Here is a 54,210-nt window from a genome sequence, read left to right as displayed (position 1 = left end):
TCGGATATATCCCGCCCGCGGAGGCTGAGGCAAACTTCCACCAGCAACAAGCAGGTCAGGCCATGGCGGCCTGACTTAAACGAAACGGCCTCCACAGAACCCGGGGCGATTCAGTAGAGCTCTGGTACGACCTGCATGGGTGCTCACTCAAAGACCACAAATACCGACTTGCTCGCACCATGGCGGTAGTCGAGCGACTGCATAACCCATGCGTGTCTGACTTCGATACGCTCGCCTGGGCCCGTTACCGCCAATCACGTCTTAGGGATGTGTCGCCGCACACGGTCAACCATGAGCAGCGTTACCTCTCTGCTGTTTTCTCAGAGCTGACCCGCCTGGGGGCATGGGTGGGAAACAACCCTCTCGCCAAGGTCCGCCAGATCAAGACCGATCAGGTAGAGCTCACATTCCTGACCTTGGCGCAGATCGAACAACTCCTCGAGGAGTGCCGCAAGTCCACGAACAACCACACCTACCCGGTGGCGCTGATCTGCTTGGCAACCGGGGCTCGTTGGGATGAAGCGGAGTCGCTGCAGCGCACGGCCATCTTCGGCGGCAAGGCACACTTCCACCGGACCAAGAACCGACAGTCAAGGTCAGTGCCGATCCCGGCAGAAGTGGAGGCGATAGCGCTCAAGATCGGGATGCCCGGTAATGGCAGGCTGTTCATGTCCTGCAGGGCTGCGTTTCGGAGTGCGTACCAACGCTGTGGCTTCCACACACCGGGGCAGATGACCCATATCCTGCGGCACACCTTTGCCAGCCACTACATGATGGGCGGCGGGGACATCCTCAGCCTGCAGCGGATCCTGGGGCACTCGTCGATCACGATGACTATGCGCTACGCGCACCTGTCTCCCGATCATCTTGAGTCGGCCTTGAGGTTGTCGCCTCTCGCGCAGAGTGATCATTCGGTGGTGGCACCATGCGGAAGCGTGGGTTAACATGGTTTAACGCTTAACGTTAAGGATTAAGGCGTGATTCTGAGCTTTCAATGTCAGGAAACTCGAGCTCTGTTCGAAACGGGTGATTCGCGGCGCTGGCGAAACATCCTGAACGTCGCTACTCGAAAGCTGGTGATGCTCAACGCGGCCACTGAGCTTCGAGACTTGCAGTCCCCGCCCGGCAATCGGTTGGAGCAGTTGGCTGGCAACAGGGCTGGGCAATACAGCATCAGGATCAACGATCAATGGCGGATTTGCTTCGAATGGACCGAGGCAGGCCCTGCCAACGTTGAGATAGTCGATTACCACTGAGGAGGAGGCACCATGGCAATCAATGGCATGCGGCCCATTCATCCTGGAGAAATTCTGCGAGAGGAGTACCTGGAGCCACTTGGCATCGCTCCGGCAGCGCTTGCTCGTGCGCTACATGTATCCGCGCCGACCGTGAACGACATTGTCCGTGAACGTCGCGGGATCACTGCTGACATGGCTCTGCGACTGGGCCGCTACTTCGATACCTCCGCCCAGTTCTGGATGAACCTGCAGACTGAGTACGCGCTGGCGACTACGTACGCAGAGGCTGGCGAAGAGATCGAGCATGAGATAGAGCCGCTGCGAGCGGTCGGATAGGCCAGTCAGTTCACATACCACACGGAAGTTCAAAGCCCTGTATGAAGAAGCTCATCCTCATCCTTGCTGTCGGTTTCGCTGCGTGGCAGTTCCATTTCAAACACCAGGATCGCCAGACGATCACAAGCTACGACAGTAATAGCTTCACCGCTCAGCCTGCTTCGCCCAGCCTTGCTCGTTCGTATTCGTGTGATGGGCGGACTTACTGCTCGCAGATGAGCTCGTGCGAAGAGGCGACTTACTTCCTGCAGCACTGCCCTGGAGTGAAGATGGACGGGAACAATGATGGCGTCCCCTGTGAGCAGCAATGGTGCAACTGAAAGGGGGCGTAGACAGGGTGTAGTCACTTTGTAGTCACTACCCCAGAAAGCACAAAGGGCTAGCTTGCGCTAACCCTTTGATTTGTATGGTGGCTACACCGGGACTTGAACCTGGGACATCAGCATTATGAATCACCCGAGCAGCAACCTGCTGGCCCACAAAGGCCCATAAACCGGGCATGTCAGACACTCACCAGCCACGTAAAACCACAGTTTTCCAACAAAATTGCTTCATGTAGTCACGTCGGAAATTTGTGATATCTGGTGGTGATCTCCTAAGCGATTTATTAGTTTTTCTCCGGAATCTAAGCTCTTTATGAGGTTCTGGACTTCTTCGATGTAGGATAATTTGAGAACAAGCTTGTCTCGTCTATCGTTTAACTCTGAGATCATCTTCCCCATTAAAATTGCAAGTGTGTGTCGGCTTTCGTTTTTAGGGCTAAGAACCATGAAATAATACGGCGATGGAAAGTGGTTTGGCACTATATGTTGTTCTATAACTTCTTGAATGCCTTCAAGCGAGGTGTCATAGTTTCCAATGACCGGCCCCTTTCCTAATTCCAATAGGCGGAATTGCTCATTGGAGCTTCCTGTAATTTTTGCAAATACTAGATAAGTTTTATCTTTATAGGCTGGATGGTAGCTAAGGTTATTATCGGTGTTCGCGACTGCAAGATAGCCAAATTTTGGATAATTATTTAGGTGTTCTGTTTCTGTGTATGCCTCGGCTATCTTTGGCTTTATGTGGTCCTCTAAGTAAGCTCGCCATTGTTCAAATTTTTCAATGACTCGTGGAGTTTTTTCCTCAAATAGGCTTAGCTCAAGTATTCTGTATCCGAGTGCTAAAATAATTAGGCCTGATTGTATGGATGCATATAGAGGAAGGGCGAACGGCGTCTCTGATCTTATGCCTTTGTATTCTATGAGGGTGTCAACCGACGTTGCTAAAGAAAATACAGATTTGTGCAGTTGCTCCCTTAGGTCGTCGCTGAATTTCTTATGTTTTTTTATGTTCTCTAGAATGTCTGTCACGCCATTTATGTGTGTTGTAATTTGGGCGTGGAGCATTTGCCGAGTAGACGCTCGTTCGTTCTCGGCGATAAATTCTTGCAAGGCTCTGATTTCATTTAAGATTTGATCTAGTTTTTGATTTACCATTTCTAGTTGTTTGGAGACGGATTCTCTCCAATCTTTTTCTGAGCTTCTTACAGCTTCTACTATTATTGCTCCTATACCGCCCCCGAGTGATGCGGCAATACTATCGGCTACGCTGTATAGAATTTCGTCCCACGGAAAATCAGAGCTTGAATTGCTTTGTGTTGATATGGCGTAAAGAGATGTTTCGGTTAGGGAGTATTTTTTGAAGAGGGATTCTGCTTCTATTTCAAGCATAACAACCTCCGGATAGTTATATTTGAAAAGAGAGGTTTCTGAGTCGAGATTTTTAGCTTAGCTAAGAATCTGAATTTTTGTAGTTCTTCTGGGCTGGACAGTGACGCGCATTTGCTCTGGATATTTTCAACTCGGACCTTGAGGGTAATTGTCGTTTTTGCCAGAGATTCCTGGATTGGCCGAACTCGTCTCGCTCACACAATGAGTGCTTTTGGAAAGCTTTGAAGTAATCAGTTTTTTGGGTGCTGTTTTGTTGAAAAAACCTAGACTTGACAGCCACTTATGCCTAGTATTTGCACAAGATTCTTCCCCCTGTCGGCGCTGATTGAAAATTGACCCACCCTGCCGATTGAAAAATGACCCAGGGCGGCTTGCCGATTTTCACCTCGGCAATTGTGGATAAGCCTAGCAGTCGACAAACCTGCAAACGAAGCTGACCCCACCTTCCAATCCTGTGGCGGGGTCAGCCCGGCGAGATCAGAACGGGTCGTCCTCCGCTTCTTCCCCATGCTGCCGTTTGCGCTCCCGTGCCTGGATCTTGGTCTGGGCAGCCAGACTGCTGTTTTGCAGGCGGTAGGATTCGTTGCCGGTTTCGACGATGTGGCAGTGGTGCGTCAGCCGATCCAACAGCGCCGTGGTCATCTTGGCATCACCAAACACACTCGACCATTCGGCGAAGCTGAGGTTGGTGGTGATGATCACGCTGGTGTGCTCGTACAGCTTGGAGAGCAGGTGAAACAGCAGCGCGCCACCGCTTTGGCTGAAGGGCAAATACCCCAGCTCATCGAGGATCACCAAATCCGCTCGCAGCAGCCCGCGGGTGATGCGTCCCGTCTTGCCCTCGTGCTTTTCGCGCTCCAGCAGGTTGACCAGGTCGACCGTGGAGTAGAAGCGCACCCGCTTGTTGTGCTGCGTGATGCCGGACACGGCCAGGGCCGTCGCCAGGTGCGTTTTCCCCGTCCCCGGGCCACCGATGAACACCACGTTCTGCGCGGTATCCGTAAACGTCAAACTGGACAGTTCCTTGACCAGCCTGGCGTCGGCACTGGAGACACTGAAGTCGAAGCCCGCCAGGTCGCGGTGCATGGGGAGCTTGGCCATGTTCATCTGGTGGCTCACCGAGCGCACGGCGCGATCGGCATGCTCCTGTTCAAGCAGATGTTCGAGCAACCATTTGGATGACGCCGTGGTGGATTCGCCCTGAGCGGCCAGCTCGGCCCAGGCGTTGGCCATGCCGTGCAAACGCAGCCCTTTGAGTTCGTCGGTCAGATCACGCATTGCGCACCTCCTCATCGGCGCTGCGCAGCCGGTCATAGCGCGCCGTATTGGCGACCGGTGCGACCTTGAGGTGCAGCTTGGTCTCGACCGAGGGTGGAGCTTCGGTCGAGGTCAAACGGGCCACGACGTTCAGGATGTGATCGGCACTCAGGCTGCCGGATTCCAGTACCAGTTCCACCGCGACCAGCACGGCATCCAGGCCGGCAATGGGCACGGCGGCCAGCACCTGGGTCATGATCCGATCACCCTGGGCGTGTCGCCTCAGCCCCTGCCTGAGCAGGCGCAACGGCTTGGGTAAGTCAGCAAACGGGGCGCCGTTGCGCAAGGCACCCGGCTTGCGCTCGATCAGCGGGAGGTAGTGTTGCCAGTCATAGCTGACCTGGTCTCGATCAAACAGGCGCGCGTGGCTGGCAATCATGCCGTCATCGGCCATCACCACGATCCGCGAGGGATAGAGCCGGCTACTGACCCACTGGCCGACGCGCTCACAGGGCACTGAATAGCGGTTGCGGGCCACGCTGATCAGGCCGGTGCTGGAGACGCGCACCGTCCGTTCGACGTAGCCATCGAACGCGGTGGGCATCGGCATCATTTCCGCCCGCTCCAACTCCAGGACTTCCGCCACCGTCAGCCCGTTGTACTGCGGGTGTGCCAGCTCGCCCCACAAGGCTCGACAGCGCTGAGCGAGCCAGGCATTCAGCTCTTCGAGGCTGTGAAAGGTGCAGGCGCGGGCGTCCAACCAGATGCGCCGCCGGCTATCCTGCACGTTCTTTTCGACGATGCCTTTTTCCCAGCCGGACGCGACGTTGCAGAAGTCGGGGTCGAACAGGTAGTGCGAACACATCACCGTGAAACGGGCATTGACCGTCCGGCCCTTGCCCTTGCTGACCTTGTCGACCGCCGTCTTCATGTTGTCGTAGATGCCGCGCCGGGGTACCCCGCCCAGTGCCGCGAAGGAACGGGTATGGGCATCGAACAGCATTTCATGGCCCTGACTGGGATAGGCCACCAACCAGAAGGCACGGCTGGCACACAGCTTCAGGTGCGAGACCTGGAGGCGTCGGAAGATGCCGCCAATCAGCATCCCTTCCTCGCTCCAATCAAACTGAAAGGCCTCACCCAGCGCGAACGCCAACGGCACAAAGGCGCGTACCGCCTTGCCTTGTTCACCCCGCCAGTGACGGATGAAGGCGGTGAGCTGGCTATAGCCGCCGTCATACCCTTCAGCCCGGATCATCGACAGCAACGCCTTGGCACTCCGGCGATTCTGCTTCGCCCTGAAGGCATCGGCCCGGAGTGCCCGCTCCAACGTCTCGTGAAAGGGACTGAGCTTGTTGAACACGGCCCGCCGCTGGTAGACCGGCTGCGTTGACTCGGGTGCTCTGACCCATTTGCGGATGGTGTTACGCGACAGCCCGGTACGCTTGGCTATCTCATGCAAAGACAGCTTGTCGCGAAAGTACATCCGCCGAATTTTGCCCATCATTTCCATGCTGATCACCCCTGTGTTCTCCTGCTCAAAAATTGAGCAGGGGCAGTGGAACACCTGGGTCAGTTTTCAGTCAGCACAACGGGCTTTACTGGGTCAGTTTTCGGTCAGCGGCAACAGCCGTCCCCCACACTGAGCTGGTTGGTCGCGCATGACGACACCACCGCGGCGCTGACGAACCTACGGACACTGGCGTGGGTCATTAGGGCGGGCGCGGCGTTGGGGTCGAACGCCGGTGGACTGGTGTCTCACAGCGCTGTCGCCGACCGCCTCTGGAAGTACTGGACGAAGGACCGCGCTGACGTGCAGGCGCTGATGATGCGCCTCGCCGAGCGAGAAGCATCGTTTGAGCGCAGCTTCGCGCTGACCAGCTTGGAGCCGGCGGACACGGCGACGTTCACGCGACGGCCCGAGGAGCTTCCGTTGCGCCTAAACGAGCGGACCAACCGCATCGAGTTCGAGCACGACCTCGCGGCGGATTGGGCGCGTTTCCAGTTTCTGAAACAGATTTGGACAGACACGCCGAAGTGGGCTGCCCTGGCGGGCAATCCGCTCTGGGCGAACTCGCTCCGGATGCTGGGCCAGTTCCTGCTACGACAGGCGGTCGAGACTGGCACGGCCTGGGACGTCGCCTTCGGAGCCGCGGAGGCCGCGAAGAACGAGTTGGCGGGCGATTTCCTCCTTGATGCGCTCTACTTGGACCCCGACGCCGAACGCTTCCTGACCGAACGCGTCGACCTCCTGCTCGATAACCACGCGAAACACTTCACGCGGTTGCTTCTGCGCTTCCACCACATCGCCACGGTGCCGACCGGCGGCGGAATGGGACTGAGCGCGGCGGTCGGTTTGTACATGGAAGCGCAGTACCGCTCGATTGTCGTCGGCCGTTGGCCGCCCGTTCTCCGCTTCCTTATCGCCCAGCGGGAGCGATTGGCTGGGTTGGTTTCATCCGCTCTCGCAAAGGTCATCGAGACCTGGCTGACGAAAACCCCGCACATGCTGAGCAGTGGCAATCCGGTGCCTTTCCGCCTGGAAATGGCGGAGATGGCGCTTGCGATGGCTCGTACCGTGCAGGTCGAAAAGGGGCACGGCGTGATGTACCTGACGCATAAGCCGCTGCTGTACACCGCACCGCTGGCTGGCGCGGCCGACCTACCTACGGAAGTCGGGAACTGGGCGCTCGAACTCGCGGGACGCCGAGAGGTCGACGCTGACGTCAGAAGCCGCATCGCCGCGGTTCGGTTACAGAGTGCGAAGGCGCACGCCGAACGCCTGAAGACCGATGCCTTGTACAAGGCACGGAACGAAGAGCGGAAGCGAATACCGCCCTCCCTCGGGTCGTTCCGCGAACAGTTGCCGCCTTGGCCACTAGGGGCCAGCGACAGGGTCGACATGGATTTCCGGAGCGCTTGCATCAAGGAGAACGGGATCCAATCTCTGATGCGTGCGCAGCCTGAGCTGGCGGCCGAAGTCCTGCTCGCGCTCATCATTGATGACCAGCCGGAAAAGGAATACGGAAGCACGCGGGTAGAAATGGACCTTGGTCTCGAATACGCCCAGGACGCGTACCCGACTGCCTTCTGGAAGAGCCCGTTCTTTCCCTTCTTCCAGCTGGCCCCGGAAACGGCGCTCACCTCGCTCATCGCGCTGGTGAATTTCTGCACGGAGCGCTGGGTCGCCGAAGTCATAAACGGTCGAAGCGGCGAGGCTCCCGGGGTGACACTGCAATTTGCGGACGGGTCGAAGAAAACCTTCCCTGGCTGGTGGCAGGTATTCGACTGGCCGCAGTCCAATGACTTACGCAACGGAAACCTGTTCTGTGCTCTCGATGCATTGGAGCGTTGGTTGACGCTGCGGCTCGACGCGGGTGAGGACATCACCGCTGATATCGAGAGGATACTCCAGGAGGGGAACTCCGCGTCGCTCGTCAGCCTGCTCGTCAACGTCGCCAAGTATCGGCCATCGCTGCTGACTGGGCCCCTCGCGGCCCTGCTTACGTTCCCGAACCTTTTCTATTGGGACAGCGCTCGTGTGGAGCAGATCGCCTACAACTTCATTGGATGGAGCTGGCTCCGGGGCGGCGAGGCGATGTTCAACTTCGCGCGCGATTGGACCCTGGCACCCCATCGCCAGCAGAAGTTCCTCGAAGTCGTTGTGAAGCTCCTGTTGGTGGACGACGTTGTTGCGCGGCGACTTCAAGCACTGCTCCCGAGCTGGACGTTGCCGGAAGACCCGAAGGAGAGGTTGGAATTCAAGCTGTTCTTCGCCGCGCTTGACCAGGCCAACTATCAGACCTTCACCGATCCGGGGACGGGCGCGGAAACCAAGGGCTTTGTCTGTCCTGACGAACTGAGCCGCGAGGTGCAGTCGTGGCAGGACGATAATGCGCACCCCCTCGCATATCTTCTTGTGCCGGGCCAATGCGAGCAGAGACTTCAGCGTGGTCAACCACTCGCCGACGATGAGGCCACGTACCTCTCCAATTTGCTCCAAGAGTGTGAGGCCGGAGCGGAAGGGGAAGATGAGGGCACGACATCGAAATGCCGTTTCGCCGCGGCTGGTACGCTCGTCACATTGGGAGGCGCTTGGCTCGTCCAGAACCCCCAAGCGCAGAAGCGCGCGCTTGAAGCGGTCCGTGCCGGTGTGGCAGCGGTCGCGTCGACAGCAGAAGAGATTCGCAAGATGGGCATTGGGAGCCTGCGTGACGAATTGAAGTTCGTCGCCTACGCGGTCATGCACTTGTTGCTCGCCGATGGGGATGGTGTTCAGGAATGGGAGACCGCCGTCCTGCGTCTTCTGACGAGTGGCGATACACGAGCGGCCGCCGTTGTGGTTGGCGTCGCCTACGCCAATCGAGAGCAGCTTGGCAGCGCGTGGTGGCGGCTGCTCTACGCTGGACTGCTCTGGTCTGGCCTTAGCCTGCTCGCTCCGCACCACGGAGATAGCGACCACTCGGAGCGCGCCTGGAAGGTGTGGCTTGCGCGGCTGAGGCGCTTTCCGCTCCGTGGTCCGAACGCGACGCCAGATGACCTCGACTTCAAGCGTGTCGTCGCGAGCCGAAATCGTTTGGACTTCCAGCGCCGGATGCGGCTCTACATTGCCGGCGAGCAGACTTGGCGCGGAAAGCCGAAGCGCGAACGGGACGGCTCGCTGGACGGTCACTTCCTCGCAGTTTTGTTCAACTGGCTCATCGAAGGCGACGGTACTGGCGACCGCGACCTCGACACGCGCTTGGCGCTGCGTATCTGGGACTACGACGCCACGCGCGCCAAGGCGCGCGAAAAGAAAGAGCACGGCGAGTACGGTTTGCCGAGCCAGAACCTCGGCTACGACATTCTCCTGAAGCTCGGTGCTCTGTCGATCGCGGCGCCCGAAGGGGCGGCGCGTGCGGTTTGGGAACCTGTTCTCTCCCATGGCCCGGCTGCTCACCACGCGCTGCAGCACTTCATTCGCGGCTTGTTTCTGCGCGCGGGAAAAGGTGACGACCCGATGGCAATCGAGCGCGTCTGGCGGGCCACCGCGGAGTACGGCCTCGCCGCCGATTGGTCTCAATCTGGCCACTGGCTCCGCGGTGAGCGTTTGATTTGCGACCTGCTCGGCTTCGGCAACGAGGACGCGCTGTCTCGGCTGAACCCGGATTCGGCTCTGCGGATGAAGGATGTCTACGAGCGCTGGGCCGCCACGCACCTTGCTCACGACGAAGAATGCGTCACCCGTTTCTGCTACTTTCTGACGACGAACTTCGGAGCCCCACTTCGCCTTGACGGACTTCGCTGGCTCGCTGCCATGCAACGCGAGCCTTCCAGTCGTTGGTACCGCGAGGGCACTGGCGACGCGTTGGTGGAGCTGGTGGCGGCGGCGTTGAGTTCCGACGCGCAAGCCCTGACCCAGGATGCTCAGGCGCGGCAGGCGCTCGTCGAGATAGCCGCCGCCCTTGCAGCCAAGAGCATCCCAACCGCCTTAGCTCTCCAAGAGCGCATTAGGCAACTGCGATAGCGGTCGAGAACAGGCGTCACGTGGTCGGCGTGACGAAAGTTCGTTCACCCCCCAAAACTCAGTGCCTGCAATTGGCCGTTAGTTGCCTGTCATGAAAGGCAGCATCGGCCAAAAGCGGACGGTTACGCAGGGCTTAGTAGCCCCTCATTTGAAGCTTGCAGGCGTCTACAAAACTAGGGGCGATTCACGGGATAGTCATTGGCCGTCTCACCAACCTCCGTCGAGATGAGGTAGTGCAGGACCGCTAGCAAATCGCAGGCCCCTGAATCGCCCAGCAGCAGGCGTTTCTGATCCGCTCCGTTAACCCTGTAAATTTCTGACAACTCATTACAAAAAGCTAAATGCCAGAGTTCGACCGGAAGGTGCTGGAAGTTCTGCGTGAGCCGCTGGAAAGTGGCGAAATCGTCATCGCCCGCGCCCATGACAAGGTGCGCTTCCCGGCGCGCTTCCAACTGGTGGCGGCGATGAACCCATGCCCCTGTGGATATCTGGGTGACCCCGGTGGCCGCTGCCGCTGCACCCCAGAACAGATTCAGCGCTACCGCGCCAAGCTGTCCGGCCCCCTGCTCGACCGAATCGATCTGCACCTGACCGTCGCCCGCGAATCCACCAGCCTGGAGCCACCGGCCAGCGTAGGCCCGGGCAGTGCGCAAGCCGCGTCCGAAGTGGCTCGGGCACGGCGCCTTCAGCTTCAGCGGCAGGGCTGCGCCAACGCGTTCCTCGACCTGCAGGGCCTGCGTCGGCACTGCGCCCTGGACGCCTCCGACCGCGCCTGGCTTGAAGACGCCTGCGAGCGCCTGAACCTGTCCCTGCGCGCCGCCCACCGCATCCTCAAGGTGGCGCGAACCCTGGCCGACCTGGAACAGGCCGGGAAGATCGCCCGCCATCATCTCGGAGAGGCCCTGCAATACAGGCCCGAGGCACTGACCTGAAGCAATGAAAGCTATTGATCAAATACCGATAAGAGACTTTATCTATCATATTTGCTAGAATACTGCGCCTTCCGCCCTTGGCGGCCATCCGATTAAAAGGAGAGCTAGCTCAATGGAGGCACGTTCGTCTTCGCAATCCACCCTCAATCCGCCGGTTTTTTTCGGCTCCGCCTTCCTCATCATTGCCCTGGTGCTCTACAGCACCCTGGCCCGCGAACAGGCCCAGACGCTGTTTGGCCACATCCAGGACTGGATCGTCGTCAATGCCAGCTGGTTCTACGTCCTGACCGTGGCGCTGATCCTCATCACCGTGGTCTTCCTCGCGGTAAGTCGCTTTGGCGACATCAAGCTCGGCCCTGACCACAGCCGCCCCGAGTACCGCAACAGCTCCTGGTTCGCCATGCTGTTCTCCGCGGGCATGGGCATCGGCCTGATGTTCTTCGGCGTTGCCGAACCGCTGATGCATTACGCCAACCCGCCAGTGGGCGATGCCAACACCGTCGCCGCCGCCAAAGAGGCGATGAAGCTGACCTTCTTTCACTGGGGCCTGCACGCTTGGGCGATCTACGCCATCGTCGCGCTGATCCTGGCGTTCTTCTGCTTCCGCCACGATCTGCCGCTGACCCTGCGTTCGGCGCTCTACCCATTGATCGGCGACCGCATATACGGCCCCATCGGCCACGCTGTGGATATCTTTGCCATCCTCGGCACCGTGTTCGGCGTGGCCACCTCCCTCGGCTATGGCGTACTGCAGATCAACAGCGGCCTCAACCACCTGTTTGGCCTGCCGGTCAGCGTGCCGGTACAGCTGGGGTTGATCGCTGGCACCTGCGCCCTGGCCACCCTGTCGGTAGCCAGTGGACTGAACCGGGGGATCAAGATCCTCTCCGAGCTCAACCTGGTGCTGGCCGTGATCCTGCTGGCCGTGGTGCTGGTGCTGGGGCCTACCGTGTTCCTGCTGAAGACCTTCGTACAGAACACCGGCGGCTACCTGTCGGAGATCGTCAGCAAGACCTTCAACCTGTACGCCTATGAATCCAGCGACTGGATCGGCGGCTGGACCTTGCTCTACTGGGGTTGGTGGCTGTCCTGGTCGCCCTTCGTCGGGCTGTTCATCGCGCGCATCTCCCGCGGACGCACCATCCGCCAGTTCGTCTCCGGCGTACTGTTCGTTCCAGCCGGCTTCACGCTACTGTGGATGACGGTGTTCGGCGACACCGCCATTCACATGGTGCTGCAAGACGGCGTCCACAGCCTGCTGGACACCGTGGCCCAGGACAGCTCGCTGGCGCTCTTCGCCTTCCTCGAGCAGTTCCCCTTCGCGTCGCTGTTGTCCATGGTTGCGGTACTCATGGTGGTGGTGTTCTTTGTCACCTCCGCCGACTCCGGCGCCCTGGTGGTCGACATGCTGGCCTCCGGCGGCCGCGAGGTAACGCCGCTCTGGCAGCGCCTGTTCTGGTCGATCCTGATAGGCGTGGTGGCCATGGCACTGCTGGTGGCCGACGGCCTCAAGGCCCTGCAGACCGCGACCATCGCCAGCGCCCTGCCCTTCGCCGTGGTGCTGCTGGCGGCTACCTGGGGCTTGCTCAAGGCCCTGCGCCTGGACGCCACCAAGCGCGGAATCCGCTACCAGGCACTCAATCTCTCCCGCCCGGCCCAGCGCCAGCAGGGTGGCTGGCAACGACGCCTGCGCAACATCCTGATGTTCCCGCGCCGCAGCCATGTCACCCGTTTCATCGACGAAGTGGTGCGCCCGGCATGCCTCGAAGTGGCCGAGGAGCTGCGCAAGCAGGGCTATGGGGTCGAGGTGCAGAATGGCGAGGACGGGCGCTGCAAACTGAACGTCGGCCACGGCACCGAGGTGGACTTCAGCTACGAGGTGCGCCCCCGCGCCCTGCCTCTGCCGCGTTTCGTTGCGCGTGACAATGGCGAGGAGAGCGTCGACTCACGCAAGTACTTCCGCGCCGAGGTGTACCTGCGTGAAGGCGGGCAGGACTACGACGTGATGGGCTGGAGCCGTGACGAAGTGATCGGCGACCTGCTCGACCAGTACGAAAAGCACCTGCACTTCCTGCATGTCGTCCGCTGAGGCCATGTCCACTGTAGGGGCGGACTCATTCGCCCCTAGGGGCCAGCGGAAACATTTATCCACAGCCTGACGCAGCCCCACCGACGCCAGGCTGCGATACTCGCCGCCTCGTTTCACGGAGTCCGGCATGACCAGCCTCAACCTCGGCCCACTCGCCATCCCCATGCAGTATGCGCTGCTCTACCTTGGTTTCTTCGCAGCGCTGCTGGCCGGCTGGGTAGCCGGGCGCAAGCACAAGACCAATCCCGAGGGTGCGCTGTTCGCCATGCTGATCGGCGGCCTGCTGGTGGCGCGACTGGCTTTCGTCGGACAGTACTTCGAGCAGTACGCCGCAGCGCCCCTGAGCCTTGTGGATATCCGCGACGGTGGCTTCCTCCTCTGGCCGGGCCTGCTCGCCGCCGCCCTCGTCGGTGGTGTACTCGCCTGGCGCAGACCGGTCCTGCGCCAGTCGCTGGCCATTGCCGTGCTGGTGGGAGGCAGCCTCTGGGGCAGCGGCCAGGCACTGGTTTCAGCCCTGGAGCGCAGTCGCCAGCTACCGGCACTGAGCCTGATGGACCTGCAGGGCAACCCGGTGGAACTACGTGAACTGGATGGCCGCCCCCTGGTGATCAACCTCTGGGCCACCTGGTGCCCGCCCTGCCGTCGCGAGATGCCGGTGCTGGTTGCCGCACAGAAGGCGCACCCCGACGTGCGTTTCATGCTGGTGAACCAGGGCGAGCACGCCGAGGCCGTTTCCCGCTATCTCACCGAACAGGGCCTGGCGCCTCGGGAAGTGGTGCTCGACAGCGGCAATCGCCTGGGCCAGGCCACTGGCTCCTTCGGCCTGCCCACCACCCTCTTCTACGACGCCAACGGAAGGCTGAACCATAGCCACATGGGCGAACTTTCCAGCGCCAGTCTCGAGCACGGGCTACGCCAACTGCCCTAACCCAGCAGTTCCACTTTCGGAAGCTGCATGGCCGCCACTTCCGCCTGCAGAAAGTCACGCAGCCGGCGCAAACGATCCTGGCCGCTGCGGGCGCGCGGCCAGACCAGGTAGTAACTTTCTCCGCTAGCCACGGCTGTCGGCCAGGGCAGGCCAATGCGCCCTTGGGCGACATCCTCGGCCACCATGAACAGATCACCGATGGATACCCCGTAACCCCGGGCGGCAGCGACTATGCCCAGCTCCAGGGTGTCGAACACCTGCCCGCCCTTGAGCGTGACCTCGTCGTCGAGCTCCATGCGCTGGAGCCAGCGGCGCCAGTCGCGGCGGTCCGGCGTCGGGTGCAGCAGTTCGGTTCCCTGCAGACGCGCCAGGCCCCAGGGTTCGGTGGCCTGCGACGGCTCGCAGACTGGAATCAGCCATTCGCTGAACAGCAGGGTTACCTCCCAGTCCTGGCTGAAATGGCCGTCGCTGAGCAACACCGCGCAATCGAAGGGCTCGTGCTGAAAGTCCACCTTGTCCACATCCATCCAGGCGCTGGTGAGCTGCACCTCGATGTCCGCGTTGAGAGGGCGGAAGCGGCTGAGGCACGACAGCAGCCAGCGCATGGTCAGGGTGGACGGTGCCTTCAGGCGCACGGTGGCGTCGTCGACACGCAGGGTGGTGCAGGCCCGCTCCAGGCTATCGAAACCGTCGCGCAGTCCGGGCAGCAGCATGCGCGCCGGCTCGGTGAGCTGCAGGGAGCGCCCCTGACGCTCGAACAGGCGGCAGGCGAAATGATCTTCCAGGGTACGGATGTGCCGACTCACCGCGCTCTGGGTGATGGCCAGCTCCTCGGCGGCGCGGGTAAAGGACGCGTGACGGGCGGCGGCCTCGAAGGCACGCAGAGCGTAAAGCGGCGGCAGGCGACGCGACATATGCCTATACCTATGAGTCAAAGTCATGGATCGCATCATTTTTTTCCTTTTGTGCCGATCGATCAAGGCTCGGAGAATTGCGGAATCCCCAGACGGCCACAGGAACAGTCCGGCACGTCGAAAAAGTGAGCCTTACTCATGCCACAAAGCATTCGCAGCGAACTCATGGCCATCCTGCGCCTGGCTGGCCCGCTGATCGCGGCCCAGTTGGCCCACGTGCTGATGGTCTTCACCGATACCGTGATGATGGGCCTGCTCGGCCCCGAAGCACTGGCCGGTGGCGGCCTGGGCGCGGCCAGCTATTCCTTCGTATCGATCTTCTGCGTCGGGGTCATCGCCGCCGTGGGCAATCTGGTTGCCATTCGCCATGGCGCCGACGATAAGGCCGGCGCCACCCGCCTCACCCAGAGCGGCCTCTGGCTGGCCTTCGCCATGGCACTGGCCGCCGGCCTGCTGCTGTGGAACCTCAAGCCCATCCTGCTCGCCTTCGGCCAGGCGCCGGAGAGTGTGGAGGGCGCCATGCAGTTCCTTTCCACGCTGGTTTTCGCCCTGCCCGGCTATCTCGGCTTCATGGCCCTGCGCGGCTTCACCAGCGCCATCGGCCGGCCCGGCCCGGTCATGGCGATCAGTATCGGCGGCGCCCTGGCCAACTTCCTGCTCAATTACGTGCTAATCCACGGCATGTTCGGCCTGCCGCGCCTCGGGCTGGCCGGTATCGGCCTGGTCACCGCAGGGGTGATGAACGGCATGGCGCTGCTCCTCGCCTGGCACATCGTGCGCAACCCGGCCTACGCCACCTATGCGCTGGGGTGCGGCCTGCTGCGACCCTCCCGCGAGGCGCTGGCCGAGCTGATGCGCCTGGGCCTGCCCATCGGCGGCACCTACGCGGTGGAGTCCGGTCTGTTTGCCTTCGCAGCCCTGTGCATGGGCGCGCTCGGCAACACCCAGCTGGCGGCGCACCAGATCGCCATCCAGTCGGTGTACGTGGCCTTCATGGTGCCGGTCGGGATCTCCTACGCGGTGACCTTCCGCATCGGCCAACACTACGGCGCCGGTCGGCTTGAGGAAGCGCGCCGCGCCGGGCGCCTGGGGATCGGCTTCGGCGCCGGCTGCATGCTCGCGTTCGCAGTGCTGTTCTGGGTAGCACCGGAATGGGTGGTGGGGCTGTTCCTCGATCGCCACGCCGCCGAGTACCAGGACATCGTGCGACTCGCCGTGAGCCTGTTGGCAGTGGCCGCCTGGTTCGAACTGTTCGATGGCATCCAGACCATCGCCATGGGCGCGATCCGAGGCCTCAAGGACGCCAAGACCACCTTCCTGGTCGGTCTCGGCTGCTATTGGCTGGTGGGCGCGCCGGCAGCCTGGCTACTGGCATTCCCCCTGGGCTGGGGTGCTACCGGCGTCTGGTGGGGGTTGGCGCTGGGACTGGCCTGTGCTGCGCTGGGGCTGACCCTGGGCTTCGAGTGGAAGACCGCACGATTACTGCGGCCAGACGGGTTATCCACAGCCCCGCGGCGCCCGCTCGTGACCCTACGAGTCTTCAATCGCGAATGAATTCGCACACAGCGGTCAGGACTCCTGGCTGGCAAACAGCGCCTGGCGCGCACCGAACACCAGAAAGCGTGCCAGCTCGGCCAGCGGCAAGGGCCGACTGATCCAGTAGCCCTGGGCCTGGTCGCAGCCGAATTGGCGGAGCAATGCCAGTTGTTCGGCGCTTTCCACGCCCTCGGCCACGACTTCCAGCTTGAGGTTCTGCGCCAGGTTGATCATGGCCTTCACCAACAGGCGATTCTCCGGACGATCATGCATGCCGCCGACGAAGCTCTTGTCGATCTTCAGCAGTGCAATGGGCAGGCTGTTGAGGTGGACGAAGGAGGAGAAGCCGGTGCCGAAGTCGTCCAGGGAAAAGCGCACGCCCAGCCGCCCCAGGGCGTCCATGGTCTGGCGCACCTGTTCGCTGCGGCGCATCACGGCGGTTTCGGTGAGCTCGAATTCCAGCCAGCGGGCATCGACACCGCGTTCGTGGATCAACCGGCTCAAAGTGGAAAGCAGCTGGCTGTCCTGGAACTGGCGGAACGACAGGTTCACCGCCATGTGCAGCGGCGGCAGACCGCGTCCGCGCAGCCACTGCATATCGCGCAGGGCACGGGAGATCACCCAGTAGCCCAGCGGTACGATCAGGCCGCTTTCTTCGGCCAGCGGCACGAACTCATTGGGCGTGAGCAGGCCGCGTTCGCTGTGGCGCCAGCGCACCAGGGCTTCCAGGCCCAGGATGTTGCCGGTCTTCAGGCAGAGCCGTGGCTGGTAGTGCAGCTCCAGCTCGTCCCGGCGCAGCGCCCGACGCAGCTCGCTTTCCAGGTCGGCGCGGCTGCGGGCACTGTGATTGATGCGCTCATCGAAGACATGGAAGGTGCAGCCCTGGCTGGCCTTGGCCTGCTGCATGGCGATGTGGGCGTGCCACATCAGTGGGTCGGCACCTTCGCTGCCTCGGGAATGGGCGATACCCAGGCTGCAGCCGAGCAACAAGCTCTCGCCGTCTACCTGGTAGGGTTCGGCCAAGGCCTCGGCGATACGCTCGGCAACTCGCTCGGCGCGAGCCGGGTCGCGACGGGTATCCAGCAGCAGGGCAAATTCATCGCTGCCCAGGCGCGCTACCTGGTCGCCAGCGCGGAGCTGGGCCTTGAGCCGCGCGACCACTTGCAGGATCAGACGGTCACCGGCCTGATAGCCGAGGGCGTCGTTGGCATGGCGGAAGTTGTCCAGATCCAGGTGACCGAGTGCCAGACCGCGCCCGTCGTACTCCACCAGCCGCGCGGCCAGCAAGGTCTGGAAGCCCTGGCGGTTGGCAATGCCGGTGAGCGGGTCCTGCTCGGCCAGGCGTTCCAGCGCGTGCTGCAGGTTACGTCGCTCGCGGACATGACGCAGGGTGCGACGAAGGGTGTCGGCACTCAGGTGTTCGCGCACCAGCCAGTCGCTGACGCCCTGGGGAGCTTCGTTCGGTTCTTCTTCCAGCAGCAGGATGATGGGCAGTGGGCAACGCCCGGCCGAGGGCAATCGGGCCGGAGTACAAAGCACCAGGGCACAACCCAGGTCGCCCACCAAACTGCTGGCAGCGTCCCAGGAAGCGGCGGTAATCAAGGGGGATGCGCTGCCCATCGCGGAAAGCATTTCGCGAAAAAGTTCGGCCCAGGCCGGCGTTTCCGCCAGCAGGAGCATGCGCATGGGCTCAACGAGCGCGGACAAATGACCTCCCCGGGGTCACAGATAGTGCGGCACTTTCCCGCCAGACTGCGCCGTTATCGGCGTCGTTCTTACCACGCATCCCTACGTGATCTTCGCCAATTCGCCGACAAAGATGGCACCATCGTACTGGCTGCACGGAAATTTCCAAGCTCAACCCACCAGCAATCTCGCTTGTATCACAGTTGCCCAGAGGTACTTCGGTACAACCCGGCCGGCCTGCTAGAATGCGCGGCCATTCGCCTTGATCCAGCCCCAGCATGTCCCGACTCAACCCCCGGCAGCAGGAAGCCGTGAACTACGTCGGTGGTCCGCTCCTTGTGCTCGCCGGTGCAGGCTCCGGCAAGACCAGCGTGATCACCCGGAAGATCGCCTACCTGGTGCAGCAGTGCGGGATCCGCGCGCAGCACATCGTCGCGGTGACCTTCACCAACAAGGCGGCGCGCGAGATGAAGGAGCGCGTCAGCACCCTGCTGCGCGGCAGCGAGGGCAAGGGCCTTACGGTTTCCACCTTCCACAACCTCGGCCTCAACATCATCCGCAAGGAACACGCGCGCCTGGGCTTCAAGCCCGGGTTCTCGATCTTCGACGAGTCGGATATCAAGGCGCTGCTGACCGACATCATGCAGAAGGAATATGCCGGGGATGATGGCGCCGACGAAATCAAGGGCTACATCGGCAACTGGAAGAACGACCTGATCCTGCCCGAGGAAGCGCTGGCCAAGGCGCGCAACCCGAAGGAACAGACCGCCGCCGTCGTCTATATGCACTACCAGCGCACGCTCAAGGCGTACAACGCGGTGGACTTCGACGACCTGATCCTGCTGCCGGTGAAACTGTTCCAGGACAACCCGGACATCCTGGAGAAGTGGCAGAACCGCGTGCGCTACATGCTGGTGGACGAATACCAGGACACCAACGCCAGCCAGTACCTGCTGGTGAAGCTGCTGGTGCAGCACCGTGCTCAGTTCACCGTGGTGGGTGACGACGACCAGTCAATTTACGCCTGGCGCGGCGCGCGGCCGGAAAACCTGATGCAGCTGAAGGAAGATTTCCCGTCGCTGAAGGTGGTGATGCTGGAGCAGAACTATCGCTCCACCAGCCGCATCCTCAAGTGCGCGAACATCCTCATCGCCAACAACCCCCACGTGTTCGAGAAGCAACTGTGGAGCGAGATGGGCGTGGGCGATCCAATCCGGGTGATCCGCTGCCGCAACGAGGACGCCGAGGCCGAGCGCATCGCCATGGAGATTCTCACCCTGCACCTGCGCACCCAGCGGCCCTACAGCGAGTTCGCCATCCTCTACCGGGGCAACCATCAGGCCAAGCTGATGGAGCTGAAGCTGCAGCACCACCAGATCCCGTATCGGCTGTCCGGGGGCACCAGCTTCTTCGGGCGCCAGGAAGTGAAGGACCTGATGTCCTACTTCCGCCTGCTGGTAAACCCGGACGACGACAACGCCTTCCTGCGTGTGATCAACGTGCCGCGCCGGGAGATCGGCTCCACCACCCTGGAGAAGCTTGGCAACTACGCCACCGAGCGCGGCATCTCGATGTTCGCGGCAAGCGACGAAATGGGCCTGAGCGAACACCTGGACAGCCGCTTCACCGACCGCCTGCAGCGATTCAAGCGCTTCATCGACGGGGTGCGCCAACAGTGTGCGCAGAACGATCCCATCGCCGCCCTGCGCAGCATGGTGATGGATATCGACTACGAGAACTGGATTCGCCAGAACGCCTCCAGCGACAAGGTCGCTGACTTCCGCATGGGCAACGTCTGGTTCCTCGTCGACGCCCTGAAGAACACCCTGGAGCGTGATGAAGAAGGCGGCATGACCATCGAGGAAGCCATCGCCAAGCTGGTGCTGCGCGACATGCTCGAACGCCAGCAGGAGGAAGAGGAAGGCGCCGACGGTGTGCAGATGATGACCTTGCACGCTTCCAAGGGCCTGGAATTCCCCTACGTCTTCATCATGGGCGTGGAAGAAGACATCCTCCCCCACCGCTCCAGCATCGAAGCCGACACCATCGAGGAAGAACGCCGCCTGGCCTACGTGGGCATCACCCGCGCGCGGCAGAATCTGGCCATGACCTTTGCCGCCAAGCGCAAGCAGTACGGCGAGATCATCGATTGCTCACCCAGCCGCTTCCTCGAGGAATTGCCTCAGGAAGACCTGGAATGGGAAGGCATGGACGATGCCCCCGTGGAGGTGAAGGCCGCGCGCGGCAACACCGCCCTGGCGGACATCCGTGCCATGCTGAAGAAGCCGTAATTAAAGAACCCCGGCGCAGACCGGGCCATACATGAGGGTAATGGCGTGGAAGCGCTGAAACAGAAGATTCGCGAAGAAGGCATCGTACTGTCCGACCAGGTCCTGAAGGTCGACGCCTTCCTCAATCACCAGATCGATCCGCGCCTGATGCAGCAGGTGGGCCATGAGTTCGCCGAACGCTTCCGCGGCCAGGGCATCACCAAGATCGTCACGATCGAAGCCTCCGGCATCGCGCCAGCCGTGATGGCCGGCCTGGAACTGGGCGTGCCGGTGATCTTCGCCCGCAAGTACCAGTCGCTGACCCTGAAGGACAACCTCTACATTTCCAAGGTGTTCTCCTTCACCAAGCAAAGCGAAAGCACCATCGCCATCTCGGCCAAGCACCTGACCGCCGCCGACCACGTATTGGTGATTGATGACTTTCTCGCCAATGGCCATGCCGCCAAGGCCCTGCTGGATCTGATCGGCCAGGCCGGCGCCAGCGTCGCGGGGCTGGGCATCGTCATCGAGAAATCCTTCCAGGAAGGCCGTGGCCTGCTGGAAAGCGAGGGCTACCGGGTCGAGGCGCTGGCACGGGTGGCTTCGCTCACCGACGGCCAGGTCACCTTCCTCGACTGAAAGACTGCGACAACAGGTCGCAGCGAACAGGCATGAAAAAGCCGCCCTTGGGCGGCTTTTTACTCATCGATGGCGGCGAAGTTACAGGCCGGACATCTTCTTGATGGCTTCTTTCAGCTCATCGTCGGTGCAATCGGCGCAGGTGCCCTTCGGCGGCATGCTGTTGATACCGGAGATGGCCTTGGCCAGGATGCCGTCGAGGCCGCCTTGGTGGTCAGCACGCTCTTTCCAGGCAGCGGTATCGCCGATCTTCGGCGCGCCCAGCACGCCAGCGGTGTGGCAAGCGCCACAGTGCTTGGCGATGATGTCGTCCGGCGTACGCGCACCGCCGCCAGCAGCGGCTGCTACGGCGCCAACGCCCTTGCATTCCTGACCCATGACGCAGACCTCGCCTACCGGCTTGATGCGCTCGGCAACGGCGTCGTCGGTCGCGGCCTGGGCGCTAACAGCCCACAGGGCCAATACGGCAGCGTGGGCCGCCAGCATCTTCTTGATTAGGTTCACCCTTACACCCTCATCGTGGCTAGTTTCGCCCGCGGCCACGGTTTCGCGAGCGGGCGCAAGTATATACGGTTAGTTCGCCACGCTGAAACAACCCAACTTGTCGCAGGGACATGGGCGTGGCGTTTTTGGAATTCAGAAGTTCGCCGGCGTGGTCGCGCTGATCAGGCGTGCCGGAGCATCGAACGGATTGCGGAAGCGGTGCGGTTTGCTGCTTTCGAAATAGTAGCTGTCGCCCGGTTCGAGGATGTACACCTCACTGCCGATGGTCAGCTCCAGACGGCCCTCAACCAGCATGCCGGCCTCTTCACCTTCATGGGCGTACATCTCGTCACCGGTATCAGTGCCCGGCGGGTAGGTCTCGTCGAGGAAGGCCAGGGCGCGGCTGGGATGGGCCTTGCCCACCAGCTTCATGGTGATGGCGCCGCTGCAGATATCGGTGAGTTCGGAAGCCCGATAAACCACCTGGACCTGGTTTTCCTGCTCAAGATCGAGGGAGAAGAACTCCACCAGCGACATGGGAATACCCCCCAGCACCTTCTTCAGCGAACTGATGGAGGGGCTGACACTGTTTTTCTCGATCATGGAAATGGTGCTGTTGGTGACACCCGCGCGCTTGGCGAGCTCACGCTGGGACAGGCCTTTCAGCTTACGGATGGCTTGCAGTCGTACACCGACGTCCAATGGCGGGATCCTCCTTGGGGATCAGGGGTAGTCACGGTCGCCGTATCATGGCAACAGCGTTCAGTATTTACAACACGCGGGCCGTCAATACTGCGCGAACTTTCCCCGTCCCAAGAAAAATCTCAGTAAAAGCAATGAGCTAGTAAACAACGTCGGCGAAATGATCGTTTTCCTGATCACTCGCCATCCACGCCGGTGATCAGCTATAGACGAGCGGCACCCGGCGCAGATTGCAGAAGATCTGATAAGGAATCGTTCCGGCATGGGCAGCCACATCGCTGGCCAGAACTTCGTTGCCCCAGAGTTCGACGCGGCTGCCAAGGCCGGCGTTGGGCAAGTCGGTGAGGTCGACGGTGAGCATGTCCATGGACACCCGGCCGATCAGTCGGCTCGGCTGGCCGTCGATGCTCACCGGAGTGCCGGTGGGCGCGTGGCGCGGATAGCCGTCGGCGTATCCCATGGCGACCACGCCGACGCGGGTCGGGCGCTCGGTGACGAACTTCGCACCGTAGCCAACCGGCTGGCCGGCGGGCAGCTCGCGCACGCTGATGACCTTCGATTCGAGGGTCATCACCGGCTTCAGGCTGTCTGCCAGCGAATGCGGCTGCTCGAAGGGGGTCGCGCCGTAGAGCATGATGCCGGGGCGCACCCAATCACTCGGCACCTGCGGCCAGCCAAGGACGGCCGGCGAGTTGCGCAGGCTGACCTCCGCTTCGAGGCCGGCACGAGCCTGCTCGAAAACGGCAACCTGCTCGATGCTGCTAGGGCAGTCCAGCTCATCCGCGCGGGCGAAGTGGCTCATCAGTACGATCTTCTCGACCTTTGCGCTGGTGGAAAGGCGCTGCCAGGCATCGCGGTACTCGGCAGGGTGCAGCCCGACGCGGTGCATACCCGAATCCAGCTTGAGCCAGACGGTCAGCGGCTTGCGCACGGCAGCGCGCTCGATGGCTTCCAACTGCCAGTTGGAATGCACCACTGTCCAGAAGTCGTGCTCTTGAATCAGCGCCAGTTCATCAGCCTCGAAGAAGCCTTCCAGCAGCAGGATCGGCTTGCGGATGCCGGCCGTGCGCAGTTGCAGCGCCTCTTCGATGCAGGCCACGGCAAAGCCATTGGCCTCGGATTCCAGAGCCCGGGCGCAGCGCACCGCACCATGTCCATAAGCATCGGCCTTGACCACGGCGAGCGCCTTGGCACCGCTGACTTCGCGAGCTAGGCGGTAGTTGTGGCAAAGGGCTTCGAGATCGATCAGGGCACGGGCGGGACGCATGGCGAGGACTTCTTCTAAATGATCGGGTGGAAAAAACCCGGCGCGAACGCCGGGCTGAGCAAGAAACTTAAGGAAGCGCGGCGACGACCGTCATTTCCACCAGCACGTCGGGCGAGTACATCTTCGCTTCGACGCAGGCACGGGCCGGGGCAGCGCCCTTCGGCACCCAGGCATCCCACACCGCGTTCATCGCGGCGTAGTCCGCCTCCATATCCTTCAGGTAGATGGTCACCGACAGGATGTTGCTCTTGTCGGTACCGGCTTCGGCCAGCATCGCGTCGATAGCGGCCAGGGTTTCGCGAGTCTGCTGGCCGATGCCCGCACTGTGTTTCTCATCCAGTTGGCCAGCCAGGTAGACCGTGCCGTTGTGGATGACGACTTCGCTGTAGCGGGTTTCAGTGCGCAGGCGCTGGATTGACATTGTTCGGGGTCTCCTTGGAATTGCCGTAACGGAAGATGTCCAGGCCGTCGGCGCGGATTTCCGGACGCTTGCGCGCCATCAGGTCCGCCAGCAGGCGGCCGGAGCCGCAGGCCATGGTCCAGCCAAGGGTACCGTGTCCGGTGTTGAGGAACAGGTTGCGGAACGGAGTGGCGCCCACGATCGGGGTGCCGTCCGGAGTCGCCGGGCGCAGGCCGGTCCAGAAGCTTGCCTGGGAGAGGTCGCCACCTTCCGGGTAGAGGTCGGCGGTGATCATCTCCAGGGTGTCGCGGCGAGCCGGATTCAGGTCCAGGTTGAAGCCGGTGATCTCGGCCATGCCGCCCACGCGGATGCGGTTGTCGAAGCGAGTGATGGCGACCTTGTAGGTCTCGTCGAGAATGGTCGAGGTCGGCGCCATGGCCTGATTGATGATCGGCACGGTCAGCGAATACCCCTTGAGCGGATAGACCGGAGCCTTGATGCCGAGCGGCTTGAGCATTTGCGGGGTATAGCTGCCGAGGGCGAGCACATAGCGGTCTGCGGTTTCCAGCTTGCCGTCGATCCACACGCCGTTGATGCGGTCGCCGGCGAAGTCCAGGCGCTCGATGTTCTGACCGAAGCGGAATTCCACACCCAGCTTCTCCGCCATCTCGGCGAGGCGGGTGGTGAACATCTGGCAGTCGCCGGTCTGGTCGTTGGGCAGGCGCAGGGCGCCGGCCAGCTTGTGCTTGACCTTGGCCAGGGCCGGTTCGACGCGGGCGATGCCATCGCGGTCGAGCAGCTCGTAAGGCACGCCGGAGGCTTCGAGGACGGCGATGTCCTTGGCCGCGGCGTCTACCTGGGCCTGGGTGCGGAACAACTGGGTTGTGCCGAGGGCGCGGCCTTCATAACTGATGCCGGTTTCAGCGCGGAGCTCGTCGAGGCAGTCGCGGCTGTACTCGGAAAGACGCACCATGCGCTCCTTGTTCACGGCATAGCGGGAGGCGGTGCAGTTGCGCAGCATCTGCGTCATCCACAAGTACTGGTCGATGTCGCTGGTGGTGCGAATGGCCAGCGGCGCGTGCTGCTGCAGCATCCATTTGACGGCTTTCAGCGGCACGCCGGGCGCCGCCCAGGGCGATGCATAACCGGGGGAAACCTGGCCAGCGTTGGCGAAGCTGGTTTCCATGGCCACGGCGTTCTGGCGGTCGACTACGACCACCTCGAACCCTGCTTGGGCCAGGTAATAGGCGCTAGTCGTACCAATCACACCACTGCCAAGGACCATCACTCGCATGTCTGTCTCCACTCGCAACGGGGATTCCGCTGCGTTTGTTATTTTGAGCGTCGTTGGCGCGAAGTATATGGAGACAGCACCAGTGATATTCACTATATAGCCAGCTATATTTGGCGATAATTCTCGGCAGAATGCGCTCTAACGGAGGGGCATCCACCATGCGCACCCAGCATCAATCCCGTCGTGAACTGGACAAGATAGACCGGAATATTTTACGAATCCTGCAGGAAGACGGCCGGATCTCCTTCACCGAGCTGGGCGAGCGCGTGGGGCTTTCCACCACCCCCTGCACCGAGCGCGTCCGCCGCCTGGAGCGCGAAGGCATCATCCTCGGCTATAACGCGCGGCTGAACCCGCAGCATCTAAAGGCCAGTCTGCTGGTGTTCGTCGAGATCAGCCTGGACTACAAGTCCGGCGACACCTTCGAAGACTTCCGCCGCGCCGTACTCAAACTGCCCCATGTGCTGGAGTGCCACCTGGTATCGGGCGACTTCGACTACCTGGTGAAGGCGCGGATCAACGAGATGGCCTCTTATCGCAAGCTGCTCGGCGACATCCTGCTGAAACTACCCCATGTGCGCGAATCCAAGTCCTACATCGTCATGGAAGAAGTGAAGGAATCGTTGAACCTGCCGATTCCCGACTGATTCGGAACCGCTGTTCCAATTCCACCGGCAAATCCCTTGGCAGCGCCAGGGGGTTCGCCTTATCCTGCCCGAGCGTAAAATTTTCCAAACAACAAAATCAGGATTTCGCACATGAACGCCCGCGTTCGCATCCCGGTGCATACCGAACAGCACGCTCCCTCCTATTACGCCGCGACCGCCAACCACCGCATCGACTACCCGCCCCTGGCGGGTGAGGAGCTGGCCGACGTGTGCATTGTCGGTGGCGGGTTCTCCGGGTTGAACACGGCGATCGAGCTGGCCCGTCGTGGCCGCTCGGTGGTGCTGCTGGAAGCCAGGCAGATCGGCTGGGGCGCCAGCGGACGCAATGGCGGGCAACTGATTCGCGGCGTCGGCCATGGTGTCGAGCAGTTCGAGTCGGTGATCGGCGCCGAGGGCGTGCGTTCGCTCAAGCTCATGGGCCTGGAAGCGGTGGAGATCGTCCGCCGCCGCGTCGAGGAGTTTTCCATCGACTGCGACCTGACCTGGGGCTATTGCGACCTGGCCAACAAGCCGCGCGACCTGGCCGGCTTCGCCGAGGACATGGAAGAACTGAAAGGCCTCGGCTACTGCCATGAACTGCGCCTGGTACAGCCCCATGAAATGCGCAGCGTAGTGGGTTCGGACCGGTACGTTGGCGGTCTGATCGACATGGGTTCGGGCCACCTTCACCCACTCAATCTAGCCCTGGGCGAAGCCGCCGCAGCCCAGTCCCTCGGCGTACGCCTGTTCGAGCATTCTGCCGTTACCCGCATCGACTACGGTGCCGAGGTGAAGGTGCATACCGCCCAGGGCCAGGTCCGCGCCAAGACCCTGGTACTGGGCTGCAATGCCTATATGAACGACCTGAACGCCACGCTCGGCGGCAAGGTGCTGCCGGCAGGCAGCTACGTGGTCGCCACCGAACCGCTGCCCGCAGACCTCGCCCGCGAGCTGCTGCCGCAGAACATGGCGGTCTGCGACCAGCGCGTGGCCCTGGACTACTACCGTCTCTCCGCCGACAACCGCCTGCTGTTCGGCGGCGCCTGCCACTACTCCGGACGTGACCCGGCGGACATCGGCGCCTACATGCGGCCGAAGATGATCAAGGTCTTCCCGAAGCTGGAAAACGTGCGCATCGATTACCAGTGGGGCGGCATGATCGGCATCGGCGCCAACCGCCTGCCGCAGATCGGCAAACTGCCGGATCAGCCCAACGTCTATTTCGCCCAGGCCTACTCCGGCCACGGCGTGAACGCCACTCACCTGGCTGGCCAATTGCTGGCCGAGGCCATTTGCGGTGAGCAAAGCAACGGCTTCGACATCTTCTCCAAGGTCCCGCACATCACCTTCCCCGGCGGCCGCCACTTGCGCTCGCCGCTGCTGGCACTCGGCATGCTCTGGTACCGGATGAAGGAGGCGGTGGGAGTCGTCTGATCCCCACCCTCCGAGCGCGAGGTCCGTACTGCGAAACCCATTAATTGGCTGTTCCGCCGCGATGGGTTTCGCTTCGCTCTACCTCATCCGGCCTGGACACGGATTTCAGTCAGGAACAGCCTCGGCATCGTCGTCGAACAGTTCACGGGTCCAGGCCAACCAGACGAATCCTGCCGCCCCCAGAGCCATCATCAGCGGCAGCGCATGGCCACTTATCCACTGGCTTGCCGCACCGGTTACCAGCGGCCCAACCAGGCAACCCACTCCCCAGAGCTGGGCGATATGGGCATTGGCCCGTACCAGCTCGTCGTCGCGATAGCGCTCACCGATCAGGATCAATGCCAGGGTGAACAGGCCGCCGGCACTGGCCCCGAACAGCACCCAGATCGGCCAGATCAGGGGCGTATGCAGCAATAGCGGAATGGCCAGACTGCTCGCCAGCAGCGTGACGCCGCAGACGCGGAACAGGCTGAGGCGGGACATCCGGTCTGCCAGCCAGCCGATGGGCAGCTGCAGAGCGGCATCACCGACCACCACTACGCTGGCCATCAACAAGGCCACTTCCTGGGTGAACCCCTGACGCAAGCCGTAGATCGGCAACAAGGTCAGCATCATCGCTTCGAAGGCGGCGAACAGCACGACCGCCCAGGCGATGGTCGGCAAGCGCATGCAGAAGGACCAGAGGCCGCGCCCCGACGCGCTATGGGCGTCGACAGTGGGCGCGCCGGTACGACCGAGCAGCAGCAGGGAGCCGCCGATCAGCAGCCCGGTACCGGTCCAGAAGCCGAGGTCATTGCCAGTACCGAGGCCCGTCAGCAGCAGCGGGCCTGACAGCTGGCTCAGGGCATAGCCAGTGCCATAGAGGGCAACCAGGCGGCCGCGCCATTCTTCCACTGCCAATTGGTTGATCCAGCTTTCGCCGAGGATGAACACCACCGTCAGGGCAATGCCGATCAACAACCGCAGCAAAAGCCAGACGGGATAGAACTGAACCAGCGCCAGCAAGCCCACGGACAGCGCGCCTACCAGCAGGCAGAGTTGCATCAGGGTCGTGGTGCCGAAGCGTGCAGCCAGGCGCCCAGCAATCACTGCACCGAGCAACACGCCCACGGCCGGGGTTGCCGCCATCACGCCGATGGCAAAGCTGTCGTAGCCCCAGCTCTCCAGCCGCAAGGACACCAGAGGCATGGTCACCCCCAGCGCCAGGCCGATGCTGATGACCGCGCCACAGACCGCGAAGTAAGTTCCCCAACGCATTGCCAATGTCCTCCCTTTCCATGTGGCGCAAAGCAAAAAAGCCGGGCTCCATCGCTGGAAACCCGGCCGCAGGCGTGGCTCGTAGAGCCGGCCCCCGAGGACGGGGGCGGACCTCAATTGGGACTCAGAGCTTGATCCAGGTGGACTTCAGCTCGGTGTACTTGTCGAACGCGTGCAGCGACTTGTCGCGGCCGTTGCCGGACTGCTTGAAGCCGCCGAAGGGTGCGGTCATGTCGCCGCCATCGTACTGGTTGATCCAGACGCTGCCAGCGCGCAGGGCCTTGCCGACCAGGTGGGCGCGGGACAGGTTGTTGGTCCACACCGCTGCGGCCAGGCCGTAGATGGTGTCGTTGGCGATGGCGACTGCTTCTTCTTCGCTGTCGAAGGCGATGACCGAAAGCACCGGGCCAAAGATCTCTTCCTTGGCGATGCGCATGGCGTTACTCACGCCGTCGAAGATGGTCGGCTCGACGTAGGTGCCACCGGTTTCTTCCAGCACACGCTTGCCGCCAGCCACCAGCTTGGCGCCGTCGTCATGGCCAGCCTGGATATAGGACAGCACGTTGTTCATCTGGGTGGTATCCACCAGGGCGCCAACGTTGGTCGCCGGGTCCAGCGGGTTGCCTGGTTTCCAGGCCTTGATCGCCTCGACCACCATGGGCACGAACTTGTCCTTGATGGAACGTTCCACCAGCAGGCGCGAGCCGGCGGTGCAGACTTCGCCCTGGTTGAAGGCGATGGCGCCGGCAGCGGCTTCGGCAGCGGCTTGCAGGTCAGGAGCGTCGGCGAAGACGATGTTCGGGCTCTTGCCGCCGGCTTCCAGCCAGACGCGTTTCATGTTGGATTCGCCGGCGTAGATCATCAGCTGCTTGGCGATTTTGGTGGAACCGGTGAACACCAGGGTGTCGACGTCCATGTGCAGGGCCAGGGCCTTGCCCACGGTGTGGCCGAAGCCCGGCAGGACGTTCAGCACGCCAGCCGGGATGCCGGCTTCTATGGCCAGCTGGGCCAGACGGATAGCGGTCAGCGGCGACTTCTCGGACGGTTTGAGTACCAGCGAGTTGCCGGTGGACAGGGCCGGACCGAGCTTCCAGCAGGTCATCAGCAGCGGGAAGTTCCACGGCACGATAGCGGCGACTACGCCCACCGGCTCGCGGGTCACCAGACCCAGTTCGTTGTGCGGGGTGGCAGCGACTTCGTCGTAGATCTTGTCGATGGCCTCACCGCTCCAGCGAATGGCGCGGGATGCGGACGGCACGTCGACGCTCAGCGAGTCGCTGATCGGCTTGCCCATGTCCAGAGTTTCCAGCAGGGCCAGCTCTTCGGCGTGAGCGTCGATCAGGTCGGCGAAGCGGATCATGACTTCCTTGCGCTTGACCGGCGCCAGGCGCGACCACACACCGGACTCGAACACGGCGCGGGCATCTTTCACGGCCAACTCGGCATCGGCCAGGTCACAGCTGGCAACCTTGCCCAGCAGACGACCATCGACCGGGCTGATGCAATCGAAGGTCTCGCCGGAAACGGCGGTGGTGTATTCGCCATGGATGAAGGCGCGGGTCTCGATCTGCACGGACTTGGCGCGTTGTTCCCAGTCTGCACGGGTCAGGGTGGTCATCGGAGCTTTCCTCTTATTAGAAGAGTGCCGCCAGCTCAGGCATGCACTGTCAAAAATTCTGCAAGGCCGACCTCTATCTGGCCATCCTCGCAACCCTAAACCAGAGAGGCCAGCCTTTTCAATATATTTTACAGTTGCCGGCCAAACACCCTTGTCATGTTCGTTATATTAAACATAGACTCCGGCAAAATCACTACAACACCTCGCCTTGTCTTCTCTGGTGGTCACAATGACAAACGCCTACGCACCTCAACCGGGCAGAATATCCAACAGTCTTGATGATTTCTGGATGCCCTTCACCGCCAACCGTCAGTTCAAGGCCAAACCGCGCCTGCTGGAAAGCGCCGAAGGGATGTACTTCACCAGCACCGATGGCCGCCAGGTCCTCGACGGCACCGCCGGGCTCTGGTGCTGCAACGCCGGCCACGGTCGCCGCGAAATCACCGAGGCGGTGAGCCGGCAGATCGCCAAGCTGGATTTCGCACCGACTTTCCAGATGGGGCACCCCCTGCCCTTCGAGCTGGCTGAACGCCTGGCCGATATCGCGCCCAAGGGCCTGAACAAGGTGTTCTTCACCAACTCCGGCTCGGAGTCGGCGGACACCGCACTGAAAATCGCGCTCGCCTACCAGCGCGCCATCGGCCAGGGTACTCGCACCCGCCTGATCGGACGCGAACTGGGCTACCACGGCGTTGGATTTGGCGGTATCTCGGTCGGCGGCATGGTCAACAACCGCAAGGCCTTCCCCGCCCTGCTGCCAAACGTCGATCACCTGCCACATACCCTGGACATCCAGCGCAACGCCTTCAGCCGCGGCCTGCCGGAATTTGGCATTGAGAAAGCCGATGAGCTCGAGCGCCTGGTCACTCTGCATGGCGCCGAGAACATCGCCGCAGTTATCGTCGAGCCCATGTCCGGCTCAGCCGGCGTGATCCTGCCGCCAGCGGGCTACCTGCAACGCCTGCGCGAGATCACTCGCAAGCACGGCATCCTGCTGATCTTCGACGAAGTGATCACCGGCTTCGGTCGCATTGGCGAGGCCTTCGCCGCCCAGCGTTGGGGCGTCACCCCGGACATCATCACCTGCGCCAAGGGGCTGACCAACGGCGCCATCCCCATGGGCGCGGTGTTCGTCGCTGAGGCGATTTACCAGGCCTTCATGCAGGGACCGGAAAGCGCCATCGAGTTCTTCCACGGCTATACCTATTCCGGCCACCCGGTCGCCTGCGCTGCCGCCCTGGCGACTCTGGATATCTACCAGGGCGAGCGTCTGTTCGAGCGCGCCATCGAGCTGGAAAGCTATTGGCAGGATGCCCTGCTCAGCCTGAAAGACCTGCCCAACGTGATCGACATCCGCGCCGCGGGCCTGGTCGGTGGCGTGCAACTGGCACCGAGTGCCGAAGGCATCGGCAAACGCGGCTTCCAAATTTTCGAGCAATGCTTCCAGGACGGCGTGATGGTGCGCGTCACTGGCGACACCATCGCCATGTCGCCACCGCTGATCGTCGAAAAGGAACAGATCGACATTCTCGTCGGCAAGCTCGCCGACTCCATCCGCAAGGCCGTCTGAACAGGGACCGCACAATGAATATCCAGCAGATCGTCGACTTCGCCCAGGCCACCACTGCCCCGGAACACTACCGCCCGGCACCCGAGAAGATCCTCAAGGGCGACCCCGAGCAGAGCGTACGCAATCACTACGGCAGCCCCTGCGGCCAGTTCAATGTGGGCATCTGGGAAGGCGCGGTGGGCCACTGGACAGTGAGCTACACCGAGCACGAGTACTGCGAGATTCTCCAGGGCGTATCGGTGATTCGCGATGCTGACGGCAACGCCAAGACCGTGCGCGTTGGCGACCGCTTCGTCATCCCGGCCGGCTTTTCCGGTACCTGGGAAGTGCTGGAGCCCTGCCGCAAGGTCTACGTGATCTTCGAACAGGCCACTCGCTGAGCCTGTTCACCCCCCATGCTTGTCACCCTTTAGCCCGCCATTGGCGGGCTTTTTTATGGGCGAGAGCGAAGGGCTGTCTTTTCTGCGGTTGCGATTTCAATCGCTGAGCAGGCCGCAGATCTGCCCTATGGCCTTCAATGGGTCGGATTCGCCGCCCTTAGCGTATGAATTCGCCCCCCCACAACGAATCGGCAAGCCAAGCCTGGACAAATCGCAGGCATGAAAAAGCCCGCACAGGGCGGGCTTTTTCGACAAGGGCCGGATCAATTACTTGATCTTGGCTTCCTTGTACATCACGTGCTTACGCACAACCGGATCGAATTTCTTGATCTCGATCTTGTCGGGAGTGGTGCGCTTGTTCTTGTCGGTGGTGTAGAAGTGGCCGGTACCGGCACTGGACACCAAACGGATCAGTTCACGCATGATTAGCTCCTTAAACCTTTTCGCCGCGAGCACGCAGCTCGCTCAGCACGGCATCGATACCGCGCTTGTCGATAACACGCATGCCCTTGGCGGAAACGCGCAGACGCACGAAGCGCTTCTCGGACTCGACCCAGAAGCGGTGATGCTGCAGGTTCGGCAGGAAACGACGACGGGTTTTGTTGTTAGCGTGGGAAATGTTGTTCCCGGTAACCGGACCCTTACCGGTTACTTGACAGACTCTCGACATGCCTCAGCCCTCTAAACCACATGCCCAACCCGGCATGGGTTGGCCGCTTGAACTCTCACTTTAATGGGCGCTGAAGCGCCCGTCTCGTCAGGGTCTTACCGGCCGCACAAAGACTGCGAAAGACCGGGCCCCCAGAAAAGAGCGCTGCTTTATATCAGAAAGACCCTAGTGCAGCAAGGGCCGTAGCGATTTACCCACAGGCAGGCCACGCCACAAACCGCGCCCACGCAGCCACATCAGGGCCGCCAACCTAAGCGACCGCTCGTCGCCCACTACACATTGTTCGCCGACCGGCCTTGGTCTAGGGTAAGGCCTTTGGCCCGCCACGGGCTTACCAGCCATCGCAAAGGAGCCGCCATGCGTCTTGCCGCCCTCCCGCTTCTGTTTGCCCCGCTGCTCGCCCAGGCCGCGACTCTCAGCGTCTGCACCGAGGCCAGCCCCGAGGGCTTCGACGTCGTGCAGTACAACTCCCTGACAACCACCAATGCCTCCGCCGACGTGCTGATGAATCGCCTGGTGGAATTCGATGCACAGAACGGCAAATTGATACCGGGGCTGGCCGAAAAGTGGGAGGTTGCCGCCAACGGATTGACCTACACCTTCCAGCTGCGCCACGGCGTGAGTTTCCATTCGACCGACTACTTCAAGCCGAGTCGCCCACTGAATGCCGATGACGTGGTGTTCAGCTTCCGGCGCATGCTGGATCCGACCAACCCGTGGCACAAAGTTGCCCAGAGCGGCTTTCCCCACGCCCAGTCCATGCAGCTCCCGAACCTGATCAAGCACATCGAAAAGGTCGACGGCCTGCAGGTGCGGTTCACGCTGAACAAACCGGACGCCACGTTCCTCGCCACCCTCAGCATGGGCTTCGCCTCTATCTATTCCGCAGAGTACGCCGACCAACTGATGACAGCGGGCACGCCCGAAAAGCTCAACGCCCTGCCCATCGGCACCGGTCCCTTCGTCTTCCGTCGCTTCCAGAAGGACGCCGCGGTGCGTTATGCCGCCAACCCGGACTACTTCGGCGGCAAGCCCGGGGTCGACGGCCTGGTCTTCGCCATCACCCCCGACGCCAACGTGCGCCTGCAGAAGCTGCGCCGCGGCGAATGCCAGATCGCCCTGTCACCCAAACCCCTGGATGTGCGATCCGCCGCCAGCGACAAGAACATCAAGGTTATCCAGGTGCCGGCGTTCATGACTGCCTTTGTCGGCATCAATAGTCAGCACCCTCCGCTGGACAAATCCCAGGTGCGCCAGGCGATCAACCTCGCCTTCGATAAGGCCAGTTACCTCAAGGCGGTTTTCGAAGGCAGCGCCACGGCCGCCGACGGCCCCTACCCGCCGAACACCTGGAGCTACGCCGGACAGTTGCCGGCCTACCCCCATGACCCCGAGAAAGCCAAAGCGCTGCTTGCCGAAGCCGGGCTCAAAGACGGATTCAAGACCACCATCTGGACCCGCCCTTCCGGCAGCCTGCTCAATCCCAGCCTGGGCGCCCAATTGCTGCAGGCTGACCTCGCCAAGGTCGGCATTCAGGCGGAGATCCGCGTAATCGAGTGGGGCGAACTTATCCGGCGCGCGAAAGCAGGCGAGCATGACCTGCTGTTCATGGGCTGGGCGGGCGACAACGGCGATCCGGACAACTTCCTCACCCCGCAGTTTGCCTGCGCGTCGGTGCAGTCCGGGCTCAACTTCGCGCGCTACTGCAACGCCGAGCTCGACAAGCTGATCGCGGACGGCAAGACCCATGCCGACCCGGCTGAACGCTCCACCCTCTACAAAAAGGCCCAGCAGATCATTCGCGAACAGGCCCTCTGGCTGCCGCTCGCCCATCCCACGGCCTTCACCCTGACCCGCACCAATGTCGAGGGTTACCAGGTCAACCCCTTCGGCCGACAGGACTTCGCCAAGGTGAAACTGGACTAGATCCAGCCTCGCTCCGCCATCGACAGGGGCTCACCGTCACCGACGATGAAGTGATCGAGCACGCGTACGTCGATCAGCGCCAGCGCCTCCTTGAGGCGCAGGGTCAACTGGCGATCGGCTTCGCTGGGCTCGGCGACGCCCGAAGGATGGTTATGACTGAGAATGAGCGCCGCGGCATTGTGCGCCAGGGCACGCTTGACCACCTGGCGCGGGTAGACGCTGGCGCCGTCGATAGTGCCGTGGAACAGCACCTCAAAGGCCAGCACCCGGTGCTTGGCGTCGAGGAACAGGCAGGCGAACTGCTCGTGGGCGGAATGGCGCAACTGCGCCTTGAGAAAATCACGCACTGCCTGGGGATTTTCCAGCGCGGATTCGCGACGCAATCCCTCAGCGAGATGACGTCGGGCCATTTCCAGCACCGCCTGCAACTGGGCGAACTTGGCTGGCCCCAAACCGAGGTGCTGGCTGAAGTCGTGCAGCTCGGCCTCGAGCAATGCGCGCAGGCTGCCGAAGTCGTTGAGCAGGTGGCGGGCGAGATCGACGGCGCTGCGACCGGCTACGCCGGTGCGCAGGAAAATGGCGAGGAGCTCGGCGTCGCTCAGGGACGCCGCACCCAGTTCAAGAAGCTTCTCCCGCGGACGCTCCGCCGCAGGCCAATTGCGGATGCTCATGACACCTCCATGATTGAGCTGCGCCGCTGTTCCAGTGCGGTCGCTGTGCTATCTTAACCCACCTTTTTTGCGCGACGATCGGCCTGGGGAGGCGCCTTCGCCGCAGCACATCTTCAACCTTATAAAAGGCAGGCCTATGCAGCGGCTCTATCGGAAACGCATCCTTCTGGGCGTGGGCGGCGGCATTGCCGCCTACAAGAGCGCTGAACTGGTTCGCCGCCTGCGCGACCAGGGTGCCGAGGTCCGAGTGGTGATGACCCAGGGCGGCCGGGAGTTCATCACCCCCCTGACCCTCCAGGCGCTCTCCGGCCACCCCGTCCACCTCGACCTGCTCGACTCCGCAGCCGAAGCGGCCATGGGTCATATCGAGCTGGCTCGCTGGGCTGACCTGGTACTGATCGCACCTGCCACCGCCGACCTGATGGCGCGTCTGGCCCTGGGCGTCGCGGACGACCTGTTGACCACCCTGGTGCTGGCCACCGACGCCCCCGTCGCCCTGGCCCCGGCGATGAACCAGGCCATGTGGCGTGACCCGGCGACCCAGGCCAACCTGGAAATCCTCGCCAAGCGTGGATTGCGCCTGTTCGGCCCGGCAGCCGGCAGCCAGGCCTGCGGCGATGTCGGCCTCGGCCGCATGCTGGAAGCCGAGGAACTGGCCCAGCGCGCCGCCGACTGCTTCGAGCACCGCGCCCTCACGGGCCGCCATGTGCTGATCACCGCCGGACCGACCCAGGAAAATATCGACCCGGTGCGCTACATCACTAACCACAGCTCCGGGAAGATGGGTTTCGCCCTCGCCGAAGCCGCAGTGGAAGCCGGCGCCAAGGTGACCCTGATCACCGGCCCGGTGCACCTGCCCACGCCGGACCGGGTCAACCGCATCGACGTGGTCAGCGCCCGCGACATGCTTGCCGCCTGCGAAGCGGCCATGCCCTGCGACCTGCTGATCGCTGCCGCCGCGGTGGCCGACTACCGTCCGGAAGTGGTCGCCCAGCACAAAATGAAAAAAGACCCGACCAGTGGCGAAGGCCTGCTGCTGCAGCTGGTACGTAACCCCGATATCCTCGCGACGCTCGCCGGCCGTCCCGACCGCCCTTTCAGCGTGGGCTTCGCCGCCGAGACCGAGAATCTGCTCGAGTACGCCTCGCGCAAGCTCAAGGACAAGAACCTCGACCTGATCGTCGCCAATGACGTGGCCAACCCCACCATCGGCTTCAACAGCGAGGAGAATGCCATCACCATCATCAACCGCGACCTGGCCCAGACCAGCTTCGCCCAGACCAGCAAAGGCAAGATCGCCCGCCAACTGATCGCCTTCATCGCCGACCGCCTCAACCAGGCCTGAGACTCCATGCACTCACTGCAAGCCAAGATCCTCGATCCCCGCATCGGCAGCGAATTTCCGCTTCCGCAATACGCCACCCCTGGCTCTGCCGGCCTCGACCTGCGTGCCATGCTCAAGGAAGAAGTCGTCCTCGAGCCCGGCCAGACCCTCCTTATCCCCACGGGCCTCTCGATCCACATCGCCGACCCGGGCCTGGCCGCGCTGATCCTGCCGCGTTCGGGCCTCGGCCATAAGCACGGCGTGGTACTGGGAAACCTGGTGGGCCTGATCGACTCCGACTACCAGGGCGAGCTGATGGTGTCCTGCTGGAACCGCGGTCAGACGGCATTCCGCATCGCCATTGGCGAGCGCATTGCCCAACTGGTGCTGGTACCCGTGGTCCAGGCACACTTCGAGCTGGTTGACGAGTTCCACGAAAGCGAACGTGGTGCCGGTGGTTTCGGTCACTCCGGTAGCCACTGACAGTCCAACATCAGGACGAACCGCCTAGGAGACGTTCAGTGAAACTCTTCAAGCGCAGCAGCAAGGACGCCGCCAGCAACGGATCGGCCAGAGCGTCGGCCGAAGCCAAGCCCGACCATAATGGCTCCGACGACCTGCTTCCAGGCGCGCTGGCCGCCCTCGTGGGTGTGGCCGCCGCTGGCGCACTGCTCTGGTTTGGCGTCCTCAGTCCCGCCGAGCAAGGTCGGGTCGACCAGCTCGGCCAGGCCTGGGGCGGCAGCCAGGCCGCTACCCTGCGCCAGGCGATCGTCCAGCTGCAGGCCGATACCGCCGCCGCCGCCCATGATCCGAGCCTGATCGACGCCCTCAACAGCGGTGACGCCGGTCAGTTGATGGCCGCCGAACGCAGCCTGGGCTATCGCGACGGCGTGATCGATGCTCACCTCAACCTGCCTGGCCAGGCCCAACAGAACAGCCAGCGTGCCGCACCGATGAACTTCGCTGCGCTGGATATGCTGCGTCGCCTGGAAAATGGCCAGCCGCCCAGCCCTGAAGCTTTCAAGGTCGGTGACCGCTGGCTGGTCTACAGTGCCGCGCCGCTACGCCTGAACGAGCAGAGCCCGCCCCAGGGCACCCTGCTGATGGTATTCGAGCTGGACCGGCTGCTGCGCAGCCTGCCATCGTTGCCGGCGGAGGTCGGCCAGCTGCAGCTGACCCAGCAGTTCAGCAACGCCCCTGCCCAGCTCCTTGCCCAGCGTGGGGAGGCCGCCGGTGTTGCGCCTATCGACCTGGACAGTGGCAACCCGAACTGGAGGCTCAGTTTCACGCCTGGTCCGACCCTGACCCAGACCGTCTTCTCCCCGTTGCTGCTGGCCCTGGCCGCCCTGCTCGCCCTGGGCGGCGCACTGCTCGGCCTGAAGCTCAGCCAGGGCGCCCTGCAGCGCAAGCTGCGGGACGACGCGCAGCAGCTCAATCAGCTGTTGCAAGAACTCTCGAACGGCAAGAGCGTCAAAGCCTTCAGTCTGCGCCTGCCGGCGCTGGACAGCCTGGCCCAGGCGCTTGCCCGCCAACCCAGGCGCAAACCCGAGCCGGCGCCGGACAATGGCCTGGCCAAGGTAGCCGCCAGCAACCCTGTTGCCCCGGCACCCCCTCGGCCGGCCGAATTGGCCGACCCGCTATTCCAAGATACCGACATTCTCGATATCGACATCCTCGACGAAGACCAGGACCTCCTGGGATTGGAGCAAGCCCCCGCCATGACCAGCATCGAACAGATCGCTCCCACCCTGCCCGCCAGCATTTTCCGCGCGTATGACATCCGCGGCGTGGTCGGCGATACCCTCACTACCGAGACCGCCTACTGGGTGGGTCGCGCCATCGGCTCGGAAAGCCTGGCCCGCGGCGAGCCCTGCGTCTCGGTCGGCCGCGACGGCCGCCTGTCCGGCCCCGAACTGGTCCAGGCGCTGATCCAGGGCCTGCTGGACTGCGGCTGCCAGGTCAGCGACGTCGGCATGGTGCCGACCCCAGTGCTCTACTACGCCGCCAACATACTGGCCGGCAAATCCGGCGTGATGCTCACTGGCAGCCACAACCCGCCGGACTACAACGGCTTCAAGATCATGGTCGCCGGCGAAACCCTGGCCAACGAACAGATCACCGCCCTTCATACCCGCATCCAGAACAACGACCTGGCCAGCGGTGTAGGCAGCATTGAGGTGGTCGACGTACTGGACCGTTATTTCCGCGAAATCCGCGATGACATCGCCATGGCCAAGCCCATGAAAGTCGTGGTGGACTGCGGCAACGGCGTCGCTGGCGTGATCGCGCCGCAACTCATCGAAGCCCTCGGCTGCACCGTGATCCCCCTCTACTGCGATGTCGACGGCACCTTCCCCAACCACCATCCGGACCCGGGCAAGCCCGAGAACCTGGAAGACCTGATCGCCAAGGTGAAGGAAGAGAAAGCCGACCTGGGCCTGGCCTTCGACGGCGACGGCGACCGCGTGGGCGTGGTGACCAACGAAGGCACCATCATTTACCCCGACCGCCTGCTGATGCTGTTCGCCAAGGATGTGGTATCCCGCAATCCCGGCGCCGACATCATCTTCGACGTCAAATGCACCCGTCGCCTGACCTCCCTCATCAGCGGCTACGGCGGCCGCCCGGTGATGTGGAAGACGGGCCACTCGCTGATCAAGAAAAAGATGAAGGAAACCGGCGCGCTGCTGGCTGGCGAGATGAGCGGCCACATCTTCTTCAAGGAGCGCTGGTACGGCTTCGACGACGGCATCTACAGCGCCGCGCGCCTGCTGGAAATCCTCAGCCAGGACAAGCGTGACGCCGAACATGTGTTCTCGGCCTTCCCGAAAGACGTCTCCACTCCGGAGATCAACATCACCGTCACCGACGAGAGCAAGTTCCCCCTGATCGAGCGCCTGCAGCGCGAGGCCAATTGGGGCGAAGCGAACCTCACCACCCTCGATGGCGTGCGTGTCGATTATCCGAAGGGCTGGGGCCTGTGCCGCGCCTCCAACACGACTCCCGTGCTGGTGCTGCGCTTCGAGGCCGACACCGAGGAGGAACTGGAGCGCATCAAACAGGTGTTCCGCAGCCAGCTCACCCTCATCGCCCCTGAACTCAACCTGCCGTTCTGATTCGTGTCACTGGAGCCCAGCATGACCCTCAGCCTTGACGCTGCTTCCCACGTCGCCCAGGTCCTGTCCGAAGCGCTGCCCTATATCCGCCGCTTCGTCGGCAAGACCCTGGTGGTCAAGTACGGCGGCAACGCCATGGAAAGCGACGAGCTGAAGGCCAGCTTTGCCCGCGACGTGGTGTTGATGAAGGCTGTCGGCATCAACCCGGTGGTGGTGCATGGCGGCGGCCCGCAGATCGGCGACCTGCTCAAGCGCCTCTCCATCGAGAGCCACTTCGTCGACGGCATGCGAGTGACCGACGCGCAGACCATGGATGTGGTGGAGATGGTCCTGGGCGGCCAGGTGAACAAGGACATCGTCAACCTGATCAACCGCCATGGCGGCAGCGCCATTGGCCTGACCGGCAAGGACGCCGAGTTGATCCGGGCGAAGAAGCTCACCGTCACCCGCCAGACCCCCGAGATGACCCAGCCGGAAATCATCGACATCGGCCACGTCGGCGAGGTTGCCAGCGTCAACACCGACCTGCTGAACATGCTGGTGAAGGGCGATTTCATCCCGGTGATCGCGCCGATCGGCGTGGGTGCCAATGGCGAGTCCTACAACATCAACGCCGACCTGGTGGCCGGCAAGGTGGCCGAGGCGCTGAAGGCCGAGAAGCTGATGCTGCTGACCAACATCGCCGGCCTGATGGACAAGCAGGGCCAGGTGCTCACCGGCCTGTCCACCGAGCAGGTCAACGACCTGATCGCCGACGGCACCATCTACGGCGGCATGCTGCCGAAGATCCGCTGCGCCCTGGATGCCGTGCAAGGCGGCGTGAACGCTGCGCACATCATCGACGGTCGCGTGCCCCATGCGGTGCTGCTGGAGATCTTCACCGACAGCGGCGTCGGCACCCTGATCACCAACCGCAAGCGTCACTGAGCGGTGCGACACCCAGACAGGCCGGAGCGATCCGGCCTGTTCTTTTTTGAGGAGCCGGCAATGGCCAAGCTGTCCCGCGATGACTTCAGCTTCTTCCACCCGCTGCGCGTGCGCTGGGCCGAAGTGGACCCGCAAGGCATCGTTTTCAACGGCAACTACCTGACCTACGCTGACGTCGCCATCACCGAGTACTTCCGCGCCCTCGAAGTGGCCTACCCGGCCGATCTCCTGAAGGATGGCGGAGATTTCTTCGCGGTGAAGACCCTGCTGGAATACCTGGCGCCCGCGCGCTTCGACGAACAACTGGACGTGGGCGTGCGGGTCAGCCGGCTGGGCGGCGCCAGCATGGCCTTCGAGCTGGGCATCTGGCGCGAAGACCAGCAGCTGACCTCAGGCGAAGTGGTTTACGTGCATGCCGATGCCGACAACCGCAAGAGCCTGCGGTTGCCGGATTGGCTGAGGGAGAAGGTGCGGGGTTTCGAGCGGGCTGCGCCGACCGACTGAGGCCGGCTAGCGAACACCACCGAGCAACTCGGCCAGTCGCGCACGATCTGCTGCATAGGCCGCCATGGCGGCTTCGCGACTCTTCTCGTAGCGGACGATGTCCTTGTCCAGCCCCCTCTGCTGCTCGCGCAGGTTGTTGATCTGCTCCACCAGGTGGGAGGGGACGTCACGCCCGGCCCGCTCGCTCTCGGCAGCCTGGCTTTGCAGGTTGGCCTGTTGGGCACGCAGCGACTGCTGATTGCCGCGGGCGACGCCGATCAGGCCATCCAGCTCGGCCAGTTTGCGCTCCAGGGCGCGGTCGACGTCTTCGACGCTGGTGTAGAGCCGCAGCAACTGCGCATCGGAGCTGGCGCGGGCCTTTGCGTCCAGCTGGCGCTGCATTTCCTCGCGACTCGGAGCAGGCGGGATCACACGAATGACCCGACCCTGCTCGTTGAGCACCTCGTAACCCTTGCCAATGTATTCCGGCGGCACGCCCTGGCGATCAAGGACGGTCACGCCCTTGTCGTCGACGTAGCGATACAGCTCGGCCGCGCCGGCCAGCGCCGGCAACAGGATAACCAGTGCCAGGCTGTAGCGAAGTGCAGGCAACATCAGCATGAGGAATCCCGGCCCCGAATGGTCAGATACCGAAGTTGGCGCGATAGGCTTCCACGGCTGGCAGGTGCTTCTTCAACTCCGCGTCACCGGCCAGGTATTCCAGTACCTGCTCCAGGGACACGATGCTGACCACCGGGATGCCGAAGTCGCGCTCTACTTCCTGTATAGCTGAGAGTTCACCCTGGCCACGCTCCTGACGGTTCAGCGCGATCAACACACCGGCCGCCTGGGCATTCTGCGCCTGGATGATCTGCATCACCTCGCGAATCGCGGTGCCGGCAGTAATGACGTCATCGATGATCAGCACGCGACCGGCAAGCGGTGCACCGACCAGGGTGCCGCCTTCGCCGTGGTCCTTGGCTTCCTTGCGGTTGAAGCACCACGGGATGTCGATCTGATGATGCTCGGCCAGTGACACGGCAGTCGCCGCCGCCAACGGGATGCCCTTGTAGGCCGGACCGAACAGCACATCGAAAGGAATGCCGCTGTCCACCACGGCGGCCGCATAGAATCGGCCGAGCTGGGCAAGGGCCAAGCCACTGTTGAACAGGCCGGCATTGAAGAAATAGGGGCTGGTACGCCCGGATTTGAGAGTGAACTCACCGAAACGCAGAACTCCGCGCTCGATGGCAAAGCGAATGAAATCGCGCTGGTACGCCTGCATGAAAAGCCTCGGACGGCACGGATTTAGCTAAAAAGAAAGAGCTCGGGTATCATACACGCACGTGTTTTTGGGGGCCATTTATGCGGATCATCAGTGTGAACGTGAATGGTATTCAAGCGGCAGCCGAGCGAGGTCTCCTCAGCTGGCTGCAAGCTCAGAATGCCGACGTGATCTGCCTGCAAGACACACGTGCCTCCGCCTTCGACCTGGACGACCCTGCCTTCCAACTGGATGGTTATTTCCTCTACGCCGGCGATGCCGAAGTGCCTGCCCAAGGTGGCGTGGCGCTCTATTCGCGGTTGCAACCCAAGGCGGTTATCTGGGGACTCGGCTTCGAGTCCTGCGATCGGTACGGACGCTATCTGCAGGCTGATTTCGACAAAGTGAGCATCGCCACCCTGCTGCTGCCTTCCGGGCAAGGCGGGGACGAGAATCTGAACCATAAGTTCAAGTTCATGGACGACCTCACTCATTACCTGAACAAGCAGCGCCGCAAGCGTCGCGAATACATCTACTGCGGCTCGATGTACGTCGCCCACCAGAAGCTGGATGTGAAGAACTGGCGCGATTGCCAGCAGATCCCCGGCTTCCTGGCGCCCGAGCGTGCATGGATGGACGAAGTGTTCGGCAATATGGGTTATGTCGATGCTCTGCGCGAAGTCAGCCGCGAAGGCGACCAGTTCAGCTGGTGGCCGGACAGCGAGCAGGCCGAGATGCTCAACCTCGGCTGGCGCTTCGACTACCAGGTGCTGACGCCGGGTCTGCGCCGCTTCGTGCGTAGCGCCAAGCTGCCGCGCCAACCGCGCTTCTCGCAGCACGCACCGCTGATCGTCGACTACGACTGGTTGCTGAGCGTGTGATCCAGGCAGAAAAAAGCCGGCTTTCGAGCCGGCTTTTTCTTGTCCGCGATTCGGCCTATTTCACCAGGCGCCAGCAGAAGGGGTAGCGATATGCCTGGCCTTCGTTGGCCTTGATCCCGGCGATGATGGTCAGCACCAGGGCACCGATGCTCACCAGGCCAAGCAGCGGAAAGCCGATCACCACCAGCATCAGCAGGAAGCACAGCACCACGGCCAGCGCCACGGTGATCTGGAAGTTCAGCGCTTCCTTGCCCTGGGCGTCGACGAAGGGATCAAGGTCCTTCTTGATTTGCCAGACGATCAGCGGCCCCAACAGGTTGCCGAAGGGGAACACCAGGCCGAGGAAGGCGGAAAAATGGCAGAACATCGCCCATTGCCGCACTTCCCGGTTCGGCTCCTGATACTGAGTAGGTTCGTCCATTCCTACACCTCCTCGTGCGGATGTCGTGTCAGTCGGCCAGGGCGGCGCGCTGCAGTTCGAACAGCTCATTCAGGCCCTTGCGTGCCAGGTCGAGCATGGCGGTCAGTTCTTCCGGCTGGAAGGGTGCGCCCTCGGCGGTACCCTGGACTTCGATGAAGCCACCGGCATCGGTCATGACCACGTTCAGGTCGGTTTCGGCGGCGGCGTCTTCCAGGTAGTCCAGGTCCAGCACCGGCTCACCCTGGTAGATGCCGACAGAGACGGCGGCGACCATCTGCTTCAGCGGTTCGCCTTTCAGCGCGCCACGCTTCTTCAGCACCTTCAGCGCGTCGACCAGGGCCACCATGGCGCCGGTGATGGAGGCGGTACGAGTGCCACCGTCTGCCTGGATCACATCGCAATCCAGATAGATGGTGTTCTCACCCAGCTTGGTCATGTCCAGAGCGGCGCGCAGCGAGCGGCCGATGAGGCGCTGGATCTCCAGCGTACGACCGCCCTGCTTGCCACGGCTGGCTTCACGCTGGTTACGCTCGCCGGTCGCACGCGGCAGCATGCCGTACTCAGCGGTCAGCCAGCCCTGACCCTGTCCCTTGAGGAAGCGTGGCACGCCGGACTCGACGCTGGCCGTGCAGATCACCTTGGTATCCCCGAACTCCACCAGCACCGAACCTTCGGCGTGCTTGGTGTAGTTACGGGTGATGCGGATCGGACGCAGCTGTTCGGCCGCGCGGCCACTAGGACGTTTCATTGGGGCTTACCTGTTCGGGAGAAATCTGCCGGCCATTATAGAGGCCCTGCGGCACGGGGGACATCGCCGCGTTGGGAGGCGCGGTCCGCCTGGGCTACAATCCCCTCCTTTGATCGCCTAACCCAGAGGACACCCCATGGTGCACAGCATGACCGCCTTCGCCCGCGTAGAACGGGCTGGCCCCCACGGCACCCTGAGCTGGGAACTCCGCTCGGTCAATCACCGCTATCTCGAACCCCACCTGCGCCTGCCGGAAGCCTTCCGCGACCTCGAAGGCCCGGTGCGCGACGCCCTGCGCCAGGGGCTCTCCCGCGGCAAGGTGGAATGTACGCTGCGCCTCGCCGAAGAAAGTGCCGGCAAGCCGCTGCAGGTGGACCGCGAGCGCGCCAGCCAGCTGATCCAGGCGGCCGAAAGCGTTGCCGCACTGATCCAGCAACCGGCCCCGCTCAACCCGCTGGAAGTCCTCGCCTGGCCGGGCGTACTGGTGGCCGACGCCGCCGACCCGCAAGCACTGAACGCCGCCGCCATGGAGGCCTTCGCCCAGGCCCTCAACGAACTGAAGAACGGCCGCTCCCGCGAAGGCACCGAACTGGCCCGCCTGCTCAATGACCGCCTCGACGCCATGCAGGAAGAAGTCACCGCCCTGCGCGCTCTGGTTCCACAGATGCTCACTGCCCAGCGGCAGAAAATTCTCGACCGTTTCAATGAGATGAAAGCCGAGCTGGAGCCGCAGCGCCTGGAGCAGGAAATGGTCCTGCTGGCGCAGAAGAGCGACGTGGCCGAAGAACTCGACCGCCTCGTCACCCATATCGGCGAAGTCCGCCGCGTGCTCAAGGCTGGCGGCGCCGCCGGTCGCCGCCTCGACTTCCTGATGCAGGAACTCAACCGCGAAGCCAATACCCTGGGCTCCAAGGCGTTCGATCCGCGCAGCACCCAGGCTGCGGTCACCCTCAAGGTGTTGATCGAGCAGATGCGCGAACAAGTCCAGAATATCGAGTAAGAGACTGCCCCCATGACCGCCACCCCCGGCACCCTGTACATCGTTTCCGCCCCCTCCGGCGCCGGCAAGACCAGTCTGGTCAAAGCACTGATCGACGCCGAACCGAACATCCGCGTTTCGGTGTCCCACACCACCCGAGGCATGCGCCCGGGCGAAGTGGACAGCGTCAACTACAACTTCGTGACCCGCGAAGAGTTCGTGCAGATGCTTGAACACGGTGATTTCCTGGAGCATGCCGAAGTCTTCGGCAATCTCTACGGCACTTCCCAGCGCTGGGTGCAACAGACCCTGGCCGAGGGCCATGACCTGATCCTCGAAATCGACTGGCAGGGTGCCCAGCAGGTCCGCCACCTGATGCCCCGGGCCAAGTCCATCTTCATCCTGCCACCGAGCCAGCACGCCCTGCGCCAACGTCTGGACAACCGCGGCCAGGACAGCGAAGAGATCATCGAGCGCCGCATGCGCGAGGCCGTCAGCGAGATGAGCCACTACGTCGAGTACGACTACCTGGTGATCAACGACGACTTCGCCACCGCGCTGGAAGACCTCAAGGCCATCTTTCGCGCCAACCAGCTGCGTCACGACGCGCAACAGGTCCGCCACGGCGCCCTGCTGGCCCACCTGCTCGACTGACCACACCCTCTATCGAGGCGATAGCTGGCCTCTCGGCCGGCCTTGGGCCAGACTCCACCCTGGAAGCGCTGAAAATCGGCGCTTCCCTAATTGCTGGCGATTTTTTAGACTATCCAGTCCGCTCGCCCATTCGGGCACCGTATCAGCCATTCATTTCGTGCTACGAGGAACACCATGGCCCGCGTTACCGTTGAAGATTGCCTGGACAACGTTGATAACCGCTTCGAGCTGGTCATGCTCGCCACCAAGCGTTCCCGTCAGCTGGCCACCGGCGGCAAAGAGCCGAAGGTAGCCTGGGAAAATGACAAGCCGACCGTAGTCGCCCTGCGCGAAATCGCTGCCGGCCTGGTCGATTACGACGTCATCGCCCAGGAAGACATCGTTGAAGAAGAGCCGCTGTTTGCCGCATTCGAGGACGAGGCCAACGAGGCCCTCTGAATCCATGCCCGGTCGACGTCGCACGGCACAGGGTAGAGAAGGTCGGCAAGGAGAAGAATCTTGCCGAGCATAGACGCCCTTGCCGAACGACTTTCGACCTATCTCGGCGCCGACCAGGTCAACCTGGTGCGCCGAGCCTACTTCTACGCCGAGCAGGCCCATGATGGCCAGCGCCGGCGCAGCGGCGAAGCGTACGTTACTCACCCGCTTGCCGTAGCCAGCATCCTCGCCGACATGCACATGGACCATCAGAGCCTGATGGCCGCGATGCTGCATGACGTGATCGAGGACACCGGTATCGCCAAGGAAGCCCTCAGCGGGCAGTTCGGCGAGACCGTTGCCGAGTTGGTGGACGGGGTCAGCAAGCTGACCCAGATGAACTTCGAGTCCAAGGCCGAAGCCCAGGCCGAAAACTTCCAGAAGATGGCCATGGCCATGGCCCGCGATATCCGCGTGATTCTGGTCAAGCTGGCCGACCGCCTGCACAACATGCGCACCCTGGAAGTGCTGTCCGGCGAGAAACGCCGGCGCATCGCCAAGGAAACCCTGGAAATCTACGCCCCCATCGCCAACCGGCTGGGCATGCACAGCATGCGCGTGGAGTTCGAGGACCTTGGCTTCAAGGCCATGCACCCGATGCGCTCCGAGCGTATTCGCACTGCTGTCCGCCGCGCCCGCGGCAACCGCAAGGAAATCGTCAACAAGATCGAGGAATCGCTGACCAACTGCCTGCGCCGCGAAGGCATGGAAGGCGAGGTCATCGGCCGCGAGAAGCACCTCTACAGCATCTACAAGAAGATGCGCGGCAAGCGCCGGGCGTTCAATGAAATCATGGACGTCTACGCCTTCCGCATCATCGTCGACAAGGTCGACACCTGCTACCGCGTGCTCGGCGCCGTGCACAACCTGTACAAACCGCTGCCCGGTCGCTTCAAGGACTACATCGCGATTCCCAAGGCCAATGGCTACCAGTCGCTGCACACCACGCTGTTCGGCATGCACGGCGTGCCCATCGAGATCCAGATCCGCACTCGCGAAATGGAAGAGATGGCCAACAACGGCATCGCCGCCCACTGGCTGTACAAGTCCGCCGAGGACGACCAGCCCAAGGGAACCCACGCCCGCGCCCGCCAGTGGGTCAAAGGCATCCTGGAACTGCAGCAACGTGCCGGCAACTCCCTGGAATTCATCGAGAGCGTGAAGATCGACCTCTTCCCCGACGAGGTCTACGTGTTCACGCCCAAGGGCCGCATCATGGAGCTGCCGAAAGGCTCCACCGCGGTCGACTTCGCCTACGCGGTGCATACCGACGTCGGCAACACCTGCATCGCCTGCCGCATCAACCGCCGCCTGGCGCCGCTGTCCGAACCGCTGCAGAGCGGCGAGACCGTGGAGATCGTCACTGCGCCGGGCGCCAGGCCTAACCCGGCCTGGCTCAATTTCGTGGTCACCGGCAAGGCACGCACCCATATCCGCCACGCCCTCAAGCAGCAGCGCCGCTCCGAGTCCATCAACCTCGGCGAACGACTGCTGAACAAGGCTCTGGCCGGCTTCGAGAGCCACCTGGACAAGATCAGCCCCGAGCGTGTCCAGGCCGTTCTCGGCGAGTACCGCCTGGACGTGATCGAAGACCTGCTGGAAGACGTCGGCCTTGGCAATCGCATGGCCTACGTCGTCGCCCGCCGCCTGCTGGCCAGTGATGGCGAACAGTTGCCGAGCCCCGAGGGTCCGCTGGCGATCCGCGGCACCGAGGGCCTGGTGCTGAGCTACGCCAAGTGCTGCACGCCGATCCCCGGCGACCCCATCGTCGGCCATCTTTCCGCCGGCAAGGGCATGGTGGTGCACCTGGAAAGTTGCAAGAACATCGGCGAAATCCGGCACAACCCGGAGAAATGCATCCAGCTGTCGTGGGCCAAGGACGTCGCAGGCGAATTCAACGTCGAACTGCGCGTCGAGCTGGAACACCAGCGCGGCCTGATCGCCCTGCTGGCCAGCAGCGTCAACGCCGCCGACGGCAATATCGAGAAAATCAGCATGGACGAGCGCGATGGCCGCATCAGCGTGGTCCAACTGGTGGTCAGCGTACATGACCGTGTACACCTGGCCCGCGTGATCAAGAAGCTGCGTGCGCTCAAGGGGGTGATCCGCATCACCCGCGTGCGGGCGTAGCCGATCCCAAGAAACCCAAGGAGTTCTCATGAGCAAGACCGTCATCAGCAGCGACAAGGCCCCCGCCGCCATCGGCACTTACTCCCAGGCCATCAAGGCCGGCAACACCGTCTACCTGTCCGGCCAGATCCCGCTGGACCCGAAGACCATGGAACTGGTTGAAGGCTTCGAAGAGCAGACCGTGCAGGTGTTCGAGAACCTGAAGGCCGTGGCCGAAGCCGCGGGCGGCTCCTTCAAGGACATCGTCAAGCTGAATATCTTCCTCACTGACCTGTCCCACTTCGCCAAGGTCAACGAAGTCATGGGCCGCTACTTCGAGCAGCCCTACCCGGCTCGTGCCGCCATCGGCGTTGCCGCCCTGCCGCGCGGCTCCCAGGTGGAAATGGACGCCATCCTGGTCCTCGAATAAGCGCCTCTCGCCACGGGCCGTCCAGCCCGTGGCATCGTTCCGGAAGGACTCCGTCATGCGTCACACCCTCCCCTTGCTGCTCTGCGCGGCCATTCTCGGCGGCTGCTCAAGCGCGCCCTCTGACCCCAGTGGCATCTGGATCAACCAGGCGGCGATCAACGCCGCGGCCAAAGAGGGCAAGCTGCGCGAGTCCCTGCTCGCTTATGGCCCGAACCTGGAGTGGCAGATCGACCAGAAAACCGGCGAAGCCCATTACAGCAACGGCTTCGAGCTGGGCGAAGGACGCCTCGCCGCCCAGGAAGATGGCAACTGGCGGGTGGACTTCTATGGCGACTTCCACGAAACGCTGGAAGTGGACGGCAACCAACTGGTCCAGCAGGCCAGCGAGAACCTCCCCGAGCAGCGCTTCGTCCACCCGGAAAAGACTCCCACCGAGGGCGCCCCACCGGGCAGCGCCTTTGAACACGCGCTCTACACCGCCTACCTCGGCGGCAGCTGGAAGATCGTCGAAGGCCAGGGGCAGGGCGGCCTCGTCAAGTTCAACCCCGACGGCAGCCTCGAAGGCCTGCCGGGTGCTGATCGTTACGCGCTGTGCCTGGCCGGTGACTGCGCAGCCATGAGTGGCGAGAACGACAGTATCTGGCTGCAACAGGGCAATCAGGGCGCGGCCTGGATCTTCGTCCACGATGGCGATGAACTGGAAATCCTCGAAGCCCGCAATCGCGCGCAAATCGACGAGATGCCCGAGTACTTCCCCGGCAAACGCGCCTGGCTGCTGGAGCGCGACTGAGTCTCAGCGAACCCTGGGTGGGCAGTTCGGCGTGGGCTGAAGCCCACCCTACAAGCCGAGGATTACCCCTGCGGCCAGCCATCCCCCTAGCGCCAGCAGCAGCGCGCCGCAGAGCCGATCCAGCGCCCTCACCCGCATCTGCAGCCAGCCGCGCCAGCGCGGATGGCCCAGCAAACGCACCAGCGCCATATCCCAGAACAGCACCACCGCTGTCATCCAGCCCATGCTCATGACCAGCCCCCAGCCGGGCATAGCCGCATTGCGCAGCACGCCGAACAGCCCGGCATAGAAGATCGGCAGCTTGGGATTGAGGCTGCTGGCGAGCAGTCCCTCGTAAAACCCGAGCCGCCACGAACCACGCTCGCCCGCCTCAGCCTGCGGCAGCTCCAGCTCGCGGGTCGCCAGCAGCGCCTGGACGCCGATCCAGATGAAGTAGCCGCCTCCCGCCAACTGCAGCAGTTTCCACCCAGGCCCCTCCAACGCGGGCAACAGGCTCAGGGCAAGCAGCACCAGCACCATGCTCAGCAAATTGGCCAGCGCGATGCCGGCCGCAACACCGTCGGCATGGCGCAATCCTCTGACCAGCCCGGCACGCAGCAGCAGGAAAAAATCCGGACCTGGCGACAGCAAGGCAGCGAAATGAGTGCTGGCGACCAGCAAGAACAGCGCAAGCATGACGACGCACCTCCGTTGGACACGGCGGCCAGTGTCGAAGCCCGATGGCTTGGCGGTCTTGGAGAAAACTCAGGTGCGTGCGGCGCGGCGGAACTGCCCAGGCGTCACGCCAGTGAAACGCTTGAAGGTCCCGGAAAAATGCGCCTGGTCGTAGAAGCCCAGGGACAGCGCCACCTCCAGCGGCGGCTGATCACCCAGCAGCATGCGCTTGGCTTCACGTACCCGGCGCTGTAGCAGGTAGGTGTGCGGCGGCACGCCGTAGGCGCGGCGAAATGCTTCGATCAGATGGCGCGGATGGCGCTGCACCAGAGCGGCCAATTGCTCCAGGCTGACCGCCTCGACGTAATGGGCCTCCAGGTAGTCGCGCAGAAACGCCGTCACCCCGCCGTCCCGCATGGCGGGTGCCGCCACGCGCAAACCGCCGTGACGCACGAACACCCGCTCCAGCACCTCCAGCAGTTCGCTTTCCAGGGCCAGCGCATCGCCCCGCTCGAACTCCGCCGCCAGGCGCGCCAAGCCCGCCGCCACCAGACCGTCATCGGCCGGGTTCAGCTCGCGGAAACCGCTGGGCAGGCGCTTGCGTCCGAGCAGTGTCGGCAGGCGCGACTCCTCCACATAGAGCATGCGATAGACCAGTCGCTCGGACTCGGCATGGCCGGTGTGGGGCTCCTCGGGGTTCATCAGCGACAGGGTGCCGGCTGGCAAAGCATGGCGCGCGCCCCGGCACTGGTAGCCGCCCACGCCCTGGAGAATGGCGCCAATGGCAAAGGCATCATGGCTGTGGCGGCCGAAGGGCTGCCCGGAGAAATCCGCGTGGAACAGCTCCACCCCCGGCAACCAGGGGCGCGCCAGCATGCGGTTGGCATCCACGCTCAGGGCTCGCCCAGGATGGCGGCGTAACCTTCGCGGAAGCTGGCGTAGCGCGGTGCCCAGCCCAGTGCGCGAGCGCGAGCGTTGCTGCAGCGTTTGCTGCCCGAGCGGCGCACGGTGGACTCCTCGGCCCACTCGGTCACCCCCATCCGCTCACGCAGCCACCCCACCACTTCGTGCAGCGGAGCCGGGGCATCGTCGACGCCGATATAGCAATCCTCCAGTGCTACACCACCGGCATCGGCCTTGAGCAGGTGGGCCAGCAGCCCGGCGCAATCGTCCACATGAATACGATTGGCGTAGAGAGGGGGTTCACTGACCACGCGGTAGCCCATGCGGACCTGCTTGAGCAGCCATTCGCGACCCGGACCGTAGATACCGGTCAGGCGTACAAGGGTCGAAGGAATGCCGCTGTCCATGGCCAGCCGCTCCGCCTCCCGCATCACCCGGCCGGAATAGCCCTCGGCCTCGGCGGGAGAGGTTTCATCGATCCATTCACCGTCGCGCTGGGCATAGACGCCGCTGCTGGAGACGAACAGCAGGCGCCGCGGCATCTGCCCACGTTCGGCTAGCCAGGCGAGCACGTGGCGCAAGCCGTCGACATAAGCGGCGCGGTAGCCGTCTTCGTCGTGCTGAGTGGCCGCCACGCAATAGACCAGATAGTCCAGCGGCCCCTTTGGCCAATCCACCGGGCACTCGGACCGCTCCAGGTCGCCTGCCACCGGCAGCACGCCGGCCGGCAGCGCTGCGACCTGGCGACGCAGGCCATGGACGGTCCAGCCGACCTGCAGCATCTGCTGGGCCAGGCGGCTGCCAACATCGCCGCAGCCGGCGATCAGGAGGGTAGCGGACATCAGGGAAGCTCCGAAAAAGTCCTCAGGATAGGCGCACGGGCGGCCATCGCCAATCGCTCAGGCAAGGGGCGAGTCGTCGGGCGAGGGCACAATTGTTATATAGTCACTTTTATAAACAAGAATTACTTGCAATAATGCCACCCCTTCGGTCCCGGCCGACGCTTGCGCGCCGATGGACGAAACCGCTTCCTTTCCTTCAGGTCCGGCCAGCATGAATTCCTACGCCCGCAACGCCCAGCCCCATACCGTCGCCCGCCCGCCACGCCTGCTGGCAGCCCTGTTGATCAGCCTGATGCTGGCGCCCGGCAGCTCCTTCGCTGAAGAGCCGACCGCCCAGTCCGTGCCGGCTGCCGCCACTCCGGCAGCCGCTTCGGCGCCCACCGCTGACGCCGCCAACGCGCCTGCCGGTGCTCCGGTAGCAACCGGCGCTCCGACTGCCGAAGGCACTGTCGCGCCTGTCGATGCCGCCGCCCAGGACCCGAACGCCCTGCCGACCGACCCGCTGGCCGCCGAGCTCGAAGGCGAGCAGATGCTGGCCCACGACCTGTCGCCCTGGGGCATGTATCAGAACGCCGACATCGTGGTGAAGGCCGTGATGATCGGCCTGGCCTTGGCCTCCGTCCTGACCTGGACCGTGTGGATCGCCAAGGGTTTTGAACTGGTCGCAGCCAAGCGCCGCCTGCGCCGTGAGCTGCTGACCCTGAAAGGCGCCCGCACCCTGGGCGAGGCTGGCGAGCAAGTCAGCAATGGCAGCTGCGTCTCCCGCCTGCTGGTGCAGGACGCCCAGGAAGAGGTGAAACTGTCCACCAACACCCGCGAGAAGGAAGGCATCAAGGAGCGCGTCAGCTTCCGCCTCGAGCGCCTCGTGGCCGCCAGCGGCCGGCAGATGAGCCAGGGCACCGGCGTACTCGCCACCATCGGCTCCACCGCACCCTTCGTCGGTCTGTTCGGTACCGTCTGGGGCATCATGAACAGCTTCATCGGCATCGCCAAATCCCAGACCACCAACCTCGCCGTGGTCGCCCCCGGTATCGCCGAAGCCCTGCTGGCCACGGCCCTTGGCCTGGTAGCAGCGATCCCCGCCGTGGTCATCTACAACGTTTTCGCCCGCTCTATCGCCGGCTACAAGGCCCAGGTGTCCGACGCTTCCGCCCAGGTGCTGCTGCTGGTCAGCCGCGACCTCGACCACCAACCGGCCGAACGTGGCCAGTCTCCGCAAATGGCGAAAGTGGGCTGACCCATGGGAATCCATCTGAACGAAGGTGGCGATGATCTCCAGGAAACCCACGAGATCAACGTCACTCCCTTTATCGACGTGATGCTGGTGCTGCTGATCATCTTCATGGTTGCAGCGCCCCTGGCCACGGTCGATATCAAGGTCGACCTGCCCGCGTCCACCGCCAAGCCCGCGCCCAGGCCGGACAAGCCGATCTACCTGAGCATCAAGGAAGACAAGAGCCTGTACCTGGACAACGAGCACGTCACCGAGGAGCAGTTGGGCAGCGTGCTGGACAAGCTGACCAACGCCGACAAGGAGAAGACCATCTTCGTCCGCGGCGACAAGGTCGTGGAATACGGTCGTCTGATGGAAGTCATGGACACCCTGCGCGGCGCCGGCTACCTCAAGATCGGCCTGGTCGGACTCGAGACGGTCGGGACTAAATGAGCCAAGGCAAACGCAAGCTGTCGCAATGGGGCGTCAGCCTGGTCGTCGTGCTCGGCCTGCACATCGGCCTCGGCCTCTGGGCGCTGTACTGGCGTCCGCACGCCGAGCCGATCGAGCTGCCGCCGGCGGCCATGATAGTGGAGCTGGAGCCGCTTCCAGCCCCCGCGCCCAAACCAGCAC

At 63.0% G+C, this 54,210-nt stretch carries 50 protein-coding genes and 3 pseudogenes; 31 read left to right on the top strand and 22 right to left on the bottom strand.

From position 1 onward, the window contains the following. Positions 1-107 precede the first annotated feature (107 nt). The 4 genes and pseudogenes from FFS60_RS21250 to FFS60_RS21235 form a co-directional block, all read left to right on the top strand. Positions 108-944, top strand: a pseudogene (locus FFS60_RS21250) (tyrosine-type recombinase/integrase); the annotation flags it as partial. A gap of 33 nt (positions 945-977) precedes the next feature. Next, positions 978-1,256 carry a type II toxin-antitoxin system RelE/ParE family toxin gene (locus tag FFS60_RS21245; protein WP_137823074.1) on the top strand — a complete coding sequence of 93 codons (279 nt, stop codon included), beginning with the start codon at positions 978-980 and terminating at the stop codon, positions 1,254-1,256. Positions 1,257-1,268: 12 nt separating this feature from the next. After that, positions 1,269-1,574 (top strand): HigA family addiction module antitoxin, encoded by a 306-nt coding sequence (locus FFS60_RS21240; RefSeq protein WP_137823073.1) that lies wholly within the window; start codon positions 1,269-1,271, stop codon positions 1,572-1,574. 41 nt (positions 1,575-1,615) lie between these two features. Further along, positions 1,616-1,894 carry an excalibur calcium-binding domain-containing protein gene (locus FFS60_RS21235; protein ID WP_137823072.1) on the top strand — a complete coding sequence of 93 codons (279 nt, stop codon included), beginning with the start codon at positions 1,616-1,618 and terminating at the stop codon, positions 1,892-1,894. 231 nt (positions 1,895-2,125) lie between these two features. On the opposite strand, the gene FFS60_RS21230 is transcribed toward FFS60_RS21235, so the two are convergent. The 3 genes from FFS60_RS21230 to istA all read right to left on the bottom strand — a co-directional run bounded on the left by FFS60_RS21230 (position 2,126) and on the right by istA (position 6,056). Continuing rightward, on the bottom strand, positions 2,126-3,286 hold the full coding sequence (locus tag FFS60_RS21230; RefSeq protein WP_137823071.1) for a hypothetical protein: 1,161 nt from the start codon (positions 3,284-3,286) through the stop codon (positions 2,126-2,128). A 477-nt stretch (positions 3,287-3,763) separates the two neighbouring features. After that, positions 3,764-4,564, bottom strand: coding sequence for an IS21-like element helper ATPase IstB (istB, locus tag FFS60_RS21220; protein WP_137823070.1), 801 nt, complete (start codon positions 4,562-4,564; stop codon positions 3,764-3,766). Beyond that, positions 4,557-6,056 carry an IS21 family transposase gene (istA, locus tag FFS60_RS21215; RefSeq protein WP_171016555.1) on the bottom strand — a complete coding sequence of 500 codons (1,500 nt, stop codon included), beginning with the start codon at positions 6,054-6,056 and terminating at the stop codon, positions 4,557-4,559. Before istA ends, istB begins: the two co-directional genes overlap by 8 nt. 45 nt (positions 6,057-6,101) lie before the next feature. Between istA and FFS60_RS28885 the strand changes: the two genes are divergently transcribed. From FFS60_RS28885 to FFS60_RS21195, 4 genes and pseudogenes are all read left to right on the top strand, one after another. Next, positions 6,102-10,049 (top strand): hypothetical protein, encoded by a 3,948-nt coding sequence (locus tag FFS60_RS28885; RefSeq protein WP_218570609.1) that lies wholly within the window; start codon positions 6,102-6,104, stop codon positions 10,047-10,049. A gap of 341 nt (positions 10,050-10,390) precedes the next feature. Beyond that, positions 10,391-10,981, top strand: a pseudogene (locus FFS60_RS21205) (ATP-binding protein); the annotation flags it as partial. A 112-nt stretch (positions 10,982-11,093) separates the two neighbouring features. Further along, complete coding sequence (locus FFS60_RS21200) at positions 11,094-13,070, top strand: choline BCCT transporter BetT (protein WP_028626870.1); 1,977 nt, start codon at positions 11,094-11,096, stop codon at positions 13,068-13,070. Positions 13,071-13,197: 127 nt separating this feature from the next. Then, positions 13,198-13,998, top strand: a complete 801-nt coding sequence (locus FFS60_RS21195) for a TlpA disulfide reductase family protein (protein WP_137823069.1) — start codon at positions 13,198-13,200, stop codon at positions 13,996-13,998. Here the strand turns inward: FFS60_RS21195 and FFS60_RS21190 are convergent. Continuing rightward, a complete protein-coding gene (locus tag FFS60_RS21190) occupies positions 13,995-14,912 on the bottom strand; it encodes a LysR substrate-binding domain-containing protein (RefSeq protein WP_137823068.1) in 918 nt (305 codons plus the stop codon). The two genes, FFS60_RS21195 and FFS60_RS21190, sit on opposite strands and share 4 nt — an antisense overlap. A gap of 138 nt (positions 14,913-15,050) precedes the next feature. Between FFS60_RS21190 and FFS60_RS21185 the strand changes: the two genes are divergently transcribed. Next, the gene (locus FFS60_RS21185; protein WP_137823067.1) at positions 15,051-16,466 is read left to right on the top strand and encodes a NorM family multidrug efflux MATE transporter; all 1,416 of its coding nucleotides are present in this window, start codon (positions 15,051-15,053) and stop codon (positions 16,464-16,466) included. A gap of 15 nt (positions 16,467-16,481) precedes the next feature. Here the strand turns inward: FFS60_RS21185 and FFS60_RS21180 are convergent, their stop codons facing one another. Next, positions 16,482-18,155 (bottom strand): bifunctional diguanylate cyclase/phosphodiesterase, encoded by a 1,674-nt coding sequence (locus FFS60_RS21180; RefSeq protein ID WP_171016554.1) that lies wholly within the window; start codon positions 18,153-18,155, stop codon positions 16,482-16,484. A 257-nt stretch (positions 18,156-18,412) separates the two neighbouring features. On the opposite strand from FFS60_RS21180, the gene rep reads away from it, so the two are divergent. After that, positions 18,413-20,425 (top strand): DNA helicase Rep, encoded by a 2,013-nt coding sequence (rep, locus tag FFS60_RS21175; RefSeq protein ID WP_028626875.1) that lies wholly within the window; start codon positions 18,413-18,415, stop codon positions 20,423-20,425. A gap of 45 nt (positions 20,426-20,470) precedes the next feature. Continuing rightward, a complete protein-coding gene (locus FFS60_RS21170) occupies positions 20,471-21,043 on the top strand; it encodes a xanthine phosphoribosyltransferase (RefSeq protein WP_137823066.1) in 573 nt (190 codons plus the stop codon). 81 nt (positions 21,044-21,124) lie between these two features. On the opposite strand, the gene FFS60_RS21165 is transcribed toward FFS60_RS21170, so the two are convergent. The 5 genes from FFS60_RS21165 to dadA all read right to left on the bottom strand — a co-directional run bounded on the left by FFS60_RS21165 (position 21,125) and on the right by dadA (position 25,189). Then, positions 21,125-21,547, bottom strand: a complete 423-nt coding sequence (locus tag FFS60_RS21165; protein WP_028626877.1) for a cytochrome c5 family protein — start codon at positions 21,545-21,547, stop codon at positions 21,125-21,127. Positions 21,548-21,679: 132 nt separating this feature from the next. Then, positions 21,680-22,228 (bottom strand): cupin domain-containing protein, encoded by a 549-nt coding sequence (locus FFS60_RS21160; RefSeq protein ID WP_028626878.1) that lies wholly within the window; start codon positions 22,226-22,228, stop codon positions 21,680-21,682. Positions 22,229-22,427: 199 nt separating this feature from the next. Further along, the gene (alr, locus tag FFS60_RS21155; protein WP_137823065.1) at positions 22,428-23,495 is read right to left on the bottom strand and encodes an alanine racemase; all 1,068 of its coding nucleotides are present in this window, start codon (positions 23,493-23,495) and stop codon (positions 22,428-22,430) included. A gap of 67 nt (positions 23,496-23,562) precedes the next feature. Continuing rightward, positions 23,563-23,916, bottom strand: coding sequence for a RidA family protein (locus FFS60_RS21150; RefSeq protein ID WP_028626880.1), 354 nt, complete (start codon positions 23,914-23,916; stop codon positions 23,563-23,565). Continuing rightward, positions 23,891-25,189, bottom strand: coding sequence for a D-amino acid dehydrogenase (gene dadA, locus FFS60_RS21145; protein ID WP_028626881.1), 1,299 nt, complete (start codon positions 25,187-25,189; stop codon positions 23,891-23,893). The genes FFS60_RS21150 and dadA overlap by 26 nt, the downstream gene beginning before the upstream one ends. Before the next feature lie 158 nt (positions 25,190-25,347). Here dadA and FFS60_RS21140 point away from each other — a divergent pair, with 158 nt between their 5' ends. Together FFS60_RS21140 and FFS60_RS21135 are read left to right on the top strand one after the other, a co-directional pair. After that, a complete protein-coding gene (locus tag FFS60_RS21140; RefSeq protein WP_016495366.1) occupies positions 25,348-25,836 on the top strand; it encodes an Lrp/AsnC ligand binding domain-containing protein in 489 nt (162 codons plus the stop codon). Between the two features lie 111 nt (positions 25,837-25,947). After that, complete coding sequence (locus tag FFS60_RS21135) at positions 25,948-27,270, top strand: FAD-binding oxidoreductase (RefSeq protein ID WP_137823064.1); 1,323 nt, start codon at positions 25,948-25,950, stop codon at positions 27,268-27,270. A 105-nt stretch (positions 27,271-27,375) separates the two neighbouring features. Here the strand turns inward: FFS60_RS21135 and FFS60_RS21130 are convergent, their stop codons facing one another. Together FFS60_RS21130 and FFS60_RS21125 are read right to left on the bottom strand one after the other, a co-directional pair. Next, the gene (locus FFS60_RS21130; RefSeq protein ID WP_028626883.1) at positions 27,376-28,527 is read right to left on the bottom strand and encodes an MFS transporter; all 1,152 of its coding nucleotides are present in this window, start codon (positions 28,525-28,527) and stop codon (positions 27,376-27,378) included. A 124-nt stretch (positions 28,528-28,651) separates the two neighbouring features. After that, entirely contained in the window at positions 28,652-30,145 is a 1,494-nt protein-coding gene (locus FFS60_RS21125; RefSeq protein ID WP_028626884.1) for an aldehyde dehydrogenase, read from the bottom strand. A 229-nt stretch (positions 30,146-30,374) separates the two neighbouring features. On the opposite strand from FFS60_RS21125, the gene FFS60_RS21120 reads away from it, so the two are divergent. Both FFS60_RS21120 and FFS60_RS21115 read left to right on the top strand, forming a co-directional pair. After that, entirely contained in the window at positions 30,375-31,715 is a 1,341-nt protein-coding gene (locus FFS60_RS21120; RefSeq protein WP_137823063.1) for an aspartate aminotransferase family protein, read from the top strand. Between the two features lie 14 nt (positions 31,716-31,729). Further along, positions 31,730-32,095, top strand: a complete 366-nt coding sequence (locus FFS60_RS21115; RefSeq protein ID WP_137823062.1) for a cupin domain-containing protein — start codon at positions 31,730-31,732, stop codon at positions 32,093-32,095. A gap of 267 nt (positions 32,096-32,362) precedes the next feature. On the opposite strand, the gene rpmG is transcribed toward FFS60_RS21115, so the two are convergent. Beyond that, positions 32,363-32,518 (bottom strand): 50S ribosomal protein L33, encoded by a 156-nt coding sequence (gene rpmG / locus FFS60_RS21110; RefSeq protein ID WP_003464575.1) that lies wholly within the window; start codon positions 32,516-32,518, stop codon positions 32,363-32,365. A 10-nt stretch (positions 32,519-32,528) separates the two neighbouring features. After that, entirely contained in the window at positions 32,529-32,765 is a 237-nt protein-coding gene (gene rpmB / locus FFS60_RS21105) for a 50S ribosomal protein L28 (RefSeq protein WP_028626887.1), read from the bottom strand. A 357-nt stretch (positions 32,766-33,122) separates the two neighbouring features. Between rpmB and FFS60_RS21100 the strand changes: the two genes are divergently transcribed. Further along, positions 33,123-34,691 carry an ABC transporter substrate-binding protein gene (locus FFS60_RS21100; protein ID WP_137823061.1) on the top strand — a complete coding sequence of 523 codons (1,569 nt, stop codon included), beginning with the start codon at positions 33,123-33,125 and terminating at the stop codon, positions 34,689-34,691. Here the strand turns inward: FFS60_RS21100 and radC are convergent. After that, positions 34,688-35,362, bottom strand: coding sequence for a DNA repair protein RadC (gene radC, locus FFS60_RS21095; protein WP_137823060.1), 675 nt, complete (start codon positions 35,360-35,362; stop codon positions 34,688-34,690). The genes FFS60_RS21100 and radC overlap by 4 nt on opposite strands. Before the next feature lie 136 nt (positions 35,363-35,498). On the opposite strand from radC, the gene coaBC reads away from it, so the two are divergent. From coaBC to FFS60_RS21070, 5 genes are read left to right on the top strand one after another with little or no spacing between them, the layout of a single operon-like run. After that, positions 35,499-36,707 (top strand): bifunctional phosphopantothenoylcysteine decarboxylase/phosphopantothenate--cysteine ligase CoaBC, encoded by a 1,209-nt coding sequence (gene coaBC / locus FFS60_RS21090; RefSeq protein WP_028626890.1) that lies wholly within the window; start codon positions 35,499-35,501, stop codon positions 36,705-36,707. 6 nt (positions 36,708-36,713) lie between these two features. Continuing rightward, positions 36,714-37,169, top strand: coding sequence for a dUTP diphosphatase (gene dut, locus FFS60_RS21085; RefSeq protein WP_028626891.1), 456 nt, complete (start codon positions 36,714-36,716; stop codon positions 37,167-37,169). 38 nt (positions 37,170-37,207) lie between these two features. Continuing rightward, positions 37,208-39,802, top strand: coding sequence for a phosphomannomutase/phosphoglucomutase (locus FFS60_RS21080; protein ID WP_137823059.1), 2,595 nt, complete (start codon positions 37,208-37,210; stop codon positions 39,800-39,802). A gap of 21 nt (positions 39,803-39,823) precedes the next feature. Further along, positions 39,824-40,729, top strand: coding sequence for an acetylglutamate kinase (gene argB, locus FFS60_RS21075; protein WP_028626893.1), 906 nt, complete (start codon positions 39,824-39,826; stop codon positions 40,727-40,729). Positions 40,730-40,789: 60 nt separating this feature from the next. Beyond that, on the top strand, positions 40,790-41,233 hold the full coding sequence (locus FFS60_RS21070; protein WP_028626894.1) for a thioesterase family protein: 444 nt from the start codon (positions 40,790-40,792) through the stop codon (positions 41,231-41,233). A gap of 6 nt (positions 41,234-41,239) precedes the next feature. Here the strand turns inward: FFS60_RS21070 and FFS60_RS21065 are convergent, their stop codons facing one another. Together FFS60_RS21065 and pyrE are read right to left on the bottom strand one after the other, a co-directional pair. Continuing rightward, a complete protein-coding gene (locus tag FFS60_RS21065) occupies positions 41,240-41,833 on the bottom strand; it encodes a DUF4124 domain-containing protein (protein ID WP_137823058.1) in 594 nt (197 codons plus the stop codon). Positions 41,834-41,855: 22 nt separating this feature from the next. Next, a complete protein-coding gene (pyrE, locus tag FFS60_RS21060) occupies positions 41,856-42,497 on the bottom strand; it encodes an orotate phosphoribosyltransferase (protein ID WP_028626896.1) in 642 nt (213 codons plus the stop codon). A gap of 80 nt (positions 42,498-42,577) precedes the next feature. Here pyrE and FFS60_RS21055 point away from each other — a divergent pair, with 80 nt between their 5' ends. Beyond that, positions 42,578-43,357 carry an exodeoxyribonuclease III gene (locus FFS60_RS21055; protein WP_028626897.1) on the top strand — a complete coding sequence of 260 codons (780 nt, stop codon included), beginning with the start codon at positions 42,578-42,580 and terminating at the stop codon, positions 43,355-43,357. A gap of 55 nt (positions 43,358-43,412) precedes the next feature. Here the strand turns inward: FFS60_RS21055 and FFS60_RS21050 are convergent, their stop codons facing one another. Then, entirely contained in the window at positions 43,413-43,778 is a 366-nt protein-coding gene (locus FFS60_RS21050; RefSeq protein ID WP_028626898.1) for a DUF4870 domain-containing protein, read from the bottom strand. 28 nt (positions 43,779-43,806) lie between these two features. Next, complete coding sequence (gene rph, locus FFS60_RS21045; RefSeq protein WP_028626899.1) at positions 43,807-44,526, bottom strand: ribonuclease PH; 720 nt, start codon at positions 44,524-44,526, stop codon at positions 43,807-43,809. Positions 44,527-44,662: 136 nt separating this feature from the next. Here rph and FFS60_RS21040 point away from each other — a divergent pair, with 136 nt between their 5' ends. The 6 genes from FFS60_RS21040 to FFS60_RS21015 all read left to right on the top strand — a co-directional run bounded on the left by FFS60_RS21040 (position 44,663) and on the right by FFS60_RS21015 (position 49,965). Then, a complete protein-coding gene (locus tag FFS60_RS21040; protein ID WP_028626900.1) occupies positions 44,663-45,526 on the top strand; it encodes a YicC/YloC family endoribonuclease in 864 nt (287 codons plus the stop codon). Between the two features lie 12 nt (positions 45,527-45,538). After that, the gene (gene gmk, locus FFS60_RS21035; protein ID WP_028626901.1) at positions 45,539-46,159 is read left to right on the top strand and encodes a guanylate kinase; all 621 of its coding nucleotides are present in this window, start codon (positions 45,539-45,541) and stop codon (positions 46,157-46,159) included. Positions 46,160-46,333: 174 nt separating this feature from the next. Beyond that, positions 46,334-46,597, top strand: a complete 264-nt coding sequence (rpoZ, locus tag FFS60_RS21030) for a DNA-directed RNA polymerase subunit omega (protein ID WP_016495387.1) — start codon at positions 46,334-46,336, stop codon at positions 46,595-46,597. Between the two features lie 60 nt (positions 46,598-46,657). Further along, positions 46,658-48,766, top strand: coding sequence for a bifunctional GTP diphosphokinase/guanosine-3',5'-bis pyrophosphate 3'-pyrophosphohydrolase (gene spoT / locus FFS60_RS21025; RefSeq protein ID WP_137823057.1), 2,109 nt, complete (start codon positions 46,658-46,660; stop codon positions 48,764-48,766). 28 nt (positions 48,767-48,794) lie between these two features. Next, the gene (locus tag FFS60_RS21020; RefSeq protein WP_028626903.1) at positions 48,795-49,175 is read left to right on the top strand and encodes a RidA family protein; all 381 of its coding nucleotides are present in this window, start codon (positions 48,795-48,797) and stop codon (positions 49,173-49,175) included. Between the two features lie 55 nt (positions 49,176-49,230). Then, entirely contained in the window at positions 49,231-49,965 is a 735-nt protein-coding gene (locus tag FFS60_RS21015) for a hypothetical protein (RefSeq protein ID WP_028626904.1), read from the top strand. Positions 49,966-50,013: 48 nt separating this feature from the next. Here the strand turns inward: FFS60_RS21015 and FFS60_RS21010 are convergent, their stop codons facing one another. The 3 genes from FFS60_RS21010 to FFS60_RS21000 form a co-directional block, all read right to left on the bottom strand. Further along, on the bottom strand, positions 50,014-50,640 hold the full coding sequence (locus FFS60_RS21010) for a LysE family translocator (RefSeq protein WP_028626905.1): 627 nt from the start codon (positions 50,638-50,640) through the stop codon (positions 50,014-50,016). A 69-nt stretch (positions 50,641-50,709) separates the two neighbouring features. Continuing rightward, positions 50,710-51,510: an AraC family transcriptional regulator gene (locus tag FFS60_RS21005; protein ID WP_028626906.1), complete on the bottom strand. Its 801-nt coding sequence runs from the start codon at positions 51,508-51,510 to the stop codon at positions 50,710-50,712. Positions 51,511-51,512: 2 nt separating this feature from the next. Further along, positions 51,513-52,364, bottom strand: a complete 852-nt coding sequence (locus FFS60_RS21000) for an SDR family oxidoreductase (RefSeq protein ID WP_137823056.1) — start codon at positions 52,362-52,364, stop codon at positions 51,513-51,515. 211 nt (positions 52,365-52,575) lie between these two features. Here FFS60_RS21000 and exbB point away from each other — a divergent pair, with 211 nt between their 5' ends. The 3 genes and pseudogenes from exbB to FFS60_RS20985 form a co-directional block, all read left to right on the top strand. Beyond that, positions 52,576-53,601, top strand: a complete 1,026-nt coding sequence (gene exbB, locus FFS60_RS20995) for a tonB-system energizer ExbB (RefSeq protein WP_137823055.1) — start codon at positions 52,576-52,578, stop codon at positions 53,599-53,601. Positions 53,602-53,604: 3 nt separating this feature from the next. After that, positions 53,605-54,030: a TonB system transport protein ExbD gene (gene exbD / locus FFS60_RS20990; RefSeq protein WP_028626909.1), complete on the top strand. Its 426-nt coding sequence runs from the start codon at positions 53,605-53,607 to the stop codon at positions 54,028-54,030. Beyond that, positions 54,027-54,210 (top strand): annotated as a pseudogene (locus FFS60_RS20985) (energy transducer TonB); the annotation flags it as partial. The gene exbD and the pseudogene FFS60_RS20985, both read left to right, overlap by 4 nt.

It is taken from the genome of Pseudomonas sp. D(2018) (genome assembly GCF_005502555.1).
In the GTDB taxonomy this organism is placed as follows: domain Bacteria; phylum Pseudomonadota; class Gammaproteobacteria; order Pseudomonadales; family Pseudomonadaceae; genus Metapseudomonas; species Metapseudomonas resinovorans.
This window is presented reverse-complemented; position numbering and strand designations above follow the sequence as displayed.

Bases quoted from the DNA above. Each gene is read 5' to 3' on its own strand.
- FFS60_RS21240 (WP_137823073.1), top strand. From the start codon at position 1,269: ATGGCAATCAATGGCATGCGGCCCATTCATCCTGGAGAAATTCTGCGA.
- FFS60_RS21235 (WP_137823072.1), top strand. From the start codon at position 1,616: ATGAAGAAGCTCATCCTCATCCTTGCTGTCGGTTTCGCTGCGTGGCAG.
- FFS60_RS21230 (WP_137823071.1), bottom strand. From the start codon at position 3,286: ATGCTTGAAATAGAAGCAGAATCCCTCTTCAAAAAATACTCCCTAACC.
- istB (WP_137823070.1), bottom strand. From the start codon at position 4,564: ATGCGTGATCTGACCGACGAACTCAAAGGGCTGCGTTTGCACGGCATG.
- istA (WP_171016555.1), bottom strand. From the start codon at position 6,056: ATGGAAATGATGGGCAAAATTCGGCGGATGTACTTTCGCGACAAGCTG.
- FFS60_RS21200 (WP_028626870.1), top strand. From the start codon at position 11,094: ATGGAGGCACGTTCGTCTTCGCAATCCACCCTCAATCCGCCGGTTTTT.
- FFS60_RS21195 (WP_137823069.1), top strand. From the start codon at position 13,198: ATGACCAGCCTCAACCTCGGCCCACTCGCCATCCCCATGCAGTATGCG.
- FFS60_RS21190 (WP_137823068.1), bottom strand. From the start codon at position 14,912: ATGTCGCGTCGCCTGCCGCCGCTTTACGCTCTGCGTGCCTTCGAGGCC.
- FFS60_RS21185 (WP_137823067.1), top strand. From the start codon at position 15,051: ATGCCACAAAGCATTCGCAGCGAACTCATGGCCATCCTGCGCCTGGCT.
- rep (WP_028626875.1), top strand. From the start codon at position 18,413: ATGTCCCGACTCAACCCCCGGCAGCAGGAAGCCGTGAACTACGTCGGT.
- alr (WP_137823065.1), bottom strand. From the start codon at position 23,495: ATGCGTCCCGCCCGTGCCCTGATCGATCTCGAAGCCCTTTGCCACAAC.
- FFS60_RS21150 (WP_028626880.1), bottom strand. From the start codon at position 23,916: ATGTCAATCCAGCGCCTGCGCACTGAAACCCGCTACAGCGAAGTCGTC.
- dadA (WP_028626881.1), bottom strand. From the start codon at position 25,189: ATGCGAGTGATGGTCCTTGGCAGTGGTGTGATTGGTACGACTAGCGCC.
- FFS60_RS21140 (WP_016495366.1), top strand. From the start codon at position 25,348: ATGCGCACCCAGCATCAATCCCGTCGTGAACTGGACAAGATAGACCGG.
- FFS60_RS21135 (WP_137823064.1), top strand. From the start codon at position 25,948: ATGAACGCCCGCGTTCGCATCCCGGTGCATACCGAACAGCACGCTCCC.
- FFS60_RS21130 (WP_028626883.1), bottom strand. From the start codon at position 28,527: ATGCGTTGGGGAACTTACTTCGCGGTCTGTGGCGCGGTCATCAGCATC.
- FFS60_RS21125 (WP_028626884.1), bottom strand. From the start codon at position 30,145: ATGACCACCCTGACCCGTGCAGACTGGGAACAACGCGCCAAGTCCGTG.
- FFS60_RS21120 (WP_137823063.1), top strand. From the start codon at position 30,375: ATGACAAACGCCTACGCACCTCAACCGGGCAGAATATCCAACAGTCTT.
- FFS60_RS21115 (WP_137823062.1), top strand. From the start codon at position 31,730: ATGAATATCCAGCAGATCGTCGACTTCGCCCAGGCCACCACTGCCCCG.
- rpmG (WP_003464575.1), bottom strand. From the start codon at position 32,518: ATGCGTGAACTGATCCGTTTGGTGTCCAGTGCCGGTACCGGCCACTTC.
- rpmB (WP_028626887.1), bottom strand. From the start codon at position 32,765: ATGTCGAGAGTCTGTCAAGTAACCGGTAAGGGTCCGGTTACCGGGAAC.
- FFS60_RS21100 (WP_137823061.1), top strand. From the start codon at position 33,123: ATGCGTCTTGCCGCCCTCCCGCTTCTGTTTGCCCCGCTGCTCGCCCAG.
- radC (WP_137823060.1), bottom strand. From the start codon at position 35,362: ATGAGCATCCGCAATTGGCCTGCGGCGGAGCGTCCGCGGGAGAAGCTT.
- coaBC (WP_028626890.1), top strand. From the start codon at position 35,499: ATGCAGCGGCTCTATCGGAAACGCATCCTTCTGGGCGTGGGCGGCGGC.
- dut (WP_028626891.1), top strand. From the start codon at position 36,714: ATGCACTCACTGCAAGCCAAGATCCTCGATCCCCGCATCGGCAGCGAA.
- argB (WP_028626893.1), top strand. From the start codon at position 39,824: ATGACCCTCAGCCTTGACGCTGCTTCCCACGTCGCCCAGGTCCTGTCC.
- FFS60_RS21070 (WP_028626894.1), top strand. From the start codon at position 40,790: ATGGCCAAGCTGTCCCGCGATGACTTCAGCTTCTTCCACCCGCTGCGC.
- FFS60_RS21065 (WP_137823058.1), bottom strand. From the start codon at position 41,833: ATGCTGATGTTGCCTGCACTTCGCTACAGCCTGGCACTGGTTATCCTG.
- pyrE (WP_028626896.1), bottom strand. From the start codon at position 42,497: ATGCAGGCGTACCAGCGCGATTTCATTCGCTTTGCCATCGAGCGCGGA.
- FFS60_RS21055 (WP_028626897.1), top strand. From the start codon at position 42,578: ATGCGGATCATCAGTGTGAACGTGAATGGTATTCAAGCGGCAGCCGAG.
- FFS60_RS21050 (WP_028626898.1), bottom strand. From the start codon at position 43,778: ATGGACGAACCTACTCAGTATCAGGAGCCGAACCGGGAAGTGCGGCAA.
- rph (WP_028626899.1), bottom strand. From the start codon at position 44,526: ATGAAACGTCCTAGTGGCCGCGCGGCCGAACAGCTGCGTCCGATCCGC.
- FFS60_RS21040 (WP_028626900.1), top strand. From the start codon at position 44,663: ATGGTGCACAGCATGACCGCCTTCGCCCGCGTAGAACGGGCTGGCCCC.
- gmk (WP_028626901.1), top strand. From the start codon at position 45,539: ATGACCGCCACCCCCGGCACCCTGTACATCGTTTCCGCCCCCTCCGGC.
- rpoZ (WP_016495387.1), top strand. From the start codon at position 46,334: ATGGCCCGCGTTACCGTTGAAGATTGCCTGGACAACGTTGATAACCGC.
- FFS60_RS21020 (WP_028626903.1), top strand. From the start codon at position 48,795: ATGAGCAAGACCGTCATCAGCAGCGACAAGGCCCCCGCCGCCATCGGC.
- FFS60_RS21015 (WP_028626904.1), top strand. From the start codon at position 49,231: ATGCGTCACACCCTCCCCTTGCTGCTCTGCGCGGCCATTCTCGGCGGC.
- FFS60_RS21010 (WP_028626905.1), bottom strand. From the start codon at position 50,640: ATGCTTGCGCTGTTCTTGCTGGTCGCCAGCACTCATTTCGCTGCCTTG.
- FFS60_RS21000 (WP_137823056.1), bottom strand. From the start codon at position 52,364: ATGTCCGCTACCCTCCTGATCGCCGGCTGCGGCGATGTTGGCAGCCGC.
- exbB (WP_137823055.1), top strand. From the start codon at position 52,576: ATGAATTCCTACGCCCGCAACGCCCAGCCCCATACCGTCGCCCGCCCG.
- exbD (WP_028626909.1), top strand. From the start codon at position 53,605: ATGGGAATCCATCTGAACGAAGGTGGCGATGATCTCCAGGAAACCCAC.